The organism is Burkholderia sp. FL-7-2-10-S1-D7, assembly GCF_001524185.1.
Classification (GTDB): Bacteria; Pseudomonadota; Gammaproteobacteria; order Burkholderiales; family Burkholderiaceae; genus Burkholderia; species Burkholderia diffusa.
In genome coordinates this window covers 115,343-171,528 of the sequence record NZ_LOWY01000072.1, presented here as the reverse complement: position 1 = coordinate 171,528, position 56,186 = coordinate 115,343, and the positions used below count along the sequence as shown (strand labels likewise).

The 56,186-nt window shown below is 65.8% G+C and carries 55 protein-coding genes and 1 tRNA gene (2 of these 56 running past the window's edge); 13 read left to right on the top strand and 43 right to left on the bottom strand.

Features of this window, described 5'->3' with window-relative positions; translation table 11 throughout:
• Nucleotides 1-409, top strand: partial view of an MATE family efflux transporter gene (locus WS75_RS22265; protein ID WP_059683207.1) — the final stretch only. 962 nt of this gene lie to the left of the window's left edge; only the last 409 of its 1,371 coding nucleotides appear in the window; its start codon lies beyond the left edge, outside the window; it ends in the stop codon at nucleotides 407-409.
• A gap of 25 nt (nucleotides 410-434) precedes the next feature.
• Here the strand turns inward: WS75_RS22265 and WS75_RS22260 are convergent, their stop codons facing one another.
• A complete protein-coding gene (locus tag WS75_RS22260) occupies nucleotides 435-620 on the bottom strand; it encodes a hypothetical protein (RefSeq protein ID WP_059683205.1) in 186 nt (61 codons plus the stop codon).
• A gap of 135 nt (nucleotides 621-755) precedes the next feature.
• On the opposite strand from WS75_RS22260, the gene WS75_RS34225 reads away from it, so the two are divergent.
• The gene (locus tag WS75_RS34225; protein ID WP_179948935.1) at nucleotides 756-926 is read left to right on the top strand and encodes a hypothetical protein; all 171 of its coding nucleotides are present in this window, start codon (nucleotides 756-758) and stop codon (nucleotides 924-926) included.
• Nucleotides 927-1,135: 209 nt separating this feature from the next.
• On the opposite strand, the gene WS75_RS22255 is transcribed toward WS75_RS34225, so the two are convergent.
• Both WS75_RS22255 and sixA read right to left on the bottom strand, forming a co-directional pair.
• Entirely contained in the window at nucleotides 1,136-1,942 is an 807-nt protein-coding gene (locus WS75_RS22255; protein WP_059683202.1) for a GNAT family N-acetyltransferase, read from the bottom strand.
• 159 nt (nucleotides 1,943-2,101) lie between these two features.
• Nucleotides 2,102-2,563: a phosphohistidine phosphatase SixA gene (gene sixA / locus WS75_RS22250; protein ID WP_059683200.1), complete on the bottom strand. Its 462-nt coding sequence runs from the start codon at nucleotides 2,561-2,563 to the stop codon at nucleotides 2,102-2,104.
• Between the two features lie 161 nt (nucleotides 2,564-2,724).
• Here sixA and WS75_RS22245 point away from each other — a divergent pair.
• A tRNA-Pro gene (locus WS75_RS22245) sits at nucleotides 2,725-2,801 on the top strand.
• Between the two features lie 479 nt (nucleotides 2,802-3,280).
• Here WS75_RS22245 and WS75_RS32655 read toward each other — a convergent pair.
• The 5 genes from WS75_RS32655 to WS75_RS34690 form a co-directional block, all read right to left on the bottom strand.
• On the bottom strand, nucleotides 3,281-3,568 hold the full coding sequence (locus WS75_RS32655; RefSeq protein WP_082729696.1) for a PAAR domain-containing protein: 288 nt from the start codon (nucleotides 3,566-3,568) through the stop codon (nucleotides 3,281-3,283).
• 11 nt (nucleotides 3,569-3,579) lie between these two features.
• Complete coding sequence (locus WS75_RS34220; protein ID WP_306453413.1) at nucleotides 3,580-4,620, bottom strand: T6SS immunity protein Tli4 family protein; 1,041 nt, start codon at nucleotides 4,618-4,620, stop codon at nucleotides 3,580-3,582.
• Nucleotides 4,614-6,551, bottom strand: coding sequence for an esterase/lipase family protein (locus WS75_RS22235; protein ID WP_059683199.1), 1,938 nt, complete (start codon nucleotides 6,549-6,551; stop codon nucleotides 4,614-4,616). The genes WS75_RS34220 and WS75_RS22235 overlap by 7 nt, the downstream gene beginning before the upstream one ends.
• 35 nt (nucleotides 6,552-6,586) lie before the next feature.
• A complete protein-coding gene (locus tag WS75_RS22230; protein ID WP_059683197.1) occupies nucleotides 6,587-9,361 on the bottom strand; it encodes a type VI secretion system Vgr family protein in 2,775 nt (924 codons plus the stop codon).
• A gap of 187 nt (nucleotides 9,362-9,548) precedes the next feature.
• Entirely contained in the window at nucleotides 9,549-9,797 is a 249-nt protein-coding gene (locus WS75_RS34690; protein ID WP_059683194.1) for an Arm DNA-binding domain-containing protein, read from the bottom strand.
• Between the two features lie 326 nt (nucleotides 9,798-10,123).
• Between WS75_RS34690 and WS75_RS22220 the strand changes: the two genes are divergently transcribed.
• Nucleotides 10,124-10,564: a hypothetical protein gene (locus tag WS75_RS22220; RefSeq protein WP_059683192.1), complete on the top strand. Its 441-nt coding sequence runs from the start codon at nucleotides 10,124-10,126 to the stop codon at nucleotides 10,562-10,564.
• 54 nt (nucleotides 10,565-10,618) lie between these two features.
• Here the strand turns inward: WS75_RS22220 and ppx are convergent, their stop codons facing one another.
• A complete protein-coding gene (gene ppx, locus WS75_RS22215) occupies nucleotides 10,619-12,133 on the bottom strand; it encodes an exopolyphosphatase (RefSeq protein ID WP_059683191.1) in 1,515 nt (504 codons plus the stop codon).
• 278 nt (nucleotides 12,134-12,411) lie between these two features.
• Between ppx and ppk1 the strand changes: the two genes are divergently transcribed.
• Nucleotides 12,412-14,475, top strand: a complete 2,064-nt coding sequence (gene ppk1 / locus WS75_RS22210) for a polyphosphate kinase 1 (protein WP_059683189.1) — start codon at nucleotides 12,412-12,414, stop codon at nucleotides 14,473-14,475.
• 139 nt (nucleotides 14,476-14,614) lie between these two features.
• Here ppk1 and phoR read toward each other — a convergent pair whose 3' ends face one another.
• The 11 genes from phoR to WS75_RS22155 all read right to left on the bottom strand — a co-directional run bounded on the left by phoR (nucleotide 14,615) and on the right by WS75_RS22155 (nucleotide 26,852).
• Entirely contained in the window at nucleotides 14,615-15,934 is a 1,320-nt protein-coding gene (gene phoR / locus WS75_RS22205) for a phosphate regulon sensor histidine kinase PhoR (protein WP_059683187.1), read from the bottom strand.
• A gap of 57 nt (nucleotides 15,935-15,991) precedes the next feature.
• A complete protein-coding gene (gene phoB, locus WS75_RS22200) occupies nucleotides 15,992-16,693 on the bottom strand; it encodes a phosphate regulon transcriptional regulator PhoB (protein WP_006750313.1) in 702 nt (233 codons plus the stop codon).
• A gap of 30 nt (nucleotides 16,694-16,723) precedes the next feature.
• Complete coding sequence (gene phoU / locus WS75_RS22195) at nucleotides 16,724-17,428, bottom strand: phosphate signaling complex protein PhoU (protein WP_059465602.1); 705 nt, start codon at nucleotides 17,426-17,428, stop codon at nucleotides 16,724-16,726.
• 18 nt (nucleotides 17,429-17,446) lie between these two features.
• On the bottom strand, nucleotides 17,447-18,295 hold the full coding sequence (gene pstB, locus WS75_RS22190) for a phosphate ABC transporter ATP-binding protein PstB (protein ID WP_059523444.1): 849 nt from the start codon (nucleotides 18,293-18,295) through the stop codon (nucleotides 17,447-17,449).
• A 15-nt stretch (nucleotides 18,296-18,310) separates the two neighbouring features.
• Entirely contained in the window at nucleotides 18,311-19,204 is an 894-nt protein-coding gene (gene pstA, locus WS75_RS22185; protein WP_059683185.1) for a phosphate ABC transporter permease PstA, read from the bottom strand.
• Nucleotides 19,201-20,184 carry a phosphate ABC transporter permease PstC gene (gene pstC / locus WS75_RS22180; protein WP_059683183.1) on the bottom strand — a complete coding sequence of 328 codons (984 nt, stop codon included), beginning with the start codon at nucleotides 20,182-20,184 and terminating at the stop codon, nucleotides 19,201-19,203. Before pstC ends, pstA begins: the two co-directional genes overlap by 4 nt.
• 94 nt (nucleotides 20,185-20,278) lie before the next feature.
• Nucleotides 20,279-21,313, bottom strand: coding sequence for a phosphate ABC transporter substrate-binding protein PstS (gene pstS / locus WS75_RS22175; RefSeq protein WP_059683181.1), 1,035 nt, complete (start codon nucleotides 21,311-21,313; stop codon nucleotides 20,279-20,281).
• A gap of 452 nt (nucleotides 21,314-21,765) precedes the next feature.
• Complete coding sequence (gene glmM, locus WS75_RS22170) at nucleotides 21,766-23,121, bottom strand: phosphoglucosamine mutase (protein WP_059683179.1); 1,356 nt, start codon at nucleotides 23,119-23,121, stop codon at nucleotides 21,766-21,768.
• Nucleotides 23,122-23,157: 36 nt separating this feature from the next.
• Nucleotides 23,158-23,967, bottom strand: a complete 810-nt coding sequence (gene folP / locus WS75_RS22165) for a dihydropteroate synthase (protein WP_441294153.1) — start codon at nucleotides 23,965-23,967, stop codon at nucleotides 23,158-23,160.
• A 160-nt stretch (nucleotides 23,968-24,127) separates the two neighbouring features.
• Nucleotides 24,128-26,023, bottom strand: coding sequence for an ATP-dependent zinc metalloprotease FtsH (gene ftsH, locus WS75_RS22160; protein ID WP_059465595.1), 1,896 nt, complete (start codon nucleotides 26,021-26,023; stop codon nucleotides 24,128-24,130).
• Nucleotides 26,024-26,189: 166 nt separating this feature from the next.
• Nucleotides 26,190-26,852, bottom strand: a complete 663-nt coding sequence (locus WS75_RS22155; protein WP_059683175.1) for an RlmE family RNA methyltransferase — start codon at nucleotides 26,850-26,852, stop codon at nucleotides 26,190-26,192.
• A gap of 193 nt (nucleotides 26,853-27,045) precedes the next feature.
• Here WS75_RS22155 and WS75_RS22150 point away from each other — a divergent pair, with 193 nt between their 5' ends.
• Nucleotides 27,046-27,573: a YhbY family RNA-binding protein gene (locus tag WS75_RS22150; protein ID WP_059683173.1), complete on the top strand. Its 528-nt coding sequence runs from the start codon at nucleotides 27,046-27,048 to the stop codon at nucleotides 27,571-27,573.
• A gap of 58 nt (nucleotides 27,574-27,631) precedes the next feature.
• On the opposite strand, the gene WS75_RS22145 is transcribed toward WS75_RS22150, so the two are convergent.
• The 8 genes from WS75_RS22145 to gloB all read right to left on the bottom strand — a co-directional run bounded on the left by WS75_RS22145 (nucleotide 27,632) and on the right by gloB (nucleotide 38,154).
• Entirely contained in the window at nucleotides 27,632-28,090 is a 459-nt protein-coding gene (locus tag WS75_RS22145; protein ID WP_059683171.1) for a DUF4149 domain-containing protein, read from the bottom strand.
• A 14-nt stretch (nucleotides 28,091-28,104) separates the two neighbouring features.
• Entirely contained in the window at nucleotides 28,105-28,581 is a 477-nt protein-coding gene (gene greA / locus WS75_RS22140; RefSeq protein ID WP_057927897.1) for a transcription elongation factor GreA, read from the bottom strand.
• 118 nt (nucleotides 28,582-28,699) lie between these two features.
• On the bottom strand, nucleotides 28,700-31,954 hold the full coding sequence (gene carB, locus WS75_RS22135) for a carbamoyl-phosphate synthase large subunit (RefSeq protein ID WP_059683170.1): 3,255 nt from the start codon (nucleotides 31,952-31,954) through the stop codon (nucleotides 28,700-28,702).
• 49 nt (nucleotides 31,955-32,003) lie between these two features.
• Nucleotides 32,004-32,663: a leucine efflux protein LeuE gene (leuE, locus tag WS75_RS22130; RefSeq protein ID WP_059603588.1), complete on the bottom strand. Its 660-nt coding sequence runs from the start codon at nucleotides 32,661-32,663 to the stop codon at nucleotides 32,004-32,006.
• Between the two features lie 37 nt (nucleotides 32,664-32,700).
• Nucleotides 32,701-33,846 (bottom strand): glutamine-hydrolyzing carbamoyl-phosphate synthase small subunit, encoded by a 1,146-nt coding sequence (gene carA / locus WS75_RS22125; protein WP_059683168.1) that lies wholly within the window; start codon nucleotides 33,844-33,846, stop codon nucleotides 32,701-32,703.
• 361 nt (nucleotides 33,847-34,207) lie between these two features.
• Complete coding sequence (locus WS75_RS22120; protein ID WP_059683167.1) at nucleotides 34,208-35,440, bottom strand: MFS transporter; 1,233 nt, start codon at nucleotides 35,438-35,440, stop codon at nucleotides 34,208-34,210.
• 168 nt (nucleotides 35,441-35,608) lie between these two features.
• Nucleotides 35,609-37,195, bottom strand: a complete 1,587-nt coding sequence (locus WS75_RS22115) for a transglycosylase SLT domain-containing protein (RefSeq protein ID WP_059683164.1) — start codon at nucleotides 37,193-37,195, stop codon at nucleotides 35,609-35,611.
• Between the two features lie 152 nt (nucleotides 37,196-37,347).
• Complete coding sequence (gene gloB, locus WS75_RS22110) at nucleotides 37,348-38,154, bottom strand: hydroxyacylglutathione hydrolase (RefSeq protein WP_059683162.1); 807 nt, start codon at nucleotides 38,152-38,154, stop codon at nucleotides 37,348-37,350.
• 18 nt (nucleotides 38,155-38,172) lie between these two features.
• On the opposite strand from gloB, the gene WS75_RS22105 reads away from it, so the two are divergent.
• From WS75_RS22105 to dnaQ, 3 genes are read left to right on the top strand one after another with little or no spacing between them, the layout of a single operon-like run.
• Nucleotides 38,173-38,985, top strand: coding sequence for a class I SAM-dependent methyltransferase (locus WS75_RS22105; RefSeq protein WP_059683160.1), 813 nt, complete (start codon nucleotides 38,173-38,175; stop codon nucleotides 38,983-38,985).
• Entirely contained in the window at nucleotides 38,982-39,425 is a 444-nt protein-coding gene (rnhA, locus tag WS75_RS22100; protein WP_059523484.1) for a ribonuclease HI, read from the top strand. The genes WS75_RS22105 and rnhA overlap by 4 nt, the downstream gene beginning before the upstream one ends.
• 42 nt (nucleotides 39,426-39,467) lie before the next feature.
• Complete coding sequence (dnaQ, locus tag WS75_RS22095) at nucleotides 39,468-40,202, top strand: DNA polymerase III subunit epsilon (protein ID WP_059683158.1); 735 nt, start codon at nucleotides 39,468-39,470, stop codon at nucleotides 40,200-40,202.
• Between the two features lie 34 nt (nucleotides 40,203-40,236).
• Here the strand turns inward: dnaQ and WS75_RS22090 are convergent, their stop codons facing one another.
• Nucleotides 40,237-40,569, bottom strand: a complete 333-nt coding sequence (locus WS75_RS22090; protein ID WP_059683157.1) for a YnfA family protein — start codon at nucleotides 40,567-40,569, stop codon at nucleotides 40,237-40,239.
• 529 nt (nucleotides 40,570-41,098) lie between these two features.
• On the opposite strand from WS75_RS22090, the gene proP reads away from it, so the two are divergent.
• A complete protein-coding gene (gene proP / locus WS75_RS22085) occupies nucleotides 41,099-42,583 on the top strand; it encodes a glycine betaine/L-proline transporter ProP (RefSeq protein WP_059683154.1) in 1,485 nt (494 codons plus the stop codon).
• Nucleotides 42,584-42,692: 109 nt separating this feature from the next.
• Here proP and WS75_RS22080 read toward each other — a convergent pair whose 3' ends face one another.
• Together WS75_RS22080 and WS75_RS22075 are read right to left on the bottom strand one after the other, a co-directional pair.
• Entirely contained in the window at nucleotides 42,693-42,890 is a 198-nt protein-coding gene (locus tag WS75_RS22080; protein WP_044844954.1) for a hypothetical protein, read from the bottom strand.
• A gap of 349 nt (nucleotides 42,891-43,239) precedes the next feature.
• Nucleotides 43,240-43,869 carry a glutathione S-transferase gene (locus WS75_RS22075; RefSeq protein ID WP_059683151.1) on the bottom strand — a complete coding sequence of 210 codons (630 nt, stop codon included), beginning with the start codon at nucleotides 43,867-43,869 and terminating at the stop codon, nucleotides 43,240-43,242.
• Nucleotides 43,870-44,016: 147 nt separating this feature from the next.
• Here WS75_RS22075 and phaZ point away from each other — a divergent pair, with 147 nt between their 5' ends.
• Nucleotides 44,017-45,240 carry a polyhydroxyalkanoate depolymerase gene (gene phaZ / locus WS75_RS22070; protein WP_059683149.1) on the top strand — a complete coding sequence of 408 codons (1,224 nt, stop codon included), beginning with the start codon at nucleotides 44,017-44,019 and terminating at the stop codon, nucleotides 45,238-45,240.
• Here the strand turns inward: phaZ and WS75_RS22065 are convergent.
• The 11 genes from WS75_RS22065 to madL all read right to left on the bottom strand — a co-directional run bounded on the left by WS75_RS22065 (nucleotide 45,227) and on the right by madL (nucleotide 54,154).
• On the bottom strand, nucleotides 45,227-45,895 hold the full coding sequence (locus WS75_RS22065) for a phosphoribosyltransferase (RefSeq protein ID WP_059683238.1): 669 nt from the start codon (nucleotides 45,893-45,895) through the stop codon (nucleotides 45,227-45,229). The two genes, phaZ and WS75_RS22065, sit on opposite strands and share 14 nt — an antisense overlap.
• A gap of 174 nt (nucleotides 45,896-46,069) precedes the next feature.
• Nucleotides 46,070-46,591 carry a phospholipase D-like domain-containing protein gene (locus WS75_RS22060; protein ID WP_059683148.1) on the bottom strand — a complete coding sequence of 174 codons (522 nt, stop codon included), beginning with the start codon at nucleotides 46,589-46,591 and terminating at the stop codon, nucleotides 46,070-46,072.
• 150 nt (nucleotides 46,592-46,741) lie between these two features.
• On the bottom strand, nucleotides 46,742-47,674 hold the full coding sequence (gene mdcH / locus WS75_RS22055; RefSeq protein WP_059683146.1) for a malonate decarboxylase subunit epsilon: 933 nt from the start codon (nucleotides 47,672-47,674) through the stop codon (nucleotides 46,742-46,744).
• On the bottom strand, nucleotides 47,671-48,537 hold the full coding sequence (mdcB, locus tag WS75_RS22050; protein WP_059683144.1) for a triphosphoribosyl-dephospho-CoA synthase MdcB: 867 nt from the start codon (nucleotides 48,535-48,537) through the stop codon (nucleotides 47,671-47,673). The genes mdcH and mdcB overlap by 4 nt, the downstream gene beginning before the upstream one ends.
• Nucleotides 48,534-49,202 carry a malonate decarboxylase holo-[acyl-carrier-protein] synthase gene (mdcG, locus tag WS75_RS22045; protein ID WP_059683236.1) on the bottom strand — a complete coding sequence of 223 codons (669 nt, stop codon included), beginning with the start codon at nucleotides 49,200-49,202 and terminating at the stop codon, nucleotides 48,534-48,536. The genes mdcB and mdcG overlap by 4 nt, the downstream gene beginning before the upstream one ends.
• Nucleotides 49,189-49,896: a biotin-independent malonate decarboxylase subunit gamma gene (gene mdcE, locus WS75_RS22040; RefSeq protein WP_059683141.1), complete on the bottom strand. Its 708-nt coding sequence runs from the start codon at nucleotides 49,894-49,896 to the stop codon at nucleotides 49,189-49,191. Before mdcE ends, mdcG begins: the two co-directional genes overlap by 14 nt.
• A gap of 61 nt (nucleotides 49,897-49,957) precedes the next feature.
• On the bottom strand, nucleotides 49,958-50,881 hold the full coding sequence (locus WS75_RS22035) for a biotin-independent malonate decarboxylase subunit beta (protein WP_059683139.1): 924 nt from the start codon (nucleotides 50,879-50,881) through the stop codon (nucleotides 49,958-49,960).
• A complete protein-coding gene (gene mdcC, locus WS75_RS22030) occupies nucleotides 50,878-51,192 on the bottom strand; it encodes a malonate decarboxylase acyl carrier protein (RefSeq protein WP_059603544.1) in 315 nt (104 codons plus the stop codon). Before mdcC ends, WS75_RS22035 begins: the two co-directional genes overlap by 4 nt.
• Before the next feature lie 10 nt (nucleotides 51,193-51,202).
• Nucleotides 51,203-52,849, bottom strand: coding sequence for a malonate decarboxylase subunit alpha (gene mdcA / locus WS75_RS22025; RefSeq protein WP_059683137.1), 1,647 nt, complete (start codon nucleotides 52,847-52,849; stop codon nucleotides 51,203-51,205).
• Nucleotides 52,850-52,979: 130 nt separating this feature from the next.
• On the bottom strand, nucleotides 52,980-53,747 hold the full coding sequence (gene madM, locus WS75_RS22020) for a malonate transporter subunit MadM (RefSeq protein ID WP_059683135.1): 768 nt from the start codon (nucleotides 53,745-53,747) through the stop codon (nucleotides 52,980-52,982).
• A gap of 11 nt (nucleotides 53,748-53,758) precedes the next feature.
• Nucleotides 53,759-54,154, bottom strand: a complete 396-nt coding sequence (gene madL, locus WS75_RS22015; protein WP_059683133.1) for a malonate transporter subunit MadL — start codon at nucleotides 54,152-54,154, stop codon at nucleotides 53,759-53,761.
• A gap of 333 nt (nucleotides 54,155-54,487) precedes the next feature.
• Here madL and WS75_RS22010 point away from each other — a divergent pair, with 333 nt between their 5' ends.
• A complete protein-coding gene (locus tag WS75_RS22010) occupies nucleotides 54,488-55,336 on the top strand; it encodes a LysR substrate-binding domain-containing protein (RefSeq protein ID WP_059683131.1) in 849 nt (282 codons plus the stop codon).
• A gap of 167 nt (nucleotides 55,337-55,503) precedes the next feature.
• Nucleotides 55,504-55,785, top strand: a complete 282-nt coding sequence (locus tag WS75_RS22005) for a DUF4148 domain-containing protein (protein ID WP_059683128.1) — start codon at nucleotides 55,504-55,506, stop codon at nucleotides 55,783-55,785.
• A 39-nt stretch (nucleotides 55,786-55,824) separates the two neighbouring features.
• Here the strand turns inward: WS75_RS22005 and WS75_RS22000 are convergent, their stop codons facing one another.
• On the bottom strand, nucleotides 55,825-56,186 hold the 3' portion of the coding sequence (locus WS75_RS22000; RefSeq protein WP_059683127.1) for a 3-hydroxyacyl-CoA dehydrogenase NAD-binding domain-containing protein. It continues 556 nt past the right edge of the window; the window shows 362 of its 918 coding nt (coding positions 557-918); its start codon lies beyond the right edge, outside the window; the stop codon is at nucleotides 55,825-55,827.

Sequence of the window (56,186 nt, the reverse complement as noted above, 5' to 3'; positions counted from 1 at the left end):
CGTGCGGGTCACGCTGCTCTGGTCCGCGCTCGGCGCGCTGCTGTTCGCGCTCGTCTACTGGGCGGCCGGCGGCTGGATCGTCGCACGGCTGACCGACCAGGCCGGGATCCGCGCGGTCGCGCTGCAATACCTGCCGTGGGCGGCGATCTCGCCGATCGTATCCGTATGGGGGTTCCTGCTCGACGGCGTGTTCATCGGCGCAACGCAGACGCAATCGCTGATGCGCGCGATGGTCGTGTCGTTCGCGATCTTCATTGCCGCGACGCTGGCGGCTGTCGGCCCGTTCGGCAATCACGGGCTGTGGTTCGCGCTGCTGCTGTTCATGGTGGCGCGCGGCGCGACGCTTGCGCGCTACCTGCCGGCGCTGACGCGGCGAATCGGCGCCGACGCACCCGCAGCCGGCACCTGACGGCCAGGCAGGCCGGCCGGTTTCGTTATTGTGCGGATGCGGGTGCTGACGGCGCCGGCTCACCGAGCATCGACGGTGGCGTCATGTCGGTCGGCACGCCGTGGTAATCGGCCGGATCTTGCGGCGGGTGGCCGCGGCGGGACTGGTGGGGATCGCTGGAACAGCCGGCGAGAATGGACGCGGCCAGCACGGCCAGCATGAAACGGGTCATCGGTGAGGCTCCGGAAAACGGCGCGCCCATCGCGCGCCAGGACCGCGCCGAGTCTAGCGGAATTCCGGGTTAGGGGTTGTCCCGCGCATGTTCTACCATGTACGCATGGCGCTATGCCGTTGAAAGGAGGCTGCCATGTCGACTGAAGAGATCGCCGGCCTGATCGGCCTGTTCATCGGTCTGATGGTGCTCGTCGCCCTGTCCTATTTCGAGTCGCGCGAATACAAGCGCAGCCACGGCGGCGAAGGAATGATCCATCACTGGATGGCCGAACACCACCTGCTCGACTGGCGGCGCAAGCACTAGGCGAGGCCGCCCTGTCGCCCGGGCCGCCGCCTGCGCGGCCTGCTCCGAACGTGCGCCTGCCCGCACGGTGGTCAGTGCGTATCGCCCAAATTAACAGGGCCGGATAGAACAATTTCCTCGGAACGAACAAACGCCGTCGAGCGGCAGTCTGCCGCGCGACGGCGTTCGCTTGCGTGCGCGCCTGGGCAGCGCGCTGCGAAACGAACGGCTCAGCCCAGAAAGTGCCGGGCGTAGCGGGCGTTGATGTCCGACAGCCGGAACAGCGTCAGGAAGTCCGCGCAGTTGAAGTCGGGATCCCACGCCGGCGCACCGCAAATCTTCGCACCAAGACGCAGGTAGCCCTTGATCAGCGGCGGCGGCGAGACGACGGTGCCCGTCTGCAGTTCGTCGACCGGCAGTGCCGTATGAGGGAACGCGCGGTATTCCGGCGCCGTCAGCGAGTTGGGCGACAGCGACTGATACAGGTTCGCCGCATAGTGCCCGCCGTCGGCCATCGACACGCTCGCGCAGCCGAGCATCGTCTCGTAGCCGTTCTGCATCATGTACGCACCGAGACCGCCCCAGAGCGCCATGATGACGGCACCGCTGCGGTAGTCGCTGTGCACGCACGAGCGGCCGACCTCGACCATCTTGCCGCGCAGGTGCGTCAGGCGCGACAGGTCGAATTCGCCTTCGGCGTACAGACGGCCGACACGCGCGGCCTGGTGCGGCGGCAGCACACGGTACGTGCCGACCACCTTCAGCGTGTCGAGATCGCGCACCAGCAGATGATCGCAATAGGCGTCGAACGGATCGACGTCGAGACCGGATGGACCGCTGACCTGGGCGCCCATCTCTTCCGCGAACACGGTGTAACGCAGGCGCTGGGCCTCGCGCAGCTCGTCTTCCGTGCGGGCCCAGGCGGCACGCAGACGGAACTCGGATGTGACGGTTTCAGCAGCGCGCGGCAGGTGACGCCGCGACGTGTCGAGGGGAAGCGAGGCAAAGGGGAGCGTAGGCGTCGGCAGTTCTCGCATTAGGCTTTCCTGATCGTAAGGAATAGGACGACATGCCAGCCAATGTAGTAACCGGTCGTTACCGTTCTGTGGCACGACCGTGTCCATTCAATGACGTGTCGCCGAATTGACTTTAGCAGAAAGGCTGCGAAACCGTATGATCAATGCCTTCAACCCCCTTCAGACAAGGTCCGGCGTCAATACCGCGCGCAGCACGGCCTGACGATTGCCGTCGCGCGTGCGGCTCGCGAGCCACACGATACCGCCCTTCTTGACGCTCCAACTGTCGCCGTTGCCGGCGATCAGCTGCGCCGCGACGCTGCCGAGCGTCGGCTGGTGTCCGACGATCACGACCGTCGGCGCGATGCCGTCGGGCCAGCCGGCAGCCGCCAGCACGTCGTCGACGCTGCCGCCCGGCGCGAGCGCATCGACGGTCCGGTACTGGTCGGTCAGCGCCTCGACGGTCTGCACGGTGCGCGCCGCCGGGCTAGCGAGGATCATGCTGCTCGACTCGAGCCGGCCGCGCAGCCATTTGGCCATGGCCTGCGCTTCCTTGCGCCCGCGGGCCGTCAACTGGCGTGCGAGGTCGCTTGCCGCGTAGTCCTCGGCTTCGGCGTGGCGCCACAGGATCAGGTTCATCATGATGTCTCTCCATGCTTCGACGAATGTTCCGGCCGCACACTCGCAGGCCGGACGATCACGCTTCGAATTGTCGCCAATCGTAAGCGCTTCGTGATGATGTGCGCCTTATGCAAAACGTGATTGACCCAGCTACCCATTAGACGATAGAATCTTTGGCTCGTCGGAGCGTAGCGCAGCCTGGTAGCGCATCTGATTTGGGATCAGAGGGTCGAAGGTTCGAATCCTTTCGCTCCGACCAAAGGAATCAAGGGGTTAGCTGAAGCTAACCCCTTTTTCTTTGGTGCGTCGCTGGGCTATTGCTACTATTTTGCTAGCATCTGGATGCGATTCCCATAAGGAACCGCGCCCGATGGCTGACCGTCTCGTCCCCGCCCAGCACCGCCTTTTCATCGCCCGCGCCGACTGGCGCGATGCCGAGCAGTATCCCAAGCGACCCTCCGCAATCTATCCATCTGGTCTTTGGAACTCTCCGGCGCAATAACGATTACGCGCAAGACTACATTCAGTACCGTCACCGATGTGCCGGAATTTTCCACTTTCAAATGGGACAGTTTTGTGGGCTAGGGTCAAGGGCATCGGCCTAGTGTCGAGTACGGAGAACTACATGGCGCTGCTCAATATTCCGGTCGAAGCGCACCCCGTAACACTCACCGCCAGCACCAGCAGTACAACCCGACCTGCGATCGTTCGGGGCATGTCGTTCTCCTTCTCCGTCGCTCAGACCTCCGTATACGATACCGACTGTGACGCCACCAGTTTCGGCGGAATCGGACACGCGCACCGACAGAGGTCGTCACTCAACGCCGACTGTCGGCCATCCGGTCCGGTGCTCGAATGACGCGGGCCATCGCACACGATCACGCCGAGTGTCTTGCACACCGGGCACCATACCGGATCGTGTTCATACGTTTGTTCGTGGTCGTGCAGCATGTCTTGTCCGTCACCACCCTGCACGATGCCTCCGACTGTCGTCGCGTCACCCTTCACGATGTCGTAGCGTCGCATGTCGCCTCCGCTCAGACTGCGCCAGGCCGCAGTCGCAGGCTGTTCAGCAGTGTGTCCCACGTTTGCAGCGCACCAGCCTCGTCCACCGGCGAACTTGCCTGGTCGGGCGACAGGTCGGAACTGGGTGCGCCTAAGAGCAATTGAATCGCCGTATGTGGCTTCGCCAACGTACTCGGATCACCCGGCGCGAGCAGATAGAAACGGTACGACGTAATCTCGCCTTCCTTCAACGCGAACAGCACTTCCTCGGCATCCATCCCGGCCACCGTGCGCTTGCCCTGCCGCAGAATGCGATAGCTCCCGCTCGATATCTGATCCATCTTCGCGCGCAGATCAGGCAACGTCTTGGTCAGTGGCGATTTCTGGTCGCCGGTTACCGATTCGCGCATCTGGATCACGAGCAGCGCTGGCCGCCCCGGCATCAACGCGAACGACTGGCTGACCTCCTCGGAGAAGGTCGACGAACCCGTGGCTATGCCGCCGTCAAAGCAGAACCCCGACTCGGTCGGCACCGACCAATTGTCACGTGCCTTGATGCGCCGATAGAGGTCCGTGTAAACAGGTTCAAACTTGTCCAAACCGGTCGAACCAAATGACCCGGTTGTATGGAATAACGTGCTGTTTTCGTAGATATAACCCTCCGTATCGAAAGGTAATTTTACACCTTCCGTATACGCATCCACGTAAGCAAATACCTTTGCATTTGCTCTTGGAGATATTTCTCTTTCCAGCCATACGTGATTCAATTTATTATTATTATTTCCGGGGTCGATTCTTTTTTCCGTCTTTAATTTTTTCTCCAAACCTCCGACTTTTGTCTGATATGTAGCAATAGCAACATTGTGTTGTGTCTCCAGCTTATCCCCCCAAAACCCATATCGCTGATTCGTGAGTTCGCTCGTCGCAGGTCGATTGAACACGAAGCGTCCGACACACCACGGGCGCGGTTTGGACAGCAGAGGATTCGTCATCGTCGGTTCCACAGAAAAAGTGATCGAACAGGCGCAGATGCCCGCTACAAAAAACAGCAATCGTCCAATACGTGTCAGCATTGCGGCTCCTTTGCATCTTGTGCGATTTGCACGATACTGTAGAGCAACGCCCAGCGAGTCCACGGATGGTTGTAGCTTTCCTGATGCACGTAGCCCCCTTGGTCAAATACCACTTGTACACCGTGGGCCGCCCCACCATTTACGCCGTACGCAGGAGCTTCGGCCGACCAGACCGGCACGGTACCATCACCTGGGATGATCCCGTTCTTCTTAGGATCGGGGACTTTGCTGTCAGGCGGTAGCTTAGGCTGTTTCTGAACCTCGAATTCGATGGTGACGTTGCGCGAATCCAAGTGCACGCGTAGCGTGCCGCTGTGCGTATCGTGCATGAACCGCGCGGCGCTCAGTTCCTCCGCCGTTACCCCTGCGGGCACGTTTCCCTTCCAGATCACCGTGCCCCATGCCAACAAATCGGTCAGCTTCTTGCCTTTCTCGATTGTGGGTTTGCCATGATTGTCGCCCGATTCGGTTGCTCCCTTGGGTTTCAACTCCCCATCCCCGTAAGCCACATACGTATTATCGTGGTAGGCGTACTTTATATTGGTTTGATTCTCAACCACCTGTTTCATTACCTTGCTGAAATTCTCAGATACGGTGGACTTTATTGGGTTAGCGTCGAGTCGTGCCTGGATGATTCCTGCCGGGTCGAGCAACGATGTCGACTGCTCCGGCACCAAGCCGTACCATTTCGAATTGGTATAAATCTGCGCATATGCGCTCCCATCTTTCGGAAACTCCATCACCGGTGTGCCATCGAGCCGTGCAAAAATCCACCATGCCTCGCCGTTGTGATAATCCGGCATCGGCAGCAACTCGAGCGCCCCCGGTGCATTCGCGGCCACCGCCACAAATTCGTTCGCATTACTCCCGAGCAGGGCACCATTGATGAAACCGTCTATCGAACCCTCGCTACCACCGCCGGTACGAAACCGCTTCGCCGCGATCGGCGCCCCGGTCGCCGGCAGCACGTTGTGGAATACTCCGTGCAACATACTCCCTGCCCCGTGCATGGCAATCGCCATCCGAGCCACCAACCCGCCCATCGAGTGCGTCAGGATAATCGCCTTGCCGCTATGGTTCTCTTCGATGATCTCCCTGATTCCCATCAGTCGCGTGATCTTGCCGGTCTTCTTGTCCTTGAAATTCGTGCCATCGATCACATCCTGCGCGGACTTTTCATTCGATTGCAGCCAGTTGTAGCCAATCGCGTACACCCGGTACTGGAATTTCATGAAGTGCTTGAACACCTCCGAATCTTTCGTGATCGCCAGCCCACGGCCTTGCGCGCCGGCGTCGATCGCCCCATAGTCAGCCGGCTCCGTGTCCAGCAGTGACTTAAGCGCCCACTTCTCGCCGTCAGGGTCGCCTTGAATCCAGGGTCCTTTATGCTTCCCAAGATGCATAGGCTCGTTCAATTGTTCCTGCAGCCACGCCAACATGGGTTGATAGCTCGACCGATACACTGAGCCCCAACCCCGCCGAATGGCCTCCTTCTCGTCCACATACTGGTCTGGTTCAGCATCCTTCTCGTGCTTGCCTGCGCTGACCGGCCCGAACGGGGTGACGGCTGCCAAGGTCGGGTCGAACTGCGTTTCCCGAGTAGACGCGCCCTTGAACCACATGCCGATCAGAGCTGGCAACGCACCTGCCTTCCCCAATAGGCCGTCCGTCTCCGGTGCAAAGAACATCTCGTCACCGGTTTCGGTGTTCACCAACGGCGAACCCATCACGCCTGGCAGGAAGATCACCGGAATGATTGGCCGCACGTCGCACAGCAGTTCTTTAGTGCGCGTGTCACTCGCCGGCGTCAACGTAAAATGCCCGACCGACGCACCATCCTTGTCCGTGCGACCAGCCTGCCGGACGACTTCGTTCTCGGCATCGTCACTGAACGGCGATTCGCCGCCGGATTGATCTGTGTTTTTGCTCATCGCTATTCTTCAAATTCGCGCATCGGTTATCGAATTCATGCCGCAGGACCGTTCGGCTTCGGCCGCAATGCGCGCACCGCCAACTTCTCGATATCGTCGCTTTTCTGCTCGGCCACGTGCCCCAGCTCGTTCGTCACCCCGGTCAGACGTGTGCCGTCCCCGCGGATCAGTTCGTACGGGTGGTTTTTCAGCACCTCGCCCGTGATGCGATCACGCAGCACATACGGATCGTTAAATTTGGCCTGCGGCAGACTGTTCATATGTTGCGCAATCGAACTCGGCCCCTGACGGCTGAGCGACGCCGATTTAATCGTGCGCGGGCCTTGCGTGCCGTCTTCAATGCCAGCCGCCACCCAACGGGTGTATGAGCCGCCCGCCTTGATGATGATTTCATCGGCGTCGAGCACAATGCGCTTGGCCTTCACCGTCACGTCTTTACCCGCATTGACGTTCACGTCATCCGTGTTGGCCGACAGCTTGATCGGACCTTTCGCCGTCACAAAGAATGCGCCGAGTTTGTGCGCGAAGAAGCTCACCTTTTCCGCGGCCGCCACGACGAACGACTTGCCCGTTGCCACGTACGTGTTCTCGTTACTGACGACGTTGACCTCTTTCTCGGCCACGATATGCGTCGAGTTGTCTGCGACCAGTGCAATGTCCTTCGGCGTCGATACCAATATGTTCGGCTGCGCAAATCCGTTGGCACTGCCAGTACCGCCACCCGCGGTCACGCCGCCCGACGTATCGCCCGACACCGGATGCTGGATGTCCGTCGATAGCGCCTTGAGCGCATCCTGTCCGGCTTGCAGTGATTCCGCCTGAGCGGTTGTGCTTGCGCTAGACAGCGACTCGACCAGCATTCCCGCCTGCTGCAACTGCGACCGCGCCTCGTCCACACCCATCTGCTCATCGTCGTAGGATTTCGAGTGCGCACTAATGGACAAACCCTTGCTGGCACGAACTGCACCGAACTCGTCGGCGTGCAGGATGAAACCAGCACCCAGGTACTGTCCGCGCGTGTTGCCGTCATGCTTGATCAGGTAGCCCTGCGTCAGCGCCGCATAGCTCTTGCCGGTATAGCTGACCAGCCGCGTGCCGCCTTGATTCGTGGAATCGTCGTGGACGAACGAGTTGTATGCCCCTGTCTTGCCGAATCCATCCGACTTGAACCCGGACAACAACGCGTTTGAATGCCATGGAGAGGGGGTCGCGCCTCCGTTGATCCGCCCTAATACGAACGGCTTGTCACAGTCGCCGTTCCAGTAACCAACGATGACCCATTCCCGCGCCCTCGGGACGTGAACAGCCCCATAACCGTTCCCGGTATCGGATTGAAGCGACGACAGCAATGGTGAGGAATTGAAGGCGTCCGGCGGGTTCTTGCGATCCCATGCGAAATGCACCCTGATCTGGTTTCGGTCGTTCGTCCACGCTTCCGCGCCATCCGGGGTCACGACAAGCGCGTGTTCGATCGCCATGACAGGCTTCGGATGATCCAGCGGGCTCCGGTATTCAACAGCCGTGGGCTGTGCTTCGACTTCGATCACAAAAAACCCGACCGAGCCATCCGCCTCATGTCCAGGCGTCTTGAACCGCTCACGGTGAATCGCCTGCTGCTCGGCCAGAGTTGCACGAAGACTTTGCGGAAACTCGGCCGTCTGCTGGCCGATCGGGACGTTGTTCTCGATGAACCAACGCGCCTCGACCACCAAAAACTCTCGCTTCTTCGCATCACCGCCTTCGTGGCGGGGATGTCCGTTCAACATAAACCGCGAACCGGCATCAAGCCACCGCACGCCTCCGACACCAAAATATCGGCTTGCTCGCGCATCCCACATCTCTACTCGCCGTCGCGCTCGCACCTCACCTGTTTCTGAGCTGGAATAGCCGTAAGCCGTCGATTCGTAGACCGTCATCGGCGCATCAGGAACGCTATGCTCAGCTTTCTGGCGGCGCTCCTCCGTAACATAGCTCGTCGCGACAAGTCCGCTCTCAACCTGAAAATCGGACGCGGGCCGCTTGTAATCAAACGCACGCGATATGTAGCGCGTGCTCTGCATCGTCTGCACCGCTGCCCAATGGGCGAAACCATCGGATTCATTGCTGTCGTTCGCCCGAATGAATTCAACTGGCTTGGCGTCGGGAAGGGTCGAAACGCGATCAACGATGACGAGCGTCGTCTTGGGAGCGTCGCCTTCGCTAACGTTTTCGTGGACCCAGTAGAAATACCAGCCCTCGGCCTCCGCCAAGCGGTTCACAAAGTGAAGATCGGATTCGCTCTGCCTGCACCAAGAACGCTTGGCAGGATCGGATGACAGCGCAAAACGATACTGCCCGCGCAACTGCGGATACCGATCGAACACGTCGGAGATGATCTCGCGAGCGTCTTTCTCGAGCCAGCCTTCTTCGTTGCGAGTCTTCTCAAGGAAGACCAGTGCCGATGAAAACTCGATCTGGTATGTCGAAAGGCCGCCGTTTCCGCCCAAATAGGCGACCCGATGCACGAAGCCGTGGACCGGACGATAAACGGGAACCGCAAAAGGAGCCGTGACCTGCTGAATCCGCAGGCTAACGGGTTGGTGCATCAACGACAGCAGCGCGGTGTCATCGCGCGTCGACGCGACGTCGATCGTGTACGAATAGTCGCGCCCGATTCTGGCCGATCCGCGAGCCCGTAACGGCACCAGCGCATTCTTGCCGAGCGGCGTATCCAGCATCAGCAGTCGCCCCTGCTGCAAAACGCCCTTGCTGATCGCCTCATAGAGGTCGCGCAACTTCAGGTCCCCGAGTGCGGACGGTCTGATATCCATTTTCGTTATTTCTCTCAGGTTCGACCGTCAATACAGTGGCATAACGACGACGGTCAGCCATTGCGACAGCGAGTTTCTCGCGCGATTCTAATCTAAAGTCTGAGAAATATGGTGCGGCTTGACGGAGTTTGCCCCCAGTCATCTAGCGGAGCGGAGCTCGCGCTCAGGTGCAATCGGCGACAGCGAGTCATAGGTCACCAATTTGCTGAGCTACGCTTGGGCGATGACGTACGACGGGGAATTCAGCCATTTTGAGAATGAACGTCTTGACGCCGCTCGGGCCGATGCGGATCGCAAGACCGCTCACCTTCGTGTCGTAGTAATACTTCAAGCCCTTCTCCAGCATCGGCAACGCTTCGATCGCCGTTTTCGTGAAATTCATGGCATCCTTGCCCGCCCGCTGCGTTTTCTCGCTATCGCTCATCGTTGCCAGCATTTTGCTGCTACGTGCAGCGTTGTGGGTCGGAACAGAAAATCGCAATGAGCTTAAGTTCCACATCAAATCAATGATTCATAACTTCCATCGATCGCCAGCGACGTTGAAAATAGTAGGGACACCCGATTTGGAATCAGAGGGTCGTAGGTTCGAATCCTTTCGCTCCGACCACGAGATACACGATAAGGGTTGCAAGCCATCGCGCTTGCAGCCCTTTTTCGTTTGGTCCGCCGCCCGGTTGCGCCACCGGCGCCGTACCGCCCCCAACCCGCGCACGAAACTTGCGGGAACACGCGATAATGTCCGCCTCCAACCCGCAATCGCGCATGAAAAACCACGTTTTCAAGACCGCCCTGATCGGCGCGCTGCTCGCAATCGGCACCCTCGTCGCGCCCGGCGTCGCATCGGCCAAGTCGCTCGATGACGCGCTCGACTGCCATTCGAACGGCCACAAGTTCGTCGCGCCGCTGCTCGCGGCAGGTGACATCCAGTCGGAGCCGATGCACGTCGAGTCGAATTCGGTGAACGCATTCCGCACGAACCATCCGCTGACCGCCTACGGCTTCGGCGTCTATGTCGTGCTCGGCTACCAGGCGAACGATCCGATTTTCCAGCCCGGCGACGGCACGCCGATCGGCACCTGGGCATACGGCGTCGTGGTGCGCGGCACGAAGAACGCGGTCGAGCAGGCCGTGCGCAAGGCCGGCAGCGACGCGACCGTCAAGCAGGCATTCCCGTTCCTGACCGCGATCGTGTGCTCCGACTGAGCGCATCGTAAGGCAGCGCTGGCGGCGCGAGCGCGCCGCCGTCGTGCGGGCGCGTCACGCGCCCGTATAAACCACGCGGTACGGAATACCGACCTTCTCCCACTCGGCCGCTTCCTGGCTGAGGCTGTAGTCGGTCAGCGGGTTCTGCTCGACCCATGCGCCCGGCAGGCGCACTTCATACCCGCCCTTCTTCATCTGCGACACGGAAATGTCCGGCAGCCCGGCATCGGTCCGGCGCCGGCACAGCAGCGCCGCGAGCCGCAGGCAGAACAGCAGCGGCCATTCGACGTCGCGCGCCTGCGACAGCTTGCCGAGCTTGCCCGCATGCCCGAGCACGAGCGCGGCAAGACGCGCCTGGTCGGTGCGCGAGAAACCCGGCATGTCGGCGTTGCTCGCGATATAGGCCGAATGCTTGTGATACGAGCTGTGCGAGATCGACAGGCCGATCTCGTGCAACGCGGCGGCCCAACCGAGGAACATCCTGCCTTCCTCGCGTGCTTCGTCGTCGGATTCGTCGAGCTCGTCGTAGAACCGCACCGCGAGCGCACCGATGCGCTCGGCCTGCGCGCGATCGACGCCGTAGCGGCGCGTGAAGCCCTCGACGGTCACCGCGCGCATGTCCTCGTGCTGGGTCCGGCCGAGCAGGTCGTACAGCACGCCGAGACGCAGCGCGCCGTCGGTGGTATCGACGTAGTCGACCCCCAGCTCCTCGAATACCGCGAGCATGATCGCGAGGCCGCCGGCGAGCACCGGCACGCGATCGGGTTTCAGCGCGATCAGCTTCAGCCGGTTCACGTTCTCGGACTTGATCAGCGCGCGCTTCAGGCGTTCGAGCCCGCCGCGCGAAATGCCGTGCGTGATGCCCGCATCGTTGAATCCGTTCGCCTCGACGAGCTCGGCGAGCGCGCGCGCCGTGCCGGACGAACCGATCGCCTGGTCCCATCCGGCCTTCTTGTACTCGCTGGAAATGATCTGGATCTCGCGCTTGGCCGCGAGTTCGGCTTGCCGCATCGTGTATTCGTCGACGTTGCCGGCCGGGAAGAACGCGCGGCTATGGCTCACGCAGCCGATGTAGAGGCTCTCCATCACGATCGGCGTGTAGTGCGAGCCGATGATGAATTCGGTCGAGCCGCCGCCGATGTCGACGACGAGCCGCTTGCCGGCGCTCGCCGGCACCGAATGCGCGGCGCCTGCGTAGATCAGACGTGCCTCTTCGCGGCCCGCGATCACTTCGATCGGAAAACCGAGCGCCGCTTCGGCCTCGCCGAGAAATTCGCCCGCGTTCTTCGCGACGCGCAGCGTGTTGGTCGCCACCGCGCGCACATGATCGGGATGGAAATCGCGCAGGCGCTCGCCGAACCGCTTGAGCGCCTCCCAGCCACGCTCCTGCGACGCGCGATCGAGCATCTTGTCGCTCGACAGGCCTGCGGCCAGTCGAACGGGCTCGCGCAGCGCATCGACGGGATAGATCTGGCTGCCCGCCGGCGTTTCCTCGACGCGCCCGACGATCAGCCGAAAGCTGTTCGAGCCGAGATCGACGGCAGCCAGCAAGTGGGGGGATGTAACCATCAGAAGGGGGCTCCGTGCGCGTTCGCCCGCGGCAGCCGGCCGGCCACGCTGGGCGATCAATCAAAGGCGACATTTTAAGCGTGGAACGCTTGCCGTTGCCACGCTTCACGGGCATGTACACGGGTAGATTGTATATGGCCGAAACATTTATGAGACAAAACGGTTCAGGCGTAGAATTTCCCGATATAAATACATTATCGTCATCAGCACGTCATCGTACCGTGAGAGTTTCCGAGCGTCCTTTCGAATCATCGCCCGAATCACCCCCTACTCTGCCGATGTCCGTCCGCTATCCGCTTCTCAATCGTGAACTCGGCATCCTCGGTTTCAACGAGCGCGTGCTGGCCCAGGCGGCTGACCCGCAGATTCCGTTGCTCGAGCGACTGCGCTTCATCTGCATCACGAGCAGCAACCTCGACGAATTTTTCGAAGTCCGGATGGCCGGCCTTCAGGAACAGATCCGCGACAACCCGGGCGCACTGACCCCCGACGGCATGTCGCTGCAGCACGCTTACGACCTGGTCGTCGAGCGCGCGCAACGGCTCGTTCACCGCCAGTACACGATGCTGCACGATACCGTGCTGCCCGCGCTCGAACAGGAAGGCATCTACTTCCACGCGAGCGACACGTGGAACGAAGAGCAGCTCGAATGGGCGCGCCGCTACTTCCTCGATGAACTGCTGCCGGTGCTGACGCCGATCGGCCTCGATCCCGCGCACCCGTTCCCGCGCGTGCTGAACAAGAGCCTGAACTTCGTCGTCGAGCTCGAGGGCCGAGACGCGTTCGGCCGCCAGGCGGTGATGGGCATCGTGCAGGCGCCGCGCGCGCTGCCGCGCGTCGTGCGCATGCCGCAGGCGCTGTCGGGCTTCGAGCACGGCTTCGTGCTGCTCAGCTCGTTCATGCAGCGCTTCGTCGGCGAACTGTTCCCGCAACTGGTCGTGAAGAGCTGCAACCAGTTTCGCATCACGCGCAACAGCGAGCTCTTCGTCGACGAGGACGAAATCACCAACCTGCGCGTCGCGCTGCAGGGCGAATTGCCTGCGCGCCACCTCGGCAATGCGGTACGGCTCGAAGTGTCGGCCGATACGCCGGCGCATATCGTTCGGCGCCTGCTCGAGGAAAGCCTGCTCGGCGAGAAGGACTGCTATCGTGTGGCCGGCTCGGTGAACCTCGTGCGGCTGATGCAGATCCCCGACCTCGTCGACCGCCCCGACCTGAAGTTCGCGCCGTTCGCCGCTTCGATCCCGCCCGCGATCGTCAACGCGCCGACGATGTTCGACGCGATCGACAACGGCGACATCCTGCTGCACCATCCGTACGAAAGTTTCCAGCCGGTGCTCGAACTGCTGCAGCAGGCCGCGAAGGACCCGAGCGTCGTCGCGATCAAGCAGACGATCTACCGCACCGGCACCGATTCGCCGTTGATGGACGCGCTGATGGAAGCCGCGCGCAACGGCAAGGAAGTGACCGTCGTCGTCGAACTGCTCGCGCGCTTCGACGAGGAAACCAACATCAACTGGGCGTCGCAGCTCGAAGCCGTCGGCGCGCACGTCGTGTACGGCGTGGTCGGCCACAAGTGCCACGCGAAGATGATGCTGATCGTGCGGCGCGTCGTGCGGAACGGCAAGGCGTCGCTGCGCCGCTACGTGCACCTCGGCACCGGCAACTATCACCCGCGCACCGCCCGCCTCTACACCGACTTCGGCCTGATGACGGCCGACCAGAAAATCTGCGAGGACGTCCACCACGTCTTCCAGCAACTGACCGGGATCGGCGGCGAGCTCACGCTGCACGAGCTGTGGCAGTCGCCGTTCTCGCTGCATCCGCGCATCATCGAATCGATCCGCGCGGAGATCGACAATGCGCGCGCCGGCAAGCGCGCGCGCGTGGTCGCGAAGATGAACGCGCTGCTGGAGCCGTCGGTGATCGCCGCGTTGTACGAAGCGTCGCAGGCCGGCGTCAAGGTCGACCTGATCGTGCGCGGCGTGTGCGCGCTGAAACCCGGCGTGCCGGGGCTGTCGGAAAACATCACGGTGCGCTCGATCGTCGGGCGCTTCCTCGAACACCACCGCATCTACTATTTCCACGCGGGCGGCGCCGAGGAGGTCTATCTGTCGAGCGCCGACTGGATGGACCGCAACCTGTTCCGCCGCGTCGAAGTCGCGTTCCCGATCCGCGAGCGCAAGCTGAAGCGCCGCGTGATCGCCGAGGGGCTGTCGGTCTGCCTCGGCGACAACCAGTCGGCCTGGCAGATGCTCAGCGACGGCCACTACCGCCGGCGCCGTGCGGGCAAGACGCTCCGCAACGCGCAGCTCGGGCTGCTCGCGAAGTTCTGTTCGTAGACACGGGGCGGCGCGCGGTTTCGCGTGCCGCGCCACCAAACAAAAAAGCACAGCCCGAGGGCTGTGCTGTTTTGTTTGCGGCGTATTTGCGGCGGGATGCCGACGTGAGGCACCCGACTCGCGTCACGCGCTCACGCGCTCACGCTTCGAACGCGGCCGGCCGGATCGCAATGATCCGCGAGGCCGGGAAGCGCGCGGTGAACGTGCTGCCCCGCCCCTCCTCGCTCTGCACGTACAGGTGCGAGTCGTGCCGCTGCAGCACGTGCTTGACGATCGCGAGGCCGAGCCCCGTGCCGCCCGTATCGCGCGAGCGGCTGCGGTCGACGCGGTAGAAGCGCTCGGTCAGCCGCGGCAGGTCGGCGGCCGGGATGCCGAAGCCGCTATCGGTGACCGAGAACACGCCTTGCGCGCCCTCGCGCCGCCACGACACGAGGATCTTGCCACCGTCCGGCGTATAGCGGATCGCGTTGGTCACGAGATTCGCGAACGCACTGAACACTTCGGTCTGCGCGCCCGTGACGCCGAGCGTTTCGTCGATCGTGAACGTAATCTCGTGATGCCCGTTCGACAGCGTCTGCGCATCCTCCTTCAGATGGTCGAACACGGCACGCATGTCGACCGCGTGATCCGCCGGCGGCTTGCTTTCGCCCTCGAGCTTCGCGAGCACCAGCAGATCGGTGACGATGTGCCGCATCCGCGACGCCTGCTGCTCCATCATCTCGAGATAGCGCGCGCGATCTTCCTCGTTCAGCGGCAGTTCGCGCATCGTCTCGAGGAAGCCCGACAGCACGGTGAGCGGCGTCTTCAGTTCGTGCGACACGTTCGCGACGAAGTCGCGCCGCATCGCGTCGGTCCGCTCGAGCTCCGTGATGTCCTGCGTGAGCAGCAGCTTGCGGTTCTCGCCGTACGGAAACACCTGCACTTCCAGCACGTTCTGCCGCGAGTCGCCCATCCCGCGCATCACGAGCGTCTCGTCGTAATGCTGCGCGTTCAGGTAGCGGACGAATTCCGGATGACGAACCAGGTTCGTGATGTGCTGGCGCAGGTCGCGCTTCGCATCGAGGCCGAAATGCACCTCGGCGATCGCGTTGCACCACTCGATCTGGTCGTGGTCGTCGAGCATCGCGACGCCGTTCGGCGACGCCTGGATCGCCTGGATGAAGCGCGAATGCTGCTGCTCGACCTGCCGCACCTGCGCATGCCACTGCTTCGCGAGCTTGTGCAGCCGGTAGTAGATTTCACCCCAGATGCCCGGTGCGCTCGGCACCTCGCCGTAGACGGGCGCATCGAGCAGACGCCACAGGCGCTGCGTATGGAAGGTGCTGAAGAAGCCCTGCGCGACCAGCATCACGACCGCGAACCCGAGGCCCGCGATCGGGCCGGCGAACACGCCGACCAATACGCTGATCAGCACGAGCAGCACGAGCGACACGAGAAAGCGCGCCCAGATGATGTTCATGTTCCAGCGTCCGAAGGAATGAAGGGCATGCCATGGCACACGGCATGTCCGGATACGTTACGCGTGCTTGGCGAGCCGGTAGCCGCTGCCGCGTACGGTCTCGATCATCGCATCGCAACCGGCCGGTTTCAAGGCCGCGCGCAATCGTTTGATATGGACGTCGACGGTACGCTCTTCGACGAACACGTGATCGCCCCAGACCTGATCGAGCAGTTGCGTGCGGCTGTGCACGCGCTCCGGATGCGTCATGAAGAAATGCAGCAGGCGGAATTCGGTCGGGCCGAGATCGAGCTTGATCTCGCTGCCGTCGCCGTGCGCGGCGACCCGATGCGTGGCCGGATCGAGGCGCAGCCCGTTGATCGACACGACGTCCTCGGTCAGCTGCGGCGCGCGACGGCGCAGCACGGCCTTGATGCGCGCCATCAGTTCCTTCGGCGAGAACGGCTTCGTCACGTAGTCGTCCGCGCCGATCTCGAGGCCGAGCACCTTGTCCTGCTCGTCGCCCCGCGCGGTCAGCATGATGATCGGGATATGCTTGGTCCGTTCGTTGTTGCGCAGGTCGCGCGCAAACGCAATGCCGGATTTGCCCGGCAGCATCCAGTCGAGCAGCACGAGGTCGGGCAGCACGTCGCTGATCAGGTTCTGCGCCTGCTCGGCGTTGTACGCGCGAATCGGGCAGTGACCGGCATGCTGGAGATTCACCGAGATCAGTTCGGAAATCGCGGGCTCATCTTCGACGACGAGAATGTTGCTGGGCATCGGCACCTCTGTTCTTCCTTACGGAGTCGATTAACTGTTGGCTTCGCGATCGAGCGTGTCGCGCGGCTGGTGCCGCACGTCGGTGCCCTTCACGATGTAGATGATGAATTCGGCGATGTTCTTCGCGTGGTCGCCGATCCGTTCGATCGCCTTCGCGATGAACAGGTACTCGAGGCCGACCGAGATCGTGCGCGGGTCTTCCTGCATGTACGACACGAGCTTGCGCACGAACGCGCGGAATTCGAGGTCGATTTCCTTGTCGTCCTTGACGATCTGCGCGGCCGCCACCGTATCGAGGCGCGCGAACGCGTCGAGTGCGCGGCGCAGGATCGTCACGGCCATCTCGCCCGACACCTTGATCTCGGCGATGTTCACCGCACGCGCGGCCGGCTCGTCGACCAGACGACGCACGCGCTTCGCGATCTTCTCGGCCTCGTCGCCGGCGCGCTCGAGGTTCGTAATCGTTTTCGAAATCGACATCAGAAGACGCAGATCGCGCGCGGCCGGCTGCCTCCGCGCGATGATGTTGCCGCATTCCTGGTCGATGTCGACTTCCATCGCGTTCAGCGTTTCCTCGGCCGCGATCACCTTCTCGGCCGTCTCGCGGTCGAATTCGTTCAGCGCATGCATCGCGCCGACGATCTGCGACTCGACGAGTCCGCCCATTTCCAGCACTTTCGACGACACGGCATTCAGGTCCGCGTCGAACTGGCTCGACAGATGTTTATCCGACATGGTTGTGGTTCTCCGTCATCAGCCGAAACGGCCGGTGATGTAGTCTTCCGTTTCCTTGCGCACCGGCTTGATGAAGATCTTTTCGGTTTCGCCGAATTCGATCAGTTCGCCCAGGTACATGTAGGCCGTGTAGTCCGAGCAGCGCGCAGCCTGCTGCATGTTGTGCGTGACGATCACGACCGTATAGTCGCTCTTCAGCTCCGCGATCAGCTCCTCGATGCGGCCCGTCGAGATCGGGTCGAGCGCCGAGCACGGCTCGTCGAGCAGCAGCACTTCCGGACGGATCGCGATACCGCGCGCGATGCACAGACGCTGCTGCTGGCCGCCGGACAGCCCGTAGCCGCTCTGGTTCAGCTTGTCCTTCACTTCGTTCCACAGCGCGGCCTTCGTCAGCGCCCACTCGACGCGATCGTCCATCTCCGAGCGCGTGAGCTTCTCGAACATCTTCACGCCGAACGCGATGTTGTCGTAGATCGACATCGGGAACGGGGTCGGCTTCTGGAACACCATGCCGATCCGCGCGCGCAGCAGCGAAATGTCGCGCTTGGTGGTCAGCAGGTTCTCGCCGTCCATCAGGATTTCGCCTTCGGCGCGCTGCTCCGGATAGAGCGCGTACATCTTGTTGAACGTGCGCAGGAGCGTCGACTTGCCGCAACCCGACGGACCGATGAACGCGGTCACCTTCCCTTCGGGAATGCGCAGGTTGATGTTCTTCAGCGCGTGGAACTTGTTGTAGAAGAAGTTGAGGTTGTTGACCTCGATCTTCGCGTTCAGCGGCGCCAGCGGACGGCCATGTGCCGCATCTTGCGTGCCTGCGGGCGCAGCGGTGCGCTCGACGGGATTCAGGTGGCTTTCTGCCATATTCATCGGATTGCTCCGCCGTTACTTTTTCGAGAAGATCGAGCGCGCCAGGATGTTGAGTCCGAGCACCCCGAGCGTGATCAGGAACACGCCCGCCCATGCGAGCGACTGCCATTCGGCGAACGGGCTCATCGCGAACTTGTAGATCGTGACGGGCAGGTTCGCCATCGGCTGGCTCATGTCCCACGAGAAGAACTGGTTCGACAGCGCGGTGAACAGCAGCGGCGCCGTTTCGCCGGCGATCCGCGCGATCGCGAGCAGCACGCCCGTCACGATCCCGCCGACCGATGCGCGCAGCGTGATCTTCAACACCATCCGCCACTTCGGCGTGCCGAGCGCGACGGCTGCTTCGCGCAGCGCGTTCGGCACGAGCTTCAGCATGTTCTCGGTCGTACGGATCACGATCGGAATCTGCAGCAGCGCGAGCGCGATCACGCCGGCCCAGCCCGAGAAGCGCCCCGACTTCGCGACGACGATCGCGTACACGAACAGGCCGATGACGATCGACGGCGCAGACAGCAGGATGTCGTTGATGAAGCGGATCGTGCTCGCCAGCAGGTTCTTCTGGCCGTATTCGGCGAGATAGACGCCCGCGAGGATGCCGATCGGCGTGCCGACCAGCGTGCCGAAACCGCACAGCATCAGGCTGCCGACGATCGCGTTCGCCAGACCGCCGCCTTCCGTGTTCGGTGCCGGCGTCGATTCGGTGAACAGCTGCAGCGACAGGCCGCCGACGCCGAGATGCACCGTGGTGTAGAGAATCCATACAAGCCACAGCAGGCCGAACGCCATTGCGGCGAGCGACGCAGTCAGCGCGATCGCGTTGGTCACCTTGCGCTTGCGCTGCAGGCGATTGCGCATCGCTTCGAGCACGGCGCCGTCCGGCCCCGGGAAATTCATGACGGGCTCGCTCATTTCTTGCCCTCTCCTTTCTCGAGACGAAGCAGCAGCAGTTTGGAGATGGACAGCACGATGAACGTGATCACGAACAGGATCAGGCCCAGCTCCATCAGGGCGGACGTATGCAGGCCCGGTTGCGCTTCAGCGAATTCGTTCGCGAGCGCCGACGTGATGCTGTTGCCCGGCGCGAACAGCGACACGCTGTCGAGCAGGTTGGTGTTGCCGATCACGAAGGTCACGGCCATCGTTTCGCCGAGCGCGCGGCCGAGGCCGAGCATCACGCCGCCGATCACGCCGGTCTTCGTGTAGGGCAGCACGACCTTCCACATCACTTCCCACGTCGTGCAGCCGATCCCGTAGGCCGATTCCTTCAGCAGCACGGGCGTGACTTCGAACACGTCGCGCATCACCGATGCGATGTACGGGATGATCATGATCGCGAGGATCACGCCGGCGGCGAGAATGCCGATGCCGATCGGCGGGCCCGCCGTCAGCGGACCGAGCACCCACACGTCCTTGAAGAGACGGCCGATCGGCTTCTGGAAGTATTCAGCGAAGATCGGCGCGAACACGAGCAGGCCCCACATGCCGTACACGATCGACGGAATCGCGGCGAGCAGCTCGATCGCAATGCCGAGCGGGCGACGCAGCCACACGGGCGACAATTCGGTGAGGAACAATGCGATGCCGAAGCTGACCGGCACCGCGATGACGAGTGCGATGATCGACGTCACGATCGTGCCGTAGATCGGCACGACTGCACCGTAGATATCCGAGTTCGGATCCCACTCGGTTTGCAACAGGAAGCCGAGGCCGAACTTCTGGATGGTCGGCAGCGACGCAATAATCAGGGAAACGATGATCCCGCCCAGCAGCAGCAGGGTCACGATCGCGGCGAGCCGTGCGAGGCCGCCGAACAGAACGTCTCCGAGACGGCTCGGCGCGCGTTGCTGCGGGACATCGGACCGGGAAGACGTGTAGGAAATTTCAGACATGGGTGCCTGTTCTGGATCGCCGGGCGCCGTAACGCCCGGCCTTACCGCACACACTGCCCGGCCGGCACGGCCGGGCAGCGAACCGCTGGATTGCTTACTCTGCGGCGACCGGCTTGCCCGATGCGTCCGTCACCTTCGTCTTCCACTGCTTGCGGATTTCCGTCTCGACCGACGACGGCAGCGAGATGTAGTCGAGGCTGTCGGCTGCCTTCTCGCCGTTCTTGAACGCCCAGCTGAAGAACTTCAGCGTTTCGGCGCCCTGCTCCGGCTTGTCCTGCTTCGCGTGCAGCAGCACGAACGTCGCGCCGACGACCGGCCATGCTTCCTTGCCCGGCTGGTTCGTCAGGATCTGGTAGAACGACTTCGACCAGTTCGCGCCAGCAGCAGCAGCCTTGAACGTGTCGGTCTTCGGCTCGACCACCGTGCCCGCCGAGTTCTTCAGGGCCGTGTAGGTCATGTTGTTCTTCTTCGCGTACGCCCACTCGACGTAGCCGATCGCGCCCGGCAGGCGCTGCACGAAGGCCGCGACGCCGTCGTTGCCCTTGCCGCCCGTGCCCGTCGGCCAGTTGACCGTCGTGCCTTCGCCAATCTTCGACTTCCACTCGTCGTTAACCTTCGACAGGTAGTTCGTCCAGATGAAGCTCGTGCCCGAACCGTCAGCGCGGCGAACGACCGCGATGTCCGTATCCGGCAGCTTGACCTTCGGGTTCAGCGCGGCGATCGCCGGGTCGTTCCACTTCTTGATCTTGCCGAGGTAGATGTCGCCGAGCACCGGGCCCGACAGCGTCAGTTCGCCGGCCTTCACGCCCGGCACGTTGACGACCGGCACCACGCCGCCGACCACCGTCGGGAACTGGAACAGGCCGTCCTTCGCGAGCTCTTCATCCTTCAGCGGAGCGTCCGAACCGGCAAAATCGACAGTCTTCGCGTTGATCTGCTTGAGGCCGCCCGACGAACCGATACCCTGGTAGTTCACCTTCGCACCGCCGGACTGTTGGTAGTCGGCAGCCCATTTCGTATAGATCGGCATCGCGAACGTGCTGCCTGCGCCCGTGATGTCGGCAGCTTGCGCGGCGACTGCGAAAAGCGCGCCAGCCAGGCCGGCAATCGCGGTTTGCATCAATTTCATGAGACCTCCAGTGTGTGAGCGGATGACTACGGCACCGCGAAGGTTAGGGGCTGCTCATGACGATAATGTGACAATCGATGAAACTGGTGTGACAGTAACATGACTGGTTGAAAGGGAGTATCGGGCCCGGTGAGGGCGGCCGCGCGAAGGCAGCGCGAAGGCAGCGCGGCGGGCATGACGGCAAGAATTGCCGGGCAGGAACAGCCGTTCGGTACCCGCTGATGCGGGGCCCGAAGCGAATCATATACGCCGCACATGGGACAGGAAAACCCATTGCCGCAACCATCGCAATTCAGGGTCGGATGTTTTCTTACATCAGACGAAATCCGCGCCGACGTCGCCCTCCATTTAATAGCGCAAACCTTTGCGTCTGACGAATTGCAGCGCCCGTCGAATCACCGAAGAGGCGGCGCGCACACGGCCTGACCGTCGCGCGCCGTCACCGGTTCGGCTCAGCTCGTCGCCGCGCGCACCGCGTCGGCGATCGCCTCCGCGTGAAGGGTCGCGTCGGCCGCATGCTGTGCCTCGACCATCACGCGCAGCACGGGCTCGGTGCCCGACGCGCGGATCAGCACACGGCCGCGGCCGGCGAGCGCGCTTTCGGCTGCGTCGATCGCCGCGCGAATCGATGCGCTGCCCTTCCAGTCGGCACCCGCCTTCATCCGCACGTTGATCAACTTCTGCGGGAACAGCGTGACGCCGTCCAGCATCTGCGCAAGCGTGCGGCCGCTGCGCTTGAGCGCAGCCAGCACGAGCAGCGCCGACACGATGCCGTCGCCGGTCGAATGGCGGTCGAGCGACAGGATGTGGCCCGAGCCTTCCGCGCCAAGCTGCCAGCCGCGCTCGCGCAGCTGTTCGAGCACGTAGCGGTCGCCGACGGCCGCCCGCACGAACTGCACGCCCTCACGCTGCAGCGCGACCTCGACCGCAAGGTTCGTCATCAGCGTGCCGACAGCGCCGTCGACCTTGCCGGCGGTCGCAATCCGGTCCTTCACGAGCACGTAGAGCAACTCGTCGCCGTTGTACAGCCGGCCCGTCGAATCGACGACCTGCAGGCGGTCCGCATCGCCGTCGAGCGCGATGCCGAGGTCCGCATGGTTCGCCCGCACGGCACGCACCAGTGCGTCGGGCGCCGTCGCGCCGACGCCGTCGTTGATGTTGAAGCCGTTCGGCGCGACGCCGATCGGGATCACGTCCGCACCGAGTTCGTGGAATACGTGCGGCGCGATCTGGTAAGCGGCGCCGTGGGCGCAGTCGATCACGAGCTTCAGCCCGCGCAGGTCGTATGCAGCCGGGAACGTGCTCTTGCAGAACTCGATGTAGCGGCCGGCCGCGTCGTCGAGGCGGCGCGCCTTGCCGAGCCGGTCCGACGACGCGCATTCGAGCGGCTTGTCGAGCCATGCTTCGATCTCGGCCTCGGTGTCGTCGGGCAGCTTGTTGCCATCGGCGGAGAAGAACTTGATCCCGTTGTCCTGATACGGGTTGTGCGATGCGCTGATCACGACACCGGCCGACAGGCGCAGCGCGCGCGTCAGGTATGCGACGCCCGGCGTCGGCATCGGGCCGGCAAGCATCACGTCGACGCCTGCTGCCGAAAAACCGGCCTCGAGCGCGGCCTCGAGCATGTAGCCCGACACGCGCGTGTCCTTGCCGATCAGCACCGTCGGACGTGCACCCGCCGCGACGTCGGCCGCGCCGGCCAGTACCTTGCCGGCTGCATAGCCGAGACGCAACACGAAATCAGGCGTGATGGGCGCATCGCCCACCGTGCCGCGAATGCCGTCCGTGCCGAAATATCGACGTCCCATGGCTTACCTTCCTCCTTCGTCTTTCTGACTTCTGACTTATCGTTGCCGCGCGGCTTCGCGCACGGCGTTCCAGACCTTCAGCGCATCGACCGTCGCCGCGACGTCGTGCACACGCACGATCGCCGCGCCGCGCCCGACCGCGCACAACGCGGCCGCCACGCTCGCCGCGACGCGTTCGTTCGGCGGCTTGCCGCCGATCACCGCGCCGAGCATCGACTTGCGCGACATGCCCGCGAGAATCGGATACGCGCGCCCGTCGGGCCGCGCGGGCGCCGTGTCCGGCAACGCGGCCAGCAGCGCGTAGTTGTCGTCGACCACGGCCTTGCCGAATCCGAACCCGGGATCGACGCAGATCCGTTCCGGCGCGACGCCCGCGTCGCGCAGCGCCTGCACGCGCGCGGCGAGAAAGTCGCGCACGTCGGTCACGACGTCGCCGTAGTCGGGCTCGCCGACCTGCATCGTCTGCGGCTCGCCGAGCATGTGCATCGCGCACAGCCCGCCGTTGCCTTCGCGCACGGCGTCGATCGCACCCGGCTGGCGGAACCCCCATATGTCGTTGATCATATCCGCGCCGGCGGCGAGTGCCGCACGCATCACGGCCGGCTTGTAGGTGTCGATCGAAAGCGGCACGTTCAGTGGCCGCAGCGCTTCGACGAGCGGGATCACGCGCGCCAGTTCCTCGTCGAGCGGCACGGGCGGCGCACCGGGACGCGTCGACTCGCCGCCGATGTCGATCAGGTCGACGCCTTCGGCGATCATCCGCTCGGCCTGGCGCAGCGCATCGTCGCGCGCGAGGAAGCGGCCGCCGTCGGAGAACGAATCGGGGGTGGCGTTGAGAATGCCCATCACGAGCGGGCGTTCGAACGTCAGCGAGAAACGGCCGCACTGGAGCGGCGCGGGAATGGAGGCTGGAACTGCGGATTCGGACACGGGCGGGAGGCGTTGATGAATGCAAAACGGGCCGGTGTGAAGCCACACCAGCCCGTGAACGGTGCTACAGCGGAGGTCAGGCGGGCGAAGCAGGCGCCGGCGCGTTGCCGGGCTTCACTTCGGCGGCCGTGCCGCCACCCGAGGAATCGCCGCCGACGGCCGGCGAGCTCTTCGGCGAGCGCGGCGGACGCCCTTCCATGATGTCGTTGATCTGATCGGCGTCGATCGTCTCCCACTCCATCAGCGCGGCCGTCATCGCCTCGACCTTGTCGCGGTTCTCTTCGAGCAGGCGACGCGCAAGGCCGTACTGTTCGTCGAGCACTCGGCGGATTTCGCCGTCGACCTTCTGCTGCGTCGCTTCCGAGATCGTGCGGGTGAAGCCGCGGCCAAACGGGCCGCTGTCGTTCTCGTCGTCGACGTACACCATCGGTCCGAGCGCGTCGGTCATGCCGAAACGGGCCACCATCGCACGCGCCGTCTGCGTCGCCTTGTTGAAGTCGTCCGACGCGCCGGTGCTGATCAGGTTCAGGAACAGTTCCTCGGCCACGCGGCCGCCGAACAGGATCGCCAGGCGGTCGAGCAGGTAGTCCTTCGAGTACGTCTCGTTGTCATGCTCCGGCAGCTGCCACGTGACACCCAGCGCGCGACCGCGCGGGATGATCGTGACCTTGTGCACCGGGTCGGCCTTCGGCAGCAGCTTCGCGATCACCGCGTGGCCCGACTCGTGGTAAGCCGTCGCACGCTTCGCTTCTTCGCGAATCACGGCCGACTTGCGCTCCGGACCCATGAAGATCTTGTCCTTCGCGTCCTCGAAATCCTGCATCTCGACGATGCGCTTGCCGCGGCGGGCGGCGAACAGCGCCGCTTCGTTCACGAGGTTCGCGAGATCGGCGCCCGAGAAGCCCGGCGTGCCGCGCGCGATGACCGCTGCGTCGACGTCGTTCGCGATCGGCACCTTGCGCAGGTGCACGCGCATGATCTGCTCGCGGCCGCGGATGTCCGGCAGGCCGACATAGACCTGGCGGTCGAAACGGCCCGGACGCAGCAGCGCCTTGTCGAGCACGTCGGAACGGTTGGTCGCGGCGATCACGATCACGCCCGAGTTCGCTTCGAAGCCATCCATCTCGACCAGCATCTGGTTCAGCGTCTGCTCGCGCTCGTCGTTGCCGCCGCCCATGCCGGCGCCGCGATGACGACCGACCGCGTCGATTTCGTCGATGAACACGATGCACGGTGCGTGCTTCTTCGCCTGCTCGAACATGTCGCGCACACGGGCCGCGCCGACGCCGACGAACATTTCGACGAAGTCGGAACCCGAGATGCTGAAGAACGGCACCTTCGCTTCACCGGCGATCGCGCGGGCGAGCAGCGTCTTGCCGGTACCCGGGGGGCCGACGAGCAGCACGCCGCGCGGAATGCGACCGCCCAGCTTCTGGAATTTCTGCGGGTCGCGCAGGAAGTCGACGAGCTCGGACACTTCTTCCTTCGCTTCGTCGCAGCCCGCGACGTCGGAGAAGTTCACCGCGTTGTTGTTCTCGTCGATCAGCCGCGCCCGCGATTTCCCGAACGAGAATGCGCCGCCTTTGCCGCCGCCCTGCATCTGTCTCATCATGTAGAACCAGAACACGATGATCAGGATCGTCGGTCCGAGGTAGTACAACGCGGACATCAGCGCGTTCGGTTCGTCATCGGCCTTGCCGCTGACCTGCACGCCGTACTTCATCAGATCGCCGACCATCCAGATGTCGCCGGGCGACACGATCTGGTATTTTTGGCCATCAGCCGGAGTGACGGTGAGGTTGCGCCCCTGCACGATGACGTTCTTGACCTTGCCGTTCTTGGCGTCGTCCATGAACTGCGAATAGGACACACCTTCCTGGACGCGGGGCTTGTCGAACTGCTTGAACACCGTAAACAGCACCAGTGCGATCACCAGCCACACCGCTGCCTTCGAAAACATATTGTTGTTCAAAGCACCACTCCTTCACTCGTAGACGAGCGCCTACATTTTCCTTGCGGCGCTCCTCGGTCATTCTAATCCAGTCCGACCACCCCTGCCATAAGCATTGACAACCGTCGCAATAGCGCTTCGCTTGTCTGGCAAGGGCCGGAGCCCGTTTGCGGCACCGCGCCCCGCGTCACCGCGAATGCTTCAGTTGCCGGCCCAAAATGAACGTTTCGGACGATTTGTCGCGGGACGCCTTCGGCTTGCGCGGCGCGACGATCTTAAACTGCTGTTTGAACTTTTCGACGATCTGGCTGTAGCCGCTGCCGTGGAAACACTTCACGAGCAGCGCACCTTCCGGCTTCAGATGATTCTGCGCAAATTCGAGCGCCAGATCGCACAGATGCTCGATGCGCGCCGCGTCCGCCGAGGCCACACCGGAGAGGTTGGGGGCCATGTCCGAAATAACAAGGTCCACCGAGCGGCCTTCGAGCACTTCCTCGAGCCGGTGAAGGACATCGTCCTCGCGGAAGTCGCCCTGGAGGAAGTGGACGTCGGCGATCGGTTCCATCGGCAGGATGTCGAGCGCCACGATCGTGCCGTCGATGCCGCCTTCGCGCTCCGCGTCACGCTTCTTGCCCTGCGCAAGCTTGTTGCGGGCATACTGGCTCCAGCTGCCCGGCGTCGCGCCGAGATCGACGATCACCTGGCCCGGACGGATCAGCTTGTCCTGCTCGTCGATTTCCTTCAGCTTGTACGCGGCACGCGCGCGATAGCCCTCCCGCTGCGCCATTTTGACGTACGGGTCGTTGATGTGGTCGTGCAGCCAGTGCTGGTTAAAGCGGTTTTTTGCCATTCGAGAGAGAGATTGCTGCTATTTGCTTCGTGAAGCCGTGCTTTTGGCGGATAATACGCGTCTTCTTCGCGCGGCTACGGCCCCTTCCGGGCCCAAGCCGCGATTTTACGTGGTTTCGGCGCGCGGCTGATGCGGTAACTTCCCGCGATTCGCTTCTGATGCAGCGCGCCCCTATTTAGATTTCGACATTTCCATGCCCGCCCTTTCACTTTCCCCCGCCGAGCGCTCCGCGCTGCGCTCCCAGGCCCATGCGCTCAAGCCCGTCGTGCTGATCGGCGCCGAAGGGCTGACCGACGCCGTGCTGAAGGAAATCAAGGTACACCTCGCCGCGCACCAGCTGATCAAGATCCGCGTGTTCGGTGACGAGCGCGACGAGCGCGTCGCCATTTACGACGAGATCTGCGACCGCCTGAACGCGGCGCCGATCCAGCACATCGGCAAGCTGCTGGTGATCTGGAAGCCCGAGGCTGCCGTGGCGGCCCCGGCCCGCGGCCGTCGTGCCGGCGCGCTGCCGAGCGCTGCCGAAGCCGTCGACGACAAGAAAGGCCGTGCGCCGCGCACCGTCAAGGTCGTCAAGGTGTCGCCGAACGCGAGCCCCGTGCGTCGTCCGAAGCCGACGAAGGTCGTCGTGCGCGGCAACGAGCGCGTGACGGCGGGCGGCAACGTGAAGCGCGCGAAAAAGCGCCAGGCCAGCACGAAGCGGCCGCACCAGGACAAGTAATCCTGCCGCGCGGCACGGGGCAGCCCGTGCCGCCCTGCAGGTGCGGCGCTCAGGCCGTTCAGGCGTCTTGCGCCGGCAAACGCCAGATCAGCATCAGCCCCAGCACGCTCTCGACGAGATAGAACAGGCTCGAGACGCCGTGCAGCATCCCGAAGCGGCTCGCATACGGCGAGTTCGCGATATCGGTGCCCGCCTCCATCGCGGCCACCCGCAGCGCGTTCATGAACGGCTGCAGCGCAAAATACCCGACCAGCACACACGCGACCATCGCCGCGACGATCCAGCGCACGCGACGGTAATCGCCGCTGCCGCGCCGCACCTGCTGGTTCGACAGCACGAGCAGCAACACGCCGCATACGACACCGAGGATCGCCTCGATGCGAAACAACTGGGCGGCGACCGAGCCGGCCGTCATCCGCTCCAGCGTCTTGAACAGCACGGGCGCGACCGCATACCCGATCGTCAGCAGGCTGCCGACCCACACGGCCGACAGCAGACGGAACACGCGATGCGGCATCACGTCGCCCCGCTTCAGATGTAGCTGACCGAGATGATTTCGTACTCGCGCACGCCGCTCGGCGCCTGCACGGCAGCGACGTCGCCTTCGGACTTGCCGATCAGCGCGCGCGCGATCGGCGAGCTGACCGAGATCAGGCCGTGATCGATATCGGCTTCGTCGTCACCGACGATCTGGTACTTGACGGTGTCGCCCGACTCGAGATCCTCGAGTTCGACGGTCGATGCGAAAACCACACGGCCTTCGGCATCGAGCACGGTGGGATCGATGACCTGCGCGGCCGACAGCTTCGATTCGAGTTCCGCGATACGACCCTCGATGAAGCCCTGCTTTTCCTTCGCCGCATCGTATTCGGCGTTTTCGGACAGGTCGCCCTGTGCGCGTGCCTCCGCGATCGCGTTGATCACGGCCGGCCGCTCGACGGACTTGAGGCGCTGCAATTCATCGCGCAGGAGTTCTGCGCCACGCTTTGTCAACGGAATGGTGCTCATAAACGGCTCAATCGCTAAAAACGGCTTTAAAAAAAATCACCGCGATTAAGCGCATTTCCGGCGAACCGGAAACACCGCTTAACCGCGGCACGTGTTGCTTCGACAGGTAACTGACCGCTTAGTTTAGGCGAGCGTGAAGACCTTGTAAATCATAGACTTCCAGATCCTTCAGGTAGCGCAAGCCTTCGACGGCCGCGCGCGCGCCCGACATCGTCGTGTAGTACGTGACCTTGTGCGCCTGCGCGCTCATGCGGATCGAACGCGAATCGGCGATCGCCTGGCGCGTCTCGTCGACCGTCGTGAACACGAGTGCGATCTCGCCGTTCTTGATCATGTCGACGATGTGCGGACGGCCGTCCTTCACCTTGTTGACGACCTTCACCGGCACGCCGGCCGCCTCGATCGCGGCAGCCGTGCCCTTGGTCGCGACGAGCGGGTAGCCGAGGTCGTGCAGCATGCGCGCGACTTCGACCGCCTTCGGCTTGTCGGCGTCCATCACGGTCAGCAGCACCGTGCCCGACTCCGGCAGGCGCGAACCGGCCGCGAGCTGCGACTTGAACAGCGCCTCGCCGAACGTCCGGCCCACGCCCATCACTTCGCCGGTCGAACGCATTTCAGGCCCGAGGACCGGATCGACGGTCGGGAACTTCACGAACGGGAACACCGCTTCCTTCACGCTGAAATACGGCGGCTCGACTTCCTTCGTCACGCCCTGCTGCGCGAGCTTCTGGCCGACCATCGCGCGCGCCGCGATCTTCGCGAGCGGCAGGCTGGTCGCCTTCGACACGTACGGCACCGTGCGCGATGCGCGCGGGTTCACTTCCAGCACGTAGATGATGTCCTGCTTCGAACCGTCCGCCTGCGGCACCTGCTGGATCGCAAACTGCACGTTCATCAGGCCGACCACGTTCAGCGCCTTCGCCATCGCACCCGTCTGGCGCTTCAGCTCGGCGACCGTTTCCTTCGACAGCGAGTACGGCGGCAGCGAGCATGCCGAGTCGCCCGAGTGGACGCCCGCCTGCTCGATGTGCTCCATCACGCCGCCGATGAACACCGACTCGCCATCGCAGATGCAGTCGACGTCGCACTCGATCGCGTCGTTCAGGAAGCGGTCGAGCAGCACCGGCGAATCGTTCGACACCTTCACGGCCTCGCGCATGTAGCGCTCGAGGTCGCGCGGCTCGTGGACGATTTCCATCGCGCGGCCACCCAGCACGTACGACGGGCGCACGACGAGCGGGTAGCCGATTTCGGCCGCCAGTGCGAGCGCTTCTTCTTCGGCGCGTGCGGTGCGGTTCGGCGGCTGGCGCAGGCCGAGGTCCTGCAGCAGTTTCTGGAAGCGTTCGCGGTCTTCGGCCGCGTCGATCATGTCCGGCGACGTGCCGATGATCGGCACACCGTGCGCCTCGAGGTCGAGCGCGAGCTTCAGCGGCGTCTGGCCGCCGTACTGGACGATCACGCCGACCGGCTTTTCCTTGTCGACGATCTCGAGCACGTCTTCCAGCGTCAGCGGCTCGAAGTACAGGCGGTCGGACGTGTCATAGTCGGTCGACACCGTTTCCGGGTTGCAGTTGACCATGATCGTTTCGTAGCCGTCCTCGCGCATCGCGAGCGCCGCGTGCACGCAGCAGTAATCGAACTCGATGCCCTGGCCGATCCGGTTCGGGCCGCCGCCCAGCACCATGATCTTCTTGTTGGTGGTCGGCTGCGCCTCGCACTCTTCCTCGTAGGTCGAGTACATGTAGGCCGTCTTGGTCGCGAACTCGGCCGCGCAGGTGTCGACGCGCTTGTAGACCGGGCGCACGTTCAGTTCGATGCGGCGGCGGCGGACGTCTTCCGGCGTCGCGCCGAGCAGCTTCGCGAGGCGGCGGTCGGAGAAGCCGCTCTGCTTCAGGTAGCGCAGCTCGTCGAACGTCAGCGATGCGAGCGTGCGGCCCGCGAGCGCCTTTTCCTTCAGGATGATCTGCTCGATCTGATGGAGGAACCACGGATCGATCGCGGTTTCCGCGAAGATTTCCTCGGCCGTCATGCCGATGCGGAATGCGTCGCCGACATACCAGATGCGGTCCGGGCCCGGCTCGTGGATCTCGATCGCGATTTCGTCGCGGTTGGTCGACTTCTCGTCGAGACCGTCGACGCCGACTTCGAGGCCGCGCAGCGCCTTCTGGAACGATTCCTGGAACGTGCGGCCGATCGCCATCACTTCGCCGACCGACTTCATCTGCGTGGTCAGGCGCGAATCGGCTTCACGGAACTTCTCGAACGCGAAACGCGGGATCTTCGTGACGACGTAGTCGATCGTCGGCTCGAACGACGCCGGCGTCTGGCCGCCGGTGATTTCGTTCTTCAGCTCGTCGAGCGTGTAGCCGACCGCCAGCTTCGCCGCGACCTTCGCGATCGGGAAGCCGGTCGCCTTCGATGCGAGCGCCGACGAACGCGACACGCGCGGGTTCATCTCGATGACGACCATGCGGCCGTCCTTCGGGTTGATCGAGAACTGCACGTTCGAGCCGCCGGTGTCGACGCCGATCTCGCGCAGCACCGCGAGCGATGCGTTACGCAGGATCTGGTATTCCTTGTCGGTGAGCGTCTGCGCCGGCGCGACCGTGATCGAGTCGCCGGTGTGCACGCCCATCGGATCGAGGTTTTCGATCGAGCACACGATGATGCAGTTGTCGGCGCGGTCGCGCACGACTTCCATCTCGTATTCCTTCCAGCCGAGCAGCGACTCTTCGATCAGCAGCTCGCGCGTGGGCGACAGGTCGAGACCGCGCTTGCAGATCTCTTCAAATTCTTCGCGGTTGTATGCGATACCGCCGCCCGAGCCGCCGAGCGTGAACGACGGACGGATCACGACCGGGTAACCGCTGCCGCCCGTCTCCGCCATGATCTCGGCGTGCACCTTGGTCGCCTCTTCCATCGAGTGCGCGATGCCCGACTTCGCGGAACCGAGACCGATCTTGGTCATCGCTTCCTTGAATTTCTGGCGGTCTTCCGCCTTGTCGATCGCTTCCGGCGACGCGCCGATCAGTTCGACGCCGAACTTCTCGAGCACGCCGTGGTGGTGCAGGTCGAGCGCGCAGTTCAGCGCGGTCTGGCCGCCCATCGTCGGCAGGATCGCGTCCGGGCGCTCCTTCTCGATGATGCGTGCGACGACTTCCCACGTGATCGGCTCGATGTAGGTCACGTCGGCCGTGTTCGGGTCAGTCATGATCGTCGCCGGGTTGCTGTTGACGAGAATGACCTTGTAGCCCTCCTCACGCAACGCCTTGCAAGCCTGCGCGCCCGAATAGTCGAACTCGCACGCCTGGCCGATGATGATCGGGCCGGCGCCGATGATGAGGATGCTTTTGATGTCTGTGCGTTTTGGCATGGCTTGTGAATTCAATAAGTAATCGTTGTCGTGGGTCGGCCGGCTGCGCTCAGCTCATCGTGGCGAGCGCGAGCTTCACCGAGAATCCGATGAACAGGCCGCCCACGCTGCTCGCCGCGCCTGCTGCAAGCTTGCGGCGGCGGCGGAAGTGCTCGGCGAGCCGCGCACCCGCGAAGATCAGCGTGCTCAGGTACAGGAAGCTCGCGCATTGCGCGATCGCCCCGAGCACGACGAACGACAGCGCGGGATGCGGGAATGCCGGGTCGACGAACTGGATGAAGAACGAGATGAAGAACAGGATCGCCTTCGGATTCAGCAGGCTCACGATCAGCGCCTTGCGGAACGGCCGCTCGCCGTCGACCGCACGCGGCGCATCGGCCGGCGCATCGGCGCGCGCGCGCAGCTTCTGCCACGCGCTGCGCAGCATCCCCGTGCCGATGTACAGCAGGTACGCGGCACCGCCGTACTTGACGACGGAGAACAGCAGCGGGTTCGCCTTCAGCAGCGACGCGACGCCCGCGGCGGACAGCACCATGAGCACCGTGTCGCCCAGGAACACGCCGCAGGCCGCGCGATAGCCGGCCTTCACGCCGCGCTGCGCCGCGAGCGACAGCACGTACATCGAGTTCGGCCCCGGCAGCAGGATGATGAAGATCACGCCGAACACGTAGGTCCAGATATCCGTGATGCCGAGTGCGTGGCCGAACATGATGCGAATCTCCCGTTCTTCGGTTGCTTCAGTCGCGTCAGGCGTTGCGCTGCTTCGCCGCGTCCATCAGTGCGGTGAAACGGTCGAACAGATACGCGATGTCGTGCGGGCCGGGCGACGCTTCCGGGTGACCCTGGAAGCAGAATGCCGGCTTGTCGGTCAGCTCGAAGCCCTGCAGCGTGCCGTCGAACAGCGACACGTGCGTCACGCGCGCGTTCGCCGGCAGCGAATCCGCGTCGACCGCGAAACCATGGTTCTGCGACGTGATCACCACGCGACCGTCGCCGAGATCCTTCACCGGGTGGTTCGCGCCGTGGTGGCCCGTCTTCATCTTCAGCGTCTTCGCGCCGACCGCGAGGCCCATGATCTGGTGGCCGAGGCAGATGCCGAAGGTCGGCACGCCGCGCTCGATGAACTCCTTGGCCGCCGCGATCGCGTAGTCGCACGGCTCCGGGTCGCCCGGGCCGTTCGACAGGAAGATGCCGTCCGGATTCAGCGCGAGCGCGTCGGCCGCGCTCGCCTCGGCCGGCAGCACCGTCACGTGGCAGCCGCGCTCCGCGAGCATGCGCAGGATGTTGTACTTGACGCCGAAGTCGTACGCGACGACACGGTACTTCGGCGCTTCCTGCATGCCGTAGCCGCTGCCGAGGCGCCATTCGGTCTGCTTCCACTCGAACGGCTTCGTGGTCGACACGACCTTCGCGAGATCCATGCCCGCGAGGCCGGGGAACGAGCGAGCGAGTTCGATCGCGTTCGCCTCGTCGTTCGAGCCGGCCAGGATGCAACCGTTCTGCGCGCCCTTGTCGCGCAGGATACGGGTCAGCTTGCGGGTATCGATGCCGGCGATCGCGACGACGCCTTCGTCGCGCAGGTAGTCGCCGAGCGTGCGGTCCATGCGGAAATTCGATGCGAGCGTCGGCAGATCACGGATGATCAGGCCGGCGGCATGGACTTTCGTGGCTTCGACATCTTCGGCGTTGACGCCGACGTTGCCGATATGCGGGTAGGTGAGCGTGACGATCTGACGCGCGTAGCTCGGATCAGTCAGGATTTCCTGATAGCCGGTAATCGCGGTGTTGAACACGACTTCACCGATCGTGTGGCCTTCGGCCCCGATCGAATAACCACGAAAGACCGTGCCGTCGGCGAGTGCAAGCAAGGCGGGAGAAAAAGACGGCAACACGGGAGGCTCCTTGGGGAACACCCTGCTGCCGACCTGTTTACCCTGCCGCGCGAGCGCCGCACTGCGTAGGCGCGCGGAGTCGCTAGCTGGACGCGACCTGCTGTGTCGGCACGCGAACCCGGCGCGTGGCGCACGAGGCTTCGCGGCATCGCCCGACAGGCGGCGTGCGGCGGATGAACGGGATAAGTGAGGTAGGCGCTAGGGTGCGAGGTTGATCAGCACAAACTTTCAAATTATAGCCCGAAAATGACCTTATCTTCAATTGATATGGCCGTCCGATCACGCATACGGCGCGTGCAATGCCGTGACATCGCGCGCGACATTCCTTGCTGCGGCCCCGTTTCCGCAGCCGCCCTACCCGTCAGCGTACCGCCGGATCAACGTGCTTGCCAGCGCTGCGCGCGGGCCACACGTACCAGACCGCGCTCGCAAGCTGCAGCGCGAGCAGCACGCTCCACGCGGTGACGTGGGCGGCCGCCGGGTAATGGCCGTCGACGGCCAGCCAGTGCGACAGCACCGCGCCGATACCGATCTGGAACGCAAAGATCAGCACGAAGATCACGAGCGTCAGCGTCGTGTTCGCGCGACCGATCAGATGGGCCGGGAACTGACCGGCAAGCACAGCATAGGTCAGGATCCCGACGCCGCCGAACATTCCGTAGGCCGCCCACAGCACGGCCGGCGGCAGCGGCACGCGCGCGACGATCGCGATTTGCGTGGCGACGAACAGCACCATGCCGACGCCGCAAAATGCCTGGACGGACACCCCGCGGCGCTCGAGCACGCGCGCGGCCGCGCCGAAACCGACACAGCCGGCCATCATCGCGAAGCCGAGCACCGACACGAGCCGTGCGGCGTGCTGCGCATCGAACCCCGCGACGTCGCGCAGGTACGGACCGACCCACAGCGACTGCATCGCGTAGAACACGCCCTGCGTGACGATCGAGAATGACGAGATCTTCCAGAATGCGCGGCTGCCCAGGATGTGCCACGTGCCCTTGAACTGGCTGACGAGTCCGCCCTGATGGCGCGGCCGCTCGGCTTCCGGCGCACCGAAGCCGATCGCGGCCGCGACGACGACCGTCAGCACCGCGAGGCCGCCGCAGATCACGCGCCAGCTCGTCACGCCGAGCAGCCAGGTCAACGGCGAGCCGACCGCGACGCCGCCGAGGCCGCCGACGGCCATCACGAGACCGTTGACGAGCGGCAGCCGACCGACCGGAAAATGCTGCGCGAGCGCCTTGAACGCCGCACCGAGACACACCGATACGCCGACGCCGATCAGCAGCCGGCCGACCATCATCGTGCCGAGGTCGTGCGCGACGCCAAACACGGCGGCACCGGCGGCCGCGAACAGCAGCATCCCGGCCGTCACGCGGCGCGGGCCGAAATGGTCGAGCAGCACGCCGGCCGGAATCTGCGCGCCGGCAAAGCCGAGGAAATAGAGACTGGTGAGCAGCCCGAGATCGGCGGCCGAGAGCCCGAGCTCGTGCGTGACGAACGGCGCGAAGCCGAGATTGACGCCGCGGAACACATAGGACACGAAATATCCGACCGCAAACAGCGCGAGCACCCTCACCTGCACCGACGACATCGTTCCTCCTCGTGATCCGATCCCGGCTCCGCGAAGCAGCGACCCCGCTGCCACGCACAAACGAAAACGCCGTCACCTCGGTGACGGCGTTGCTTCGTGATTCATCGGATGATAACGCAAACGCATGGTCCGGCAGGACCGCGTCGCTGCGCCGCGGTCGCGACCGCGTTACTTCTTCTTGCCCTTGCTTGCAGCGGCCTTCGGCGCGGCCTTGGCCGGCGCCGCCTTCGCGGGAGCAGCCTTCGTCGCGCGAGCCGCCGGCTTTACGGCACCGCGCTTCGCGCCGCGCGACTTGCCGCCGACGGACAGGCTCGCGCGCTCGATATGCGCGCCGGAGGTCGACGTCGCGATCCGCTCCGGACCCGGCTCGGCCGGCACCGCGCGGCCGACCGGCACGTGCAGCACGAGCGCCTGGCCCGGCATCGCGAGATCGCGATGCGTGCGGTTCCATGCCTTCAGCTGGCCGACCGACACGCCGTAGCGGCCGGCGATCGCCGCCATCGACTGCTTGCGGCGCACGCGGATCAGCATCTTGCGCGTATCGGGTACGTCGGGCTCCATCGCGAGTACGCCGTTTTCCGCAACGTCCGCGCTGATGTCCTCGTCGTCGTCATCGCCGCGCGGCACGACGATCGTCGAGCCCGGCTTCAGGCGCATGCCGGCGGGAATCTTGTTGACCGACATCAGCGTGTCGGCGTCGACACCGATCTTCTCGGCGATCGCGGCCGGGCGCGCGCGCTCGCTGACCGTATAGGTGGTCCACGTCGACAACTGGCCGCTGTAGGCCTTCAGGTTCTTCTCGAACGCTGACGCGTTGTCGAACGGCAGCAGGATCTGCGGCTCGGTCGCGCCGAGGATCACCGGCTTCGAGAACGACGGGTTCAGCGAACGGAACTCGTCGAGCGACAGGTTCGCGAGCTTCGCGGCCACCGCCACGTCGATGTCGCGCGACGTCGTGACCGTCACGAAATACGGGTGGTTCGGGATCTCCGGCAGCGTCAGGCCGAACTGCTGCGGATTCGCGATGATGTTCTTCACCGCCTGCAGCTTCGGCACGTAGTTGCGCGTCTCGTTCGGCATCCGCAGGCTCTGGTAGTCGGTCGGCAGGCCGGCCGCCTGGTTGCGTGCGATCGCACGCTGCACGTTGCCCTCGCCCCAGTTGTACGCGGCCAGCGCCAGATACCAGTCGCCGAACATGTCATGCAGGCGCGACAGGTAGTCGAGCGCGGCGCTCGTCGACGCGAGGACGTCGCGGCGCTCGTCCTGCCACATGTTGCGCTTCAGGTTGTACGTGCGGCCCGTGCCCGGCATGAACTGCCACATGCCGGCCGCCTTCGCGACCGACAGCGCCTGCGGATTGAACGCGGATTCGATGAACGGCAGCAGCGCGAGCTCGGTCGGCATATGGCGCGCCTCGAGCTCCTCGACGATGTGATACAGATACTTCTGCGAGCGCTCGGTCATGCGCTGCACGTAATCGGGACGCTGCGTGTACCAGGTCGTCTGCATGTCGACGAGGTCGCTCTGCAGGTCGGGCATCTGGAAGCCGCGACGGATGCGGCCCCAGAGATCGGAATCTGCACTGGTCAGGTCGCCGACGGATTGCTTGTCGACGTCGACAGTTTCTTTGGCGGTGGCTGATTTACGGAGGTAGTTGGACGCTGCCTGCGAATCGGCGGCGTTGTTGGCGACAGGCGCCTGGCTCGCACAAGCGGCGAGCAGCAGAACCACCATCGCACTCAATATAAGTCGCATGAAAATCTCGGCTTCCGACGGCTGGAAATTGCAGGCGATACTACGGAAGTGCGTGCTTCACGTCAATAAAAACACCGAAAACTCAGCCAAATCCTACAGTTGGAGCAATTTTTACAGACTCCGCTTGAGCTTTTGGAGTCCTCCCGAAATTCTCATCGGAACCGGTTTTTCCACTCGCGCATCAGCGTGAATGCCGCCAGGCGATCCGGCACCGCTTCGTGCAGCTCGGCCTCGAGCGTCGCATGGATGGCCGCGCTGTCCGACCGCATGAACGGGTTGACGGCGCGTTCGTGCGCGATCGTAGTGGGCAGCGTCGGCACGCCGCGCGCGCGCAGCGCCTGCGCTTCGTCGCGCCAGGCGGCGAGCGCCGCATTGCCCGGTTCGCACGCGAGCGCGAAGCGGATGTTCGACAGCGTATATTCGTGTGCGCAATGCACGCGGGTGTCGCCGGGCAGCGCCGCGAGCGCGTCGAGCGACGCGAGCATCTGCGCGGGCGTGCCTTCGAACAGGCGACCGCAGCCACATGAGAACAGCGTGTCGCCGCAGAACACGTGAGGGTTGGCGGCACCCTGCCCGGCCGCCTGGAAATAGGCGATGTGACCGCGCGTATGCCCCGGCACGTCGAGCACGTCGAACGTGAGCGCCGGTGCGTCGAGCGTCACGCGATCGCCGCCCGCGAGCGGCCGCATGACCACGCCGATCGCCTCGGCCGCCGGGCCGAAAACGACCAGTGGCACATCGTCCGGTTGGCCATCGCGCAGCGCGGCGACACCGCCGACATGGTCGGCGTGATGGTGCGTGAGTAAAATAGCGGTCAACCGCCATCCGCGTTCGGCAAGAACACGGCGTACGGGCGCGGCTTCACCCGGATCGACGGCGATCGCATCGCGGCCGTCCGAGACGAGCCAGATATAGTTGTCTTCGAATGCCGGAACCGGCACGTATTCCAGCTCGTTCATGGGCGCGCAATCATCGTTATGTCCGATCGTCAAATTATAGACTGGCCCGCCTGGACCGACTCGCCGCCCGGCCGCTACGTGCTGGACTGGGAGCAAGCGCAGCTCGACCGGATCGTGTCCGACGTCTTCGGGTTTCACGCGCTGCAGCTCGGCCTGCCGCAGCTCGATGCGCTGCGCGAGAACCGCATGCCGTATCGCGGCCTCGTGCTCGACCCGGCGAGCGGCGCGAGCGCGCCCTACCAGTATCCGTGGGCACGCGAGGCGCACGCGCCCGAACACGCGCCGGCCGGTCGCAGCACGACGTGGTGCGACCTGCTCGACCTGCCGTTCGAGTCGCAGAGCGTCGACCTGATCGTGATGCCGCACACGCTTGAATTCACGTCCGACCCTCACCGCCTGCTGCGCGAAGCCGAGCGCGTGCTGATGCCGGAAGGCCAGCTCGTGATCACCGGCTTCAATTCGTTGAGCCTGTGGGGCATGCGGCAATCGTTCGGACGCATGGCGAACCGTCCGTTCGTGCCGGCCGCGCGCGACCAGATCGCGTTCATCCGGCTCAAGGACTGGATCAAGCTGCTCGGCTTCGATCTCGAGCGCGGCCGCTTCGGCTGCTACCGGCCGCCGCTCGTCACCGACAAATGGCTTGCCCGCTGCGGCTTCATGGAAGCCGCCGGCGACCGCTGGTGGCCAATCTTCGGCGCCGTCTACATGGTCACGGCCGTCAAGCGCGTGCGCGGCATGCGCCTCGTCGGCCCGATCAAGATGAAGAAGCCCGTGCTCGCGCCGGGCCTCACGCCGGCGGCCACCCCGACCACCCATCAAGAACACTCATGACCACCGACACCATCGACATCTATACCGACGGCGCCTGCAAGGGCAATCCCGGCCCCGGCGGCTGGGGCGCACTGCTGCGCTACGGCGACCGCGAAAAGGAGCTGTTCGGCGGCGAACCCGACACGACCAACAACCGCATGGAACTGATGGGCGTGATCGCCGCGCTCGAGGCGCTGAAACGGCCGTGCCGCGTGATCGTCCATACCGACTCGCAATACGTGCAGAAAGGCATCAGCGAGTGGATTCACGGCTGGAAGAAGAAGGGCTGGGTCACCGCGGCGAAAACCCCGGTGAAGAACGCCGACCTGTGGAAGCGCCTCGACGCGCTCGTCGCGCAGCACGAGGTCGAGTGGCGCTGGGTGAAGGGCCATGCGGGCCACCCCGAAAACGAACGCGCGGACGCGCTCGCGAATCGCGGTGTCGAATCGCTCGTGGCCTGATCGCAGGCCGCCCACCCTACTGTCCTTCCCGATTTATCCGACATGCGCCAGATCATTCTCGATACCGAAACCACCGGCCTGAATCCCCGCACGGGCGACCGCCTGATCGAAATCGGCTGCGTCGAGCTGCTGAACCGGCGGCTCACCGGCAATAACCTGCACATCTACGTGAACCCCGAGCGCGACAGCGATCCGGGCGCGCTGGCCGTGCACGGCCTCACGACCGAATTCCTGAGCGACAAGCCGAAGTTCGCGGAAGTCGTCGACCAGATCCGCGACTTCGTGAAGGGCGCCGAGCTGATCATCCACAACGCGCCGTTCGACCTCGGGTTCCTCGACGCCGAATTCGCCCGGCTCGACCTGCCGCCGTTCAGCGAGCATTGCAGCGGCGTGATCGACACGCTCGTGCAGGCCAAGCAGATGTTTCCCGGCAAGCGCAATTCGCTCGACGCGCTGTGCGACCGGTTCGGCATCAGCAACGCGCACCGCACGCTGCACGGCGCACTGCTCGACTCGGAACTGCTCGCCGAGGTCTATCTCGCGATGACGCGCGGCCAGGACAGCCTCGTGATCGACATGCTCGACGACGCAGGCGCCGACGGCGGCGCGGCGAACGGCCAGCGCGTGTCGCTCGCGTCGCTCGACCTGCCGGTTCTCACGGCGAGCGACGACGAACTCGCCGCCCACCAGACCCAACTCGACGAACTCGACAAGTCGGTCAAGGGCACCTGCGTGTGGCGCAAGTCCGCCGACGCGGACGCCGCCGAAGCGGCCTGACGCGGCATCTCCCGACCGGCGCCTGCAGCCGCGCTCACGCGCGCGGCTGCAGCGCGATGATGGCCATCCCGCCGAGCGCGAGCACCGCGCCAGCCACATCCCACCGGGACAGCGCGATGCCGTCGACCACCCGTAGCCAGATCAGCGCCACCGCGATATACACGCCGCCGTACGCCGCATAGGTGCGCCCCGCCGCGCTCGGATGCAGCGTCAGCAGCCACGCGAACAACGCGAGCGACAGCGCTGCCGGCACCAGCAGCCACGCGGGCCGGCCGCCCTTCAGCACGAGCCAAGGCAGGTAGCAGCCGACGATTTCGGCCAGTGCAGTCACGGCGAACAGCGCCGCAATCCTGATCAGTTCGGTCATCCGGTTCCTCGCAGATTCGCCCCACCCGCCCGGTGGGCCGCGCGCCGCCGATCATACCGGAGGCGACCCAGGCGGAACCGCCGCCAGACGGGGGATTCCAGGCAATTTGCACGATCGTCTGCCATCGTGCTATCATGTCGCCTGTTTCAACATTCAATATCTATCTATTCGATTTCGAAAAGAGTCCGTCCGCGCGTTGCGGGCCGGTGCTTCGACCGAAATTGCATCCACAGGAAAGCCCGCCCGACAGGCCCGCTTTTCTCGTTTCGTTGCCCCTCCGGGGCGCTTGCCGGAACGCCGGACACCGTCCGCACCGGCATCTGCCGCTCGCATCACGCGGCCCATTCTTCATGAGCGCACAGTCGCGACGGCCCATCGGGCCCGCGTCGAAGCAGTCCCTTACGGCCCTTTACCGCCTCATGTGCAGTAAGTGCTTAAATGGCTTGCCCCGACGCGCAGCACGCGACATCGCGCTCGCCGGCAAACCGTGTCGGACGGCTCGCCCGTTCCGGCGCAGTCAAAGGAGTGCATGACCTTGACCGCAACACACGTCAGCCCGACCGCTGCTTCTTCCTCCACGTCGTCCGGCGAGGCCCCACTCGCCGCGGACGACATTACCGTCGTCGACCAGAGCCTGCTCAAGCGCGCCGTCAGCGCGATGGCCATCGGCAATGCGATGGAATGGTTCGACTTCGGCGTCTACAGCTATATCGCCGTCACGCTCGGCAAGGTATTCTTCCCGTCCAGCAGCCCGTCCGCTCAGCTGCTCGCGACCTTCGGCACGTTCGCCGCCGCGTTCCTCGTGCGTCCGCTCGGCGGCATGGTGTTCGGCCCGCTCGGCGACCGCATCGGCCGCCAGCGCGTGCTCGCCGCCACCATGATCATGATGGCCGTCGGCACCTTCGCGATCGGCCTGATCCCCAGCTACGCGTCGATCGGCATCATGGCGCCGATTCTGCTGCTCGTCGCCCGCCTCGTGCAGGGCTTCTCGACCGGCGGCGAATACGGCGGCGCCGCCACCTTCATCGCCGAGTTCTCGACCGACAAGCGCCGCGGCTTCATGGGCAGCTTCCTCGAGTTCGGCACGCTGATCGGCTATGTAATGGGTGCGGGCGTCGTCGCGCTGCTGACCGCGTCGCTGTCGCAGGAGGCGCTGCTGTCGTGGGGCTGGCGCGTGCCGTTCCTGATCGCCGGCCCGCTCGGCCTGATCGGCCTCTACATCCGGATGAAGCTCGAGGAAACGCCCGCGTTCAAGCGCCAGGCCGAAGAGCGCGAAGCGCAGGACAAGGCCGTGCCGAAGGCGCGCTTCCGCGAAACGCTGATGCGCAACTGGCGTGTGCTGCTGCTCTGCGTCGGCCTCGTGCTGATCTTCAACGTGACCGACTACATGGTGCTGTCGTACCTGCCGAGCTTCATGTCGTCGACGCTGCACTTCGACGAATCGCACAGCCTCGTGCTCGTGCTGATCGTGATGGTGCTGATGATGCCGCTGACGCTCGCCGCCGGCCGCCTGTCGGACAGGATCGGCCGCAAGCCCGTGATGCTGGCCGGCTGCGTCGGCCTGCTCGTGCTGTCGATCCCGTCGATGATGCTGATCCATGCGGGCACCACCGCGTCGGTGTTCGGCGGCCTGCTGATCCTCGGCGTGCTGCTGTCGTGCTTCACCGGTGTGATGCCGTCGGCACTGCCGGCGCTGTTCCCGACCGAGATCCGCTACGGCGCGCTCGCGATCGGCTTCAACGTGTCGGTGTCGCTGTTCGGCGGCACGACGCCGCTCGTCACCGCGTGGCTCGTCGACGTGACCCATAACCTGATGATGCCCGCGTACTACATGATGGGCGCCGCCGTGATCGGCATCGTGTCGGTCGTCGCGCTTGCCGAAACCGCGCGCCAGCCGCTCAAGGGCTCGCCGCCGGCCGTCGCGACGCGCCGCGAGGCGCACCAGCTGGTTCGCCAGATGCGCGAGGACGACGACGCGGAGATTTACGGCGCCGTATCGACTGCACGCGCCTGAGCATCGCCCAAGAAAAAGCCCCGGCAAAAGCCGGGGCTCGATCGAATCCGATCTGCCCGACCGGCTTGCGCCGGCCGGGCTTTTTTTCATCTGTTGGGTGGCTGCGCGATCATGCGTGCGCTTCGCAGTGGCGGCAGAAGATCAGCGCCCGCGAACGCGACACCGCAGCCTGCGCACCGCGCGCCGCGACGATCAGGCCGACCTGGCCGAGATTGAAATCGCGCTCGACCATCAGCTGCGTCAACGCGGCAAGCGGCAACACGACGGACGGGTGGTACAGACTCGATTCGATCAGCGCTCTCATCATCGGCTCCATCAGGCAATGCGTATTCGATGGAGTGGATTCTAGGGACCGGCCGCAACCGGATAAACAGCGCGGATGCGAAGTCACTTGTCAGTGACGGAGAACAATCGGCCGGGCCTTTGGCGCACGGGGCCGAGCGGGTCGCGGCGGATGGTTCGGGAACGCCAGACGGAGCGTGCGCGGCGGCGTCTTGCGGACGCCGCGCCGGGCGAAAACGGGCGACCGGGCAACCTGGCGACCGATAGCGGCCGGGTCGATCCGTGCCGGAAACCGGCACGCGTCCCGGCGGAATCGCACGCCGGTTACATCGCCCACCGCCCTCGCGCCCGCGCCGACGCGACAGCCGCCTGCTTCAGGCGAGCGGCGTCTCGACAAACGCCGGCAGCGCTTCCGCCCGAGCCGAATGCGCGGCGAGTGCCGGATAACGGGCCGGATCGATCCGTGCGAGTGCCGGGTAATCGGCAGCCATGAATTGCGTGAAGCGCCACGCGACGGCGACGGTCACGTCGGACTGCAGCAGGCGCGCGCCGCCGAGCCAGCCATTCGCGGCCGCGACGAGCGGCTCGAGCTCGCCATACGCGGCCTCGATCTGGCCCAGTACGCGCTCGAGCCATGGCGCGTGCTGCTTCTCGGCTGGCCGCAGCGCGTGCTCGTACACCACCTGCACGGTCTTCTCCGCCGCTGCCAGCGCGAATCCGACCGGCACGAGCGTGCGCAGCCGCGCGTCGGCGGCGTCGGGCAGCAGGCGCCGCTCAGGCGCGACGCAATGGTCGAGATAGTCGACGATCAGCGACGAATCGATCAGCGTCGCACCGTCGTCGGTCACGAGGGTCGGCGCCTTCACGACCGGGTTGAATGTCTGGAACTTGTCGAACTGACGGAACACCGAGATCGACTCGTGTTCGAACGGCAGGTCGAGCAGCTTCGCCGAAATGGCGGCACGGCGCACGAACGGGGAATCCAGCATGCCGATCAGCTTCATCGAGAACGCTCCGCTTGAGGGAATGGGACCGACGACTGTAGCAGCGCCGTGTGTCGCCGCCTAGGGCTTGTTCGCGTTTCCGACACCCGCTGCGCGGCCAGAGTGACCATAATGCAGATTCACGCCCCCTCCGCCCCAAGGTTCGCCATGTGGTACACCGTCGTCGAGCAGCAGCGGGAATGGATGCGCGCCTGGCGCGCGGCGACGCGCCACGCGTTCGACGCATGGCCCGCCGCGACGCTGGCGCACGCCGCGTCGTCGTGCTACGACGACCTGTTCGAGCCGCTCCTCGGGCCCGCCGCCGGGCCGCCGCGATTCGAGATCCGGCGCCCGGCGATCGACGAGCGGATCGTCGCGCGCACGCCGTTCTGCCAGCTGCGACGCTTCGCGCGCGACGCCGCGCGGCGCACGGTGCTGCTGTGCGCACCGCTCGCCGGACATGCGGCCGTGATGATGCGGGAGACCGTCGAGGCGCTGCTCGCGGACGGCGACGTCTGCGTGACCGACTGGGTCAATGCGCGCGACGTCCCGCTCGCGGCGGGTCGCTTCGGGCTCGACGAATACGTGGCGACGCTCGACGGCTTCGTCGACGCGCTCGCCCGCGACGAGCGACCGCTGCACGTCGTCGCCGTGTGCCAGGCCACCGTTCCCGCGCTCGGCGCACTTGCGCTGCGCGCCACTCGCGGCCTCGCACCACCCGCGAGCATCACGCTGATCGGCGGGCCGCTCGACGCGCGCGTCAACCCGACCACGCTCGGCACGACCGCCGCGTCCCGGTCGCTCGCGTGGTGCCGCCGCCACCTGATCGACATTGTGCCGCCGCGCTTCCCCGGCCGCGGCCGGCACGTGTTCCCGACCTATCTTCAGCAAGGCGAGATCGCGCTGCTGTATCCGCAACGCTTTCTGACGCTGATCGAGGACTACGCGCGCGCGGCGTCGCATTTCGACCTGACGGCGCTGGCGGACGCACGGCGTGCGCTGCGCGAATACACGGCGCTGCTCGACATGCCGGCCGAATACTTCCTGGATACCGTCGATATCGTGTTTCAGCGAATGTGCCTCGCGAACGGCACGTGGGACGTCGGCGGGCAGCGCGTCGAGCCGGCCGCGCTGCGCGGCGTCACGCTGCTGACGGTCGAAGGCGAATGCGACGCCGTCACGGGCATCGGCCAGACGCACGCAGCGCTCGCCATGTGTCGCGGCCTCGAGGCCGGCGAGCGCCAGCGCCTCGATGTCGGCGATTGCGATCATTACGGGTTGTTCACGGGCGCGCGCTGGCAACGCGAAGTCCATCCGGCGCTGCAGCGCGTATTCGTGCAGGCCGAAGCCGCTCGCCCGGGATCGCGCCGGCGCCGTATCAGGCGGACGTGATGTCGTCGTCAGGCGCGCGGGCCGCGTCGAGGAGCGCACGCACCTCGTCGTCCCCGGTCTGGTCGAAACGCGCGTAGAACTGGCTGATCCCGAAGAACGACAGCGGCTGCAACACCGTCACGAACGCGTCGGCCAGATCGTCGAACGCATGCCGGGCACCGTCCGGCGCGACGGGTGCGGCCGCCACGATGCGCGCGGGATGGCGTTCGCGCAGCGCCTGCAGCGCAACGCGCATCGACGCGCCGGTCGCGACGCCATCGTCGACGACGATCGCGATCCGGCCGTCGACCGGCAGCGGCGGCCGGGCGCCGCGATACAGCGCTTCGCGGCGCTGCAGTTCGGCTGTCTCGCGCGCGATCACGTCGGCCAGTTGCGCATCGGTCACGCCCATCGCGCGGATCGCCGAATGCTGCAGGTGGATCGCTCCGCCGGTCGCGATCGCGCCGATCGCGAATTCCGGATCGGACGGCATGCCGAGCTTGCGCACCACCAGCACGTCGAGCGGCGCGCGCAGCGCCTGCGCGACCGGGAATGCGACCGGCACGCCGCCACGCGGCAGCGCGAGCACGACGACGTCGCGACGCCCCGCATACTCCTGCAGCGCATGCGCAAGCCGGCGCCCCGCGTCGGCACGATCGGCAAAACACTCGATCACGATGGCTCCCTGCCCGTTGCGCCGGATGCGCGACACGCGCACCGGCAACCTGTTCAACGAGCATGGTTCATCGGACGCGCCGATGCAAGCAGGGTCATACCGGCGCGCGCGGCATGCGGATTACGGCGGGAAAAGGATGGGTGGCGTTTGCCCGGGCGGTCCGCCGTCAGGCGCTCAGAGCCCGCCGGCCTGCCGATACAGCCGCCAGAACGACTGCGCGTACGACTGCGCGAGCTCCGGTGCGCGATGGAACACGTTCACCGTTTCCGCGTGCGCGGGCGCGCCGTCGGACAGTGTCGTCAGCGCGACGCTGTCGTCGACGATCACGAAGCGCGGCGCGGGATCGCCGTGCCGCGAATCGATCGCGACGTCGATGCCGGCCGATTTCAGATAACCCGCGCCGCTGTACTTGCCCGTACGCGACGAACGCACCAGCACGACCCGCACTTCGATCCCGCGCGAACGCGCGTCGCGCAGCGCCGCCGCGACCGCGGGCGGCACGTACGCGTAGCCGGCCAGCAGCACGCGGCGCTGCGCCTGTCCGATCAGGTCGACGGTCGCGTCGGCCGCCGCATTGTCATACGAGAAGTACGTACCGACCGATGCGGCATCGGACGGAATCGGGCTGGCGTGGGCGGTCGCCGCGCAGCAAAGCACGGCGAGGAGGAAGGCGACTGATCTCATGGCGGGCGCCATTGTAGCGACGCCAATCCGCGTGGCAAGCGCCCGCTGCGACGCTGCTGCGCCGGCGCAACACCCGGTGCGCAACAACCATCTGGCGGGCCGGTTCCGGAATCGATCTTGCCGGGATTGCCACGCGTTTCCGGGCCGCTCGCGCGCCGCCCGTCAGCCGGCCGCGACGCGCGCGAGCCAGCTCGCGATACCGTCGACGGAACGAAAATCCGCGACGCTGCGTGCCGTCAGTGCCGGATAAGCGCCGCCCGCCATCTCGGCCAAGGCTCGGCCCGGGCCGAGCTCGAGAAACGCGGTCGCGCCGGCCTCGACGCACGCGGCCAGGCAGGCCGCCCACTCGACCGGCTCCGCGATCTGCCGCGCGAGCTTGTCCAGCCCCGTGCCGACATCGAGCACCGACGCGCCGTCGATCCCCGAAAGCAGCCGCGTACCGGGCGACGGCCGGCGCACGTTCACGGCAGCCAGCGACGCGCGAAACGCGGGCACCGCCGACGCGAGCCGGCGCGTGTGCGACGCGATCCGTACGCACACGGGCGCAACGCGCAGCGCACCGTCGCGTGTCGCGTCGTCGGCCACCGCGGCAACGTCGGCCTGCCGCCCGGCCACCACGAATGCGTCGCCCGGGTTGGCGATCGCGATCGCCGCATCGCGGCCGTCGCATAGTTGCGCGAGCTGCGCGCGCGTCAGCCCGCGCACGAACGCCATCCGTTCGTCGCCGCCGCTCGCGGCGTCCATGGCGCGCGCGCGCGCGTCGGCCAGATCCAGCGCGTCGTGCGGATCGATCATCCCCGCGACGCTCCACGACGCGACTTCGCCGACGCTGTACCCCGCGACACAGCGCCGGCGCGGCCACACCGCTTCGAGCAACGCAGCCGCCGCGAGCGCCTGCACCGTGCAAAGAATCTGCGCGGCGCGGTTCTCGCGCAGCGCGTCCGGTTCGGCATGCCGCACCCAGTCGCGCGGATCGTCGCCAAGGAGCCGGCCCGCATGCTCGAACAGCGGATCAGCCTGTGGCGCGGCGCCGGTCAATTCGAACATGTCCGCCCGCTGCGCGCCTTGCCCCGAACACAGGATCGCCAGCGTCATCGTCCCTCCTCGGCCGCTTCGAGTGCGTCGACGAACACGCTCATCGCCAGCAGGTCGGCCGCCCCGCCCGGGCTCAGCCGGCGTGCGACGAACGCGCGGTGTGCGGCGGCCGCGCGCAATCGCCAGTCGCGAGCGCGTATGCCGCCGCGGGCGACGAATGCGCGTGCCGTGGCCCTCGCGAAATCGAGGCCGGCCTGCCCACCTCGATGCAGCAGATTCGTATCGTCGAGCGCGGCGATCAGCGCGAAGCATGCGTCGACGCGCGCGGCCTCCGGATCGTCCGGCACGCAGCGCTGCGCGCGGCGCAGTGCGGGCAATCCGACGCCGTACACGGTCGCGAACCCGTCGGCCGCCTCGCGACGCGCGCCGCCGACGCCGTAGCGGCGGCTCGCGCGCTCGCCGTGACTGTCCGGCAGCCGCGGGCCGCCGAGGATCTCGGTGCCCCACCGCTGCGCGACGAACGCGCCGAGCGTCATCGTGCGGGCCGCCGTGCCGGGCGCCGTGCGGCGGCCGGCGGCCGCGCACAGCAACCCGAGCCCGAAAATCGCGCCGCGATGCGTGTTGACGCCGCCGGTCGCCGCGAGCATCGCGTGTTCCGCGCGCAGCCCGATCTTGCGCAGCACGGCCATGTCCGCGTCACGCGCGCCGGCGTCGGCGAGTTCCGCGAAGTACGGCCGCAGCACGGCCGCGCTGCGCGCGAACGTCGCGGCGTCCATGTCCGCATGGCTGCCGGTGTCGACGTGACTGACGAGGCCCGGTTTCGGATATGTCTCGATTTCGAGCACGAGGCTGCGCTCGGCGAGTTCGGCGATGCGCTCGGCTTCGGACGGCGCGGCCGTCCGGCAGGCGGCCCATGCACTCATCGCATGCCTCCCGTGAATGCGTCGGCGGACATCAGTTCGACGGCGATCGCCGTCTTGACCGCGACTTCAGGCAGCCGCGCATGCAATTCGCGCCAGTTCACGCCCGCGCCGTCGTCGCGCAGCAGTTCGCCGTCGATGCGCATCGGCGCGCGCGCGTCGAGTGCCGCCAGGCCGTCGAGCAGCGCGGCAAGCGATGCGGCGTCCGGCAGCGGGAACACGATGTCGAGATCGGAGGACCCGCTCAGATAGCGCTCGCCCGTCAGCGCCTGCCACGCGAGGCTGCCGAACACGCGACCCTGCACGCCGCAGCGCGCGCCGAGCGCATCCAGCTCGCGCAGCGTCGCGTGCCATGCGTCGGGCGCAGCGGCCAGCACGTCGGCCAGCGTGGGCAGCGGGCCGACCGACTCCACCGCGTCGGCGGCGACGTTCAGAGCGATGCGCCGCTTGCCCGCGGAAGGCGGCAGCGGCAAGCCGAGCGGCACGCGCCGCGCATCGGCCTCGTCGTGCGACGCGCGGCGCACGATCATCGGCCAGCCGCGCGCGGCCCACGCCTGCAGGAGCGGATCGGCCGCCAGCGCGGGATCGCGCGCGCATACCGCGCGCCACCCGGCCGCCGTCAGCGTGACGAGCGTGTGGCGTCGCAGCGGCGTGTCAGCGTGCGGCACGCGCGAGTGCCTCGACGCGTCGCGCGACGTCGGCCGCGACCGGCCGGCCGCGCGCCGCACGACCATCGTTGCGATCGGCCGGCTTGCCGAGCCATTCGCCGACCTGCGCGTCGAGCGCGCGGGCTGGATCGAGCACGGCGTCGACGGCGCCCATCTTCACGAGATTGTCGAGCCCCGGCGCGAACACCGGCGTCGAGCGTGCCATCTGCTTCAGCACGTCGATCGGCAGCTTCGTTACGCGCGACATCGACGGCAGGTCCATCACCTCGGGCTCGGCACCCGGCACCGCGAGCAACGTGCGTGTCGCGAGCGCGGTCGCGATGAACGCGCCCGCGGCCGTATGGCCGTACAGCAGGCCGATCGTCCGGTGCCCGGCAAGCTCCGCATGCATCAGGCATTTCGCGAGATGCGACAGCCCTTCGTTCAGGCCGAGCAGTTCGTCACGCTTGCTCATCCGCTGGCTGTCGCTGTCGACGAACACGAGGATCGGCGTGCCGCCGCCGCGCTCGATCGTGTCGAGCACGTGCGATGCGAGCGTGACGGCTTCGTCGATGCCGAACGGCAAGCGATCGGCGACGCCGATCACGTCGACGCGCGTGCCGGTCAGTTCAGCGTGGCCCGTCAGCAGGCCGCCGTTTCGCTTGATCGAATGACCTTTGGGGAACAGCGAATTGAGAACTTCATCGAGCGTCATGCTGCCTCCCGCCGGGCCGCCCCAACGGGGGCAGCGAACGAAGTGAGCGTGAGGGTCGGTTTCATTGCTGCTCCTGCAGTTTTTCGGCGAGCTTCGCGAATTCATCGTCGGACATACCGGGAATCGCTTCCGGCTCGCTCGCGCCGAGCGCACGCCACACGTCGAGCGCATCCCTGCACGCGCCGAACCGCTCGACGCGCGCTTCGAGCCGCGCCTGCTCCGCTCGCAGCATCGCCACATCGAATGTCGGCGCACGGCCGATCAGGTCGAGCGCGGCCGTGCGAAACGCATCGGGCGTATCGGCCACATAGCGATCCGCGCTGCCGATCAGCCGACGGTGCTTGCCGCCCATCGTGCGCCAGATCAGCGCGCGGTCCTTCGCGTCGAATTCCTCGACGCCGCGGTTGGTCTCGATCACCTCGGGCCCCGACACGCTGATGCGCCCCTGCTCGGACACCGCGAGCGCCGAGCAGCACGCGGCGAGCAGCCCGCCGCCGCCGTAGCAGCCCGCGCGCCCGCCGATCAGCCCGATCACCGGCACGCCCGCCGCGCGCGCCTCGACGAGCGCACGCATGATCTCGGCGATCGCGAGCTCGCCCGCATTCGCTTCCTGCAGCCGCACGCCGCCGGTGTCGAACAGGATCAGCACCGGCTTGCCGACGTCGCGTGCGGCGCGCAGCAATCCGGTGAGCTTCGCGCCGTGCACTTCGCCGAACGCGCCGCCCATGAAGCGGCCCTCCTGCGCGGCGACGAACACCGGCTGGCCGCCGAGCCGGCCGTGGCCGACCACCATCCCGTCGTCGAACTGCTGCGGCAGGTCGAACAGCGGCAAGTGCGGGCTCGTCACGCGTTCGGCCGGCCCGAGAAATTCCGTGAAGCTGCCCGCGTCGAGCAGCCCGTCGATGCGCTGGCGCGCCGACGCTTCGTACCAGCTCGCGGCGTTCGCGACGAACGGCGGTGCGTCGTGGATCGCGTCGGTCATCATGCGTCCCCCTCGATCGCGCGCACGGCTTGCGCGAGCCGCAGCGACACCATGTCCGGCCGCGCGCCGCCGTCGTTGATCGACAGCTTCAGGCCGCCCGGCGCGCGCCGTTCGACGAAGTCCGACACCACCGCCTGCCACACCGCGCCGAAACCGACCGCCGCGGTGCGGATGTCGATCTCGCATTCGTTGCCCGGCAGCACGCGCTCGACGAGCACCTCGAGATTGCCGGACGCGACCACGCCAACGAGCGCGGTGGCTAGTTCGCCCCGCGCACGCCCGCGCGCGGTGAAGCGATAGTTCAACTGTTCCATGCCCTCTTCCTCACCAGTTGCGGAACCGGGCCGGCGGCGCATACAGGCCGCCCGACCAGTGCACGAGATCCTTGATCGAGCGCGCGGCGAGCCAGCGGCGGTCGGCGTCGAGCGGATCGATGCCGAGATCTTCCGGGCGGCGGATCACACCGCGCTCGCGCAGGCGCTCGACCATCCTGCGGTCGCGGCCGCGGCCGACTTCCGTATAGCCGGCCACGCCGCGGATCGCATGCTCGCGTTCGTCCTTGTCGCGGCACATCAGCAGGTTCGCGATCCCTTCCTCGGTGACGATGTGCGTGACGTCGTCGCCGTAGACCATGATCGGCGCGAGGTCGAGCTGCAGCTTGTCGGCGAGCTTCAGCGCATCGAGCTTCTCGACGAACATCGGCACGTTCTTGTCGCCGAAGGTCTCGCCGATCTGCACGACCAGCTTGCGGCCGCGCCTGAGCGCCGCCGGCGTGTCCGGGTCGGCTTCCGCGCCGGCCTTCAGCCACGGCTCGCTCGGGTGGCGGCGGCCGCGCGCGTCGCTGCCCATGTTCGGCGCGCCGCCGAAACCGGCGATCCGCTCGGCGGTGACCGTCGACGAATGGCCGGACAGGTCGATCTGCAGCGTCGAGCCGATGAACATGTCGCACGCGTAAAGGCCGGCGGTCTGGCAGAACGCACGGTTCGAGCGCAGCGAGCCGTCCGGGCCCGTGAACCACACGTCGGAGCGCGCGCGGATGTAGTCGTCCATCCCGACTTCGGAGCCGAAGCAGTGGATCTGCTCGACCCAGCCCGATTCGATCGCGGGAATCAGCGTCGGGTGCGGATTGAGCGCCCAGTGCGTGCAGACCTTGCCTTTCAGCCCGAGCTTCGCGCCGTAGGTCGGCAGCAGCAGCTCGATCGCGGCCGTGTTGAAGCCGATTCCGTGATTCAAGCGCTTGATCCCGTACGGTTCGTAGATGCCCTTGATCGCGAGCATCGCGGTCAGGATCTGCGTCTCGGTGATCGCGGCCGGGTCGCGCGTGAACAGCGGCTCGACGTAGAACGGCCGGCCGGCCTCGACGACGAAATGCACGCGGTCGCCCGGAATGTCGACGCGCGGCACCTTGTCGACGATCCGGTCGACCTGCGCGATCACGATGCCGTCCTTGAACGCGGTGGCCTCGACGACGGTCGGCGTGTCTTCCGTGTTCGGGCCGGTATACAGATTGCCGTCGGCGTCGGCGCTGACCGCCGCGATCAGCGCGACATGCGGCGTGAGGTCGATGAAGTAGCGCGCGAACAGTTCGAGATACGTGTGCACCGCGCCGAGCGCGATCTTGCCGCCGAACAGCAACTTCGCGATCCGCTGCGACTGCGGGCCCGAATACGCGAAATCGAGCCGCTTCGCGATGCCGCGCTCGAACACGTCGAGATGCTCGGGCAGCACGACGCCCGACTGCACCATGTGCAGGTCGTGGATCTTCGCGCTGTCGACGTCGGCGAGCGCCGTCGCGAGCAGGTCGGCCTGCTTCTGGTTGTCGCCTTCGAGGCACACGCGATCGCCGGGCCGCAGCACGGCCTCGAGCAACGCGACGGTGTCGCGCGCATCGACCCGCTTGCCCCGCGCGTAGGCCGCGCCGGCCGCGAGGCGTGCATCGCGCGCCTGCCGCGCGTGATTCCATCCCGTCATGAACAGTTCTCCCGCTTCGATGGTTCAGCGGCATTCTAAGCCTGGCGCCGCCGCCGATTGATGATGTTGACGAATCCGACTCAGAGGACGCCGCGATGGATGCGGCCCGCGCGCGACGGGCCACGCGCGGTCACGCGCCGACCAGCGCGCGCGTCGTGAAGAACAGCACCGACGGCCCGAGCAGGCAGCCGACGCCGGTATGGAACGTCGCGACCAGCGCGCCATACGGCACGAGCCGGCGGTCGGTCGCGGCGAGACCCGCGCTCACGCCGCTCACGGTGCCGGCGAGGCCGCCGAAGATCATCGCGGAGCGCGGCGTCTTCAGGCCCATGAAGCCGGCCGCGACCGGCGTGCCGATCATCACGATGATCGCCTTCACGAGGCCCGTCGCGATGCTGAGCGCGATCACGTCGGAGCTTGCACCGATCGCCGCGCCCGTGACGGGCCCGACGATGTAGGTGACGGCGCCCGCGCCGATGGTCGTCATGCTGACCGCGTCGGTATAGCCGAACGCGCGCGCGATGCACGCGCCGACGATGAACGGCAGCACGGTGCCGAGCAGCAGCGACACGACGCCGACGAGGCCGGCCTTGCGCGCCTCGGTCGGCTGCACTTCGAACGCGGTCGCGACGATCGCGAAATCGCGCAGCATCGCGCCGCCCATCAGGCCGATACCGGCGAACAGCTTGACGTCGGCCAGCCCCTTCTCGCCGCCGGTGAATGCGCCGCCGACGTAGGCGAGCACGAGGCCGATCACGATCGCGATCGCGGAGCCGTGCACGCGGCCGAACGTGAGCTTGCGCGACGCGATCGACGAGATCCACATGATCAGGCCGACCAGCGCGAACGATGCGACGAGCCCGTTGTGGGCGACGGTTTTTTCGAGCATCTGCAGCATGGCGGCCTCCGTCACTGTTGTTCGAATTGCGGCACGCCCGCGAAGGCCGTGTCGTCGCGCCCGGTGCGCACGAGTACCGCGATGCAGCATGCGCAGATCGCGACCGCGCCAATGGCGGCGAGCAGCGCGACCGGCCCGCCCTTCAGCGCGGCGACAACGTTCTGGTTCGCGGCCATCGCGACGACGACCGGAATGTACATCGCGCCCCAGAAACCGACCCCCGCCTCGGTCTCCTTCGGCAGCCAGCCACGGCGGTGCAGCCACAGGCGCAGGCAGATCAGCAGCAGCATCGCGATCCCGACGCCGCCGACGTTGGTTTTCACGCCGATCGCGCTGCCGAGCAGGTCGCCGAGGAACAGTCCGGCCAGGTGGCAGAACGCCAGCAGCGCGGTTCCGTAGATGATCATGAGTCGTCTCCAGTCTCTTCGTGACGGGCGCCTGACGCATGCGGGAGTCAGGCCCGCACGCCGATCCCGGGCACGGACGATCTGTCTCCTGCGGCGGTGCGCCGCGGCCCGGCGGCTCGTCGTGCGAGCGCGTTCTCGGGCGGTCGATGGGATGATGCGGTTTCGGGCCGGACGCCGGATGGCTTAGACTGACCGATAAAGCCGGCGGCGCGACACGGGCTACGCGTCCGGTGGCCCCCGTTCGCAGAGGCCGCACTGGCGCGTGATCCGATACTAGCGCCGCATAATCCGGCCATTTATGAAGTTGTCGAAACCGATTCAGTGGATTTAGCAATGCGCCCGTTACCGCCCGAGCTGCTGCGCAGCTTCGTCGCCGTCGCCCAGTCCGGCAGCTTCACCGCCGCGTCCGAGCGCGTGAGCCTGTCTCAGTCGACCGTCAGCCAGCACATCCGCCGCCTCGAGGAGCTGCTCGACCGGCCGCTGTTCGAACGCGACACGCGCAACGTGCACCTGTCGCAGCACGGCGACGCGCTGTTCCGCTACGCGGTGCGCATCCTCGAACTGATGGATGAGGCCGTCACGTCGGTGTGCGGGCCGCCGCTGTCGGGCAAGGTGCGGCTCGCGATGTCGGAGGATTTCGCGTCGGCGCACCTGACGGCCGCGCTCGCGAGCTTCGTGCAGCGCAATCCGGATGTCGAGCTCGCGATCTCGACGGGGCTGTCGGGCGACCTGTTCGACGCGCTCGACGAAGGCCGGCACGATCTGGTGTTCGCAAAACGCATCGCCGGCAGCCGGCGCGGCCGCGTGATCCGCAGCGAGCCGCTGTACTGGTGCACCGGCCCCGATTCGCGGATTACCGGCCACGAGGCCGTGCTGCCGCTCGCGATGCATCCGGAGCCGAGCGTGTCGCGCCGCCGCGTGCTCGAGTCGCTCGAAGCCGTCGGACGGCCGTACCGGATCGCGGTCGTGAGCAGCAGCGTCGCGGTGCTGCGCGCCGCCGCGAGCGCGGGGCTCGGCGTCAGCGCGTTCGCCGGCTACGTGATCCCGGCCGGGCTCGCGCGGCTCGACGCGGGGCTGCCCGAACTCGGCGAACTCGAATACGTGATCGACCGCCCGGCGGCCGCGTCGCGCTCGACGCTCGCGCTCGAAGCCACGCTGATCACGGCGGCGGCCGAGCTGTAGCGGCACCGCGCGCCCGGCCGCACCCGGGCGCGTCGGTCGCACCTGACAGCTTCGCCCGGAATGCGTCATCGTCCGCGCAGCACCCGCTCGCGACAATGGGCCCCCATCGGAACGCATCGCACCTCGCCGCGCGCCTCCGGTACCCGTCCCCTTGATCGGAGCCCACCATGAAGAACGTCCTGCGATTCGCCGTCGCGACCGCTGCAGCCGCCCTGCTGTCCCCCGCCTTTGCCCAGACCGATGCGTCGGCCCCCACACCGGGGCTGACCCGCGCGGAAGTGATCGACCAGCTCAGGCAGGCCTATCTCGACGGCGAACTGCCGACGAACGACGGCAACTATCCGCCGAATGCCGCGACGCGCGCGCGCAACCGCGAACTGGTTCAGGCCACTCAGCCCGCGTGGCTCGCGCAGACGCCACGGGCACCGCAAACGGCCGAACAGCAATAGCCTTTCACGGCGTAACCGGAACGCCGCGCGGCGATGCGCTCAGGGCAGGAAGCTGCGGCGCCGCGCGTCGATCAGTTCGACGAGCAACCGGTCGCGCTCCGCCGCCAGTTCCTGCATCGAGCGTTCGCCCTGAATCGCGCGCAGCTCGTCGTTCAGCTTGCGATCGACTTCCGGATCGAACGAAGGCGTGCCGAGGTCGTCCCACCAGCTCGTGATCGGCCCCGACAGGTGTTCGAGAAAGTGCGCGATCCCGCCCGCACCGCCGCCGAGGTGATAGGTCAGGCACTGCCCCATCAGCCCCCAGCGCAGCCCGGGACCCCACGCGACGGCCTTGTCCGCGTCGGCGACGCTCACGACGCCTTCGCCGACGAGGTGATACACCTCGCGGAACAGCGCGGCCG

Coding starts and splice junctions, on each gene's coding strand:
- WS75_RS22260 (WP_059683205.1), bottom strand. CDS start 620: ATGACCCGTTTCATGCTGGCCGTGCTGGCCGCGTCCATTCTCGCCGGC.
- WS75_RS34225 (WP_179948935.1), top strand. CDS start 756: ATGTCGACTGAAGAGATCGCCGGCCTGATCGGCCTGTTCATCGGTCTG.
- WS75_RS22255 (WP_059683202.1), bottom strand. CDS start 1,942: ATGCGAGAACTGCCGACGCCTACGCTCCCCTTTGCCTCGCTTCCCCTC.
- sixA (WP_059683200.1), bottom strand. CDS start 2,563: ATGATGAACCTGATCCTGTGGCGCCACGCCGAAGCCGAGGACTACGCG.
- WS75_RS32655 (WP_082729696.1), bottom strand. CDS start 3,568: ATGCGACGCTACGACATCGTGAAGGGTGACGCGACGACAGTCGGAGGC.
- WS75_RS34220 (WP_306453413.1), bottom strand. CDS start 4,620: ATGCTGACACGTATTGGACGATTGCTGTTTTTTGTAGCGGGCATCTGC.
- WS75_RS22235 (WP_059683199.1), bottom strand. CDS start 6,551: ATGAGCAAAAACACAGATCAATCCGGCGGCGAATCGCCGTTCAGTGAC.
- WS75_RS22230 (WP_059683197.1), bottom strand. CDS start 9,361: ATGGATATCAGACCGTCCGCACTCGGGGACCTGAAGTTGCGCGACCTC.
- WS75_RS34690 (WP_059683194.1), bottom strand. CDS start 9,797: ATGCTGGCAACGATGAGCGATAGCGAGAAAACGCAGCGGGCGGGCAAG.
- WS75_RS22220 (WP_059683192.1), top strand. CDS start 10,124: ATGAAAAACCACGTTTTCAAGACCGCCCTGATCGGCGCGCTGCTCGCA.
- ppx (WP_059683191.1), bottom strand. CDS start 12,133: ATGGTTACATCCCCCCACTTGCTGGCTGCCGTCGATCTCGGCTCGAAC.
- ppk1 (WP_059683189.1), top strand. CDS start 12,412: ATGTCCGTCCGCTATCCGCTTCTCAATCGTGAACTCGGCATCCTCGGT.
- phoR (WP_059683187.1), bottom strand. CDS start 15,934: ATGAACATCATCTGGGCGCGCTTTCTCGTGTCGCTCGTGCTGCTCGTG.
- phoB (WP_006750313.1), bottom strand. CDS start 16,693: ATGCCCAGCAACATTCTCGTCGTCGAAGATGAGCCCGCGATTTCCGAA.
- phoU (WP_059465602.1), bottom strand. CDS start 17,428: ATGTCGGATAAACATCTGTCGAGCCAGTTCGACGCGGACCTGAATGCC.
- pstB (WP_059523444.1), bottom strand. CDS start 18,295: ATGAATATGGCAGAAAGCCACCTGAATCCCGTCGAGCGCACCGCTGCG.
- pstA (WP_059683185.1), bottom strand. CDS start 19,204: ATGAGCGAGCCCGTCATGAATTTCCCGGGGCCGGACGGCGCCGTGCTC.
- pstC (WP_059683183.1), bottom strand. CDS start 20,184: ATGTCTGAAATTTCCTACACGTCTTCCCGGTCCGATGTCCCGCAGCAA.
- pstS (WP_059683181.1), bottom strand. CDS start 21,313: ATGAAATTGATGCAAACCGCGATTGCCGGCCTGGCTGGCGCGCTTTTC.
- glmM (WP_059683179.1), bottom strand. CDS start 23,121: ATGGGACGTCGATATTTCGGCACGGACGGCATTCGCGGCACGGTGGGC.
- folP (WP_441294153.1), bottom strand. CDS start 23,967: ATGGGCATTCTCAACGCCACCCCCGATTCGTTCTCCGACGGCGGCCGC.
- WS75_RS22155 (WP_059683175.1), bottom strand. CDS start 26,852: ATGGCAAAAAACCGCTTTAACCAGCACTGGCTGCACGACCACATCAAC.
- WS75_RS22150 (WP_059683173.1), top strand. CDS start 27,046: ATGCCCGCCCTTTCACTTTCCCCCGCCGAGCGCTCCGCGCTGCGCTCC.
- WS75_RS22145 (WP_059683171.1), bottom strand. CDS start 28,090: ATGCCGCATCGCGTGTTCCGTCTGCTGTCGGCCGTGTGGGTCGGCAGC.
- greA (WP_057927897.1), bottom strand. CDS start 28,581: ATGAGCACCATTCCGTTGACAAAGCGTGGCGCAGAACTCCTGCGCGAT.
- carB (WP_059683170.1), bottom strand. CDS start 31,954: ATGCCAAAACGCACAGACATCAAAAGCATCCTCATCATCGGCGCCGGC.
- leuE (WP_059603588.1), bottom strand. CDS start 32,663: ATGTTCGGCCACGCACTCGGCATCACGGATATCTGGACCTACGTGTTC.
- WS75_RS22120 (WP_059683167.1), bottom strand. CDS start 35,440: ATGTCGTCGGTGCAGGTGAGGGTGCTCGCGCTGTTTGCGGTCGGATAT.
- WS75_RS22115 (WP_059683164.1), bottom strand. CDS start 37,195: ATGCGACTTATATTGAGTGCGATGGTGGTTCTGCTGCTCGCCGCTTGT.
- gloB (WP_059683162.1), bottom strand. CDS start 38,154: ATGAACGAGCTGGAATACGTGCCGGTTCCGGCATTCGAAGACAACTAT.
- WS75_RS22105 (WP_059683160.1), top strand. CDS start 38,173: ATGTCCGATCGTCAAATTATAGACTGGCCCGCCTGGACCGACTCGCCG.
- rnhA (WP_059523484.1), top strand. CDS start 38,982: ATGACCACCGACACCATCGACATCTATACCGACGGCGCCTGCAAGGGC.
- dnaQ (WP_059683158.1), top strand. CDS start 39,468: ATGCGCCAGATCATTCTCGATACCGAAACCACCGGCCTGAATCCCCGC.
- WS75_RS22090 (WP_059683157.1), bottom strand. CDS start 40,569: ATGACCGAACTGATCAGGATTGCGGCGCTGTTCGCCGTGACTGCACTG.
- proP (WP_059683154.1), top strand. CDS start 41,099: ATGACCTTGACCGCAACACACGTCAGCCCGACCGCTGCTTCTTCCTCC.
- WS75_RS22080 (WP_044844954.1), bottom strand. CDS start 42,890: ATGATGAGAGCGCTGATCGAATCGAGTCTGTACCACCCGTCCGTCGTG.
- WS75_RS22075 (WP_059683151.1), bottom strand. CDS start 43,869: ATGAAGCTGATCGGCATGCTGGATTCCCCGTTCGTGCGCCGTGCCGCC.
- phaZ (WP_059683149.1), top strand. CDS start 44,017: ATGTGGTACACCGTCGTCGAGCAGCAGCGGGAATGGATGCGCGCCTGG.
- WS75_RS22060 (WP_059683148.1), bottom strand. CDS start 46,591: ATGGCGCCCGCCATGAGATCAGTCGCCTTCCTCCTCGCCGTGCTTTGC.
- mdcH (WP_059683146.1), bottom strand. CDS start 47,674: ATGACGCTGGCGATCCTGTGTTCGGGGCAAGGCGCGCAGCGGGCGGAC.
- mdcB (WP_059683144.1), bottom strand. CDS start 48,537: ATGAGTGCATGGGCCGCCTGCCGGACGGCCGCGCCGTCCGAAGCCGAG.
- mdcE (WP_059683141.1), bottom strand. CDS start 49,896: ATGACGCTCGATGAAGTTCTCAATTCGCTGTTCCCCAAAGGTCATTCG.
- WS75_RS22035 (WP_059683139.1), bottom strand. CDS start 50,881: ATGATGACCGACGCGATCCACGACGCACCGCCGTTCGTCGCGAACGCC.
- mdcC (WP_059603544.1), bottom strand. CDS start 51,192: ATGGAACAGTTGAACTATCGCTTCACCGCGCGCGGGCGTGCGCGGGGC.
- mdcA (WP_059683137.1), bottom strand. CDS start 52,849: ATGACGGGATGGAATCACGCGCGGCAGGCGCGCGATGCACGCCTCGCG.
- madM (WP_059683135.1), bottom strand. CDS start 53,747: ATGCTGCAGATGCTCGAAAAAACCGTCGCCCACAACGGGCTCGTCGCA.
- madL (WP_059683133.1), bottom strand. CDS start 54,154: ATGATCATCTACGGAACCGCGCTGCTGGCGTTCTGCCACCTGGCCGGA.
- WS75_RS22010 (WP_059683131.1), top strand. CDS start 54,488: ATGCGCCCGTTACCGCCCGAGCTGCTGCGCAGCTTCGTCGCCGTCGCC.
- WS75_RS22005 (WP_059683128.1), top strand. CDS start 55,504: ATGAAGAACGTCCTGCGATTCGCCGTCGCGACCGCTGCAGCCGCCCTG.